General features: G+C 55.6%; 58 protein-coding genes. 9 read left to right on the forward strand and 49 right to left on the reverse strand.

The window, feature by feature from the left end:
• Positions 1–135: 135 nt before the first annotated feature.
• A complete protein-coding gene (locus ACTQ34_RS01130; RefSeq protein ID WP_412270935.1) occupies positions 136–408 on the reverse strand; it encodes a transposase in 273 nt (90 codons plus the stop codon).
• 546 nt (positions 409–954) lie between these two features.
• Here ACTQ34_RS01130 and ACTQ34_RS01135 point away from each other — a divergent pair.
• The 4 genes from ACTQ34_RS01135 to ACTQ34_RS01150 all read left to right on the forward strand — a co-directional run bounded on the left by ACTQ34_RS01135 (position 955) and on the right by ACTQ34_RS01150 (position 2,605).
• Complete coding sequence (locus ACTQ34_RS01135; RefSeq protein WP_441362268.1) at positions 955–1,119, forward strand: hypothetical protein; 165 nt, start codon at positions 955–957, stop codon at positions 1,117–1,119.
• 19 nt (positions 1,120–1,138) lie between these two features.
• Entirely contained in the window at positions 1,139–1,192 is a 54-nt protein-coding gene (locus tag ACTQ34_RS01140; protein ID WP_441362261.1) for a hypothetical protein, read from the forward strand.
• A 97-nt stretch (positions 1,193–1,289) separates the two neighbouring features.
• Positions 1,290–1,634: a hypothetical protein gene (locus ACTQ34_RS01145; protein WP_441362099.1), complete on the forward strand. Its 345-nt coding sequence runs from the start codon at positions 1,290–1,292 to the stop codon at positions 1,632–1,634.
• A 374-nt stretch (positions 1,635–2,008) separates the two neighbouring features.
• Positions 2,009–2,605, forward strand: coding sequence for an ATP-binding protein (locus ACTQ34_RS01150; RefSeq protein WP_441362262.1), 597 nt, complete (start codon positions 2,009–2,011; stop codon positions 2,603–2,605).
• 509 nt (positions 2,606–3,114) lie between these two features.
• On the opposite strand, the gene ACTQ34_RS01155 is transcribed toward ACTQ34_RS01150, so the two are convergent.
• From ACTQ34_RS01155 to purB, 10 genes are all read right to left on the reverse strand, one after another.
• Positions 3,115–4,392: a DnaB-like helicase C-terminal domain-containing protein gene (locus tag ACTQ34_RS01155; protein WP_441362100.1), complete on the reverse strand. Its 1,278-nt coding sequence runs from the start codon at positions 4,390–4,392 to the stop codon at positions 3,115–3,117.
• A 34-nt stretch (positions 4,393–4,426) separates the two neighbouring features.
• Positions 4,427–5,731, reverse strand: a complete 1,305-nt coding sequence (locus ACTQ34_RS01160; RefSeq protein ID WP_441362101.1) for an ATP-binding protein — start codon at positions 5,729–5,731, stop codon at positions 4,427–4,429.
• A gap of 16 nt (positions 5,732–5,747) precedes the next feature.
• Positions 5,748–7,112 (reverse strand): Mu transposase C-terminal domain-containing protein, encoded by a 1,365-nt coding sequence (locus ACTQ34_RS01165; protein ID WP_441362102.1) that lies wholly within the window; start codon positions 7,110–7,112, stop codon positions 5,748–5,750.
• Complete coding sequence (locus ACTQ34_RS01170; protein ID WP_441362103.1) at positions 7,112–7,468, reverse strand: hypothetical protein; 357 nt, start codon at positions 7,466–7,468, stop codon at positions 7,112–7,114. Before ACTQ34_RS01170 ends, ACTQ34_RS01165 begins: the two co-directional genes overlap by 1 nt.
• 2 nt (positions 7,469–7,470) lie before the next feature.
• Positions 7,471–7,854: a hypothetical protein gene (locus tag ACTQ34_RS01175; RefSeq protein WP_441362104.1), complete on the reverse strand. Its 384-nt coding sequence runs from the start codon at positions 7,852–7,854 to the stop codon at positions 7,471–7,473.
• 141 nt (positions 7,855–7,995) lie between these two features.
• The gene (locus ACTQ34_RS01180) at positions 7,996–8,313 is read right to left on the reverse strand and encodes a hypothetical protein (RefSeq protein ID WP_441362105.1); all 318 of its coding nucleotides are present in this window, start codon (positions 8,311–8,313) and stop codon (positions 7,996–7,998) included.
• A gap of 229 nt (positions 8,314–8,542) precedes the next feature.
• Complete coding sequence (gene nrdR / locus ACTQ34_RS01185; protein WP_441362106.1) at positions 8,543–8,998, reverse strand: transcriptional regulator NrdR; 456 nt, start codon at positions 8,996–8,998, stop codon at positions 8,543–8,545.
• A gap of 112 nt (positions 8,999–9,110) precedes the next feature.
• Entirely contained in the window at positions 9,111–9,902 is a 792-nt protein-coding gene (locus ACTQ34_RS01190; RefSeq protein ID WP_441362107.1) for a sugar phosphate isomerase/epimerase family protein, read from the reverse strand.
• Between the two features lie 128 nt (positions 9,903–10,030).
• On the reverse strand, positions 10,031–12,409 hold the full coding sequence (secD, locus tag ACTQ34_RS01195) for a protein translocase subunit SecD (RefSeq protein ID WP_441362108.1): 2,379 nt from the start codon (positions 12,407–12,409) through the stop codon (positions 10,031–10,033).
• Positions 12,410–12,493: 84 nt separating this feature from the next.
• Positions 12,494–13,924: an adenylosuccinate lyase gene (gene purB, locus ACTQ34_RS01200; protein WP_441362109.1), complete on the reverse strand. Its 1,431-nt coding sequence runs from the start codon at positions 13,922–13,924 to the stop codon at positions 12,494–12,496.
• Between the two features lie 255 nt (positions 13,925–14,179).
• On the opposite strand from purB, the gene ACTQ34_RS01205 reads away from it, so the two are divergent.
• The gene (locus ACTQ34_RS01205) at positions 14,180–14,827 is read left to right on the forward strand and encodes a GNAT family N-acetyltransferase (RefSeq protein ID WP_441362110.1); all 648 of its coding nucleotides are present in this window, start codon (positions 14,180–14,182) and stop codon (positions 14,825–14,827) included.
• Positions 14,828–14,874: 47 nt separating this feature from the next.
• Here the strand turns inward: ACTQ34_RS01205 and ACTQ34_RS01210 are convergent, their stop codons facing one another.
• From ACTQ34_RS01210 to ACTQ34_RS01335, 26 genes are all read right to left on the reverse strand, one after another.
• Positions 14,875–16,068: a pyridoxal phosphate-dependent aminotransferase gene (locus ACTQ34_RS01210; protein WP_441362263.1), complete on the reverse strand. Its 1,194-nt coding sequence runs from the start codon at positions 16,066–16,068 to the stop codon at positions 14,875–14,877.
• A gap of 143 nt (positions 16,069–16,211) precedes the next feature.
• Positions 16,212–16,874, reverse strand: a complete 663-nt coding sequence (locus ACTQ34_RS01215; protein ID WP_441362111.1) for a thiamine diphosphokinase — start codon at positions 16,872–16,874, stop codon at positions 16,212–16,214.
• Entirely contained in the window at positions 16,844–17,743 is a 900-nt protein-coding gene (gene rsgA / locus ACTQ34_RS01220) for a ribosome small subunit-dependent GTPase A (RefSeq protein ID WP_441362112.1), read from the reverse strand. Before rsgA ends, ACTQ34_RS01215 begins: the two co-directional genes overlap by 31 nt.
• Positions 17,744–17,759: 16 nt before the next feature.
• Positions 17,760–19,817: a Stk1 family PASTA domain-containing Ser/Thr kinase gene (pknB, locus tag ACTQ34_RS01225; RefSeq protein WP_441362113.1), complete on the reverse strand. Its 2,058-nt coding sequence runs from the start codon at positions 19,815–19,817 to the stop codon at positions 17,760–17,762.
• Between the two features lie 6 nt (positions 19,818–19,823).
• Positions 19,824–20,576 (reverse strand): Stp1/IreP family PP2C-type Ser/Thr phosphatase, encoded by a 753-nt coding sequence (locus ACTQ34_RS01230; protein ID WP_441362114.1) that lies wholly within the window; start codon positions 20,574–20,576, stop codon positions 19,824–19,826.
• Between the two features lie 69 nt (positions 20,577–20,645).
• Positions 20,646–21,680 carry a 23S rRNA (adenine(2503)-C(2))-methyltransferase RlmN gene (gene rlmN, locus ACTQ34_RS01235; RefSeq protein WP_441362115.1) on the reverse strand — a complete coding sequence of 345 codons (1,035 nt, stop codon included), beginning with the start codon at positions 21,678–21,680 and terminating at the stop codon, positions 20,646–20,648.
• The gene (rsmB, locus tag ACTQ34_RS01240; RefSeq protein WP_441362116.1) at positions 21,677–23,029 is read right to left on the reverse strand and encodes a 16S rRNA (cytosine(967)-C(5))-methyltransferase RsmB; all 1,353 of its coding nucleotides are present in this window, start codon (positions 23,027–23,029) and stop codon (positions 21,677–21,679) included. Before rsmB ends, rlmN begins: the two co-directional genes overlap by 4 nt.
• Complete coding sequence (locus tag ACTQ34_RS01245) at positions 23,022–23,729, reverse strand: zinc metallopeptidase (RefSeq protein ID WP_441362117.1); 708 nt, start codon at positions 23,727–23,729, stop codon at positions 23,022–23,024. Before ACTQ34_RS01245 ends, rsmB begins: the two co-directional genes overlap by 8 nt.
• Before the next feature lie 3 nt (positions 23,730–23,732).
• Positions 23,733–24,665 carry a methionyl-tRNA formyltransferase gene (fmt, locus tag ACTQ34_RS01250; RefSeq protein ID WP_441362118.1) on the reverse strand — a complete coding sequence of 311 codons (933 nt, stop codon included), beginning with the start codon at positions 24,663–24,665 and terminating at the stop codon, positions 23,733–23,735.
• A complete protein-coding gene (gene def, locus ACTQ34_RS01255) occupies positions 24,662–25,162 on the reverse strand; it encodes a peptide deformylase (protein ID WP_441362119.1) in 501 nt (166 codons plus the stop codon). The genes fmt and def overlap by 4 nt, the downstream gene beginning before the upstream one ends.
• 1 nt (position 25,163) lies before the next feature.
• Positions 25,164–25,772 carry a GNAT family N-acetyltransferase gene (locus tag ACTQ34_RS01260; RefSeq protein ID WP_441362120.1) on the reverse strand — a complete coding sequence of 203 codons (609 nt, stop codon included), beginning with the start codon at positions 25,770–25,772 and terminating at the stop codon, positions 25,164–25,166.
• A gap of 204 nt (positions 25,773–25,976) precedes the next feature.
• Positions 25,977–28,430 carry a replication restart helicase PriA gene (gene priA / locus ACTQ34_RS01265; protein ID WP_441362121.1) on the reverse strand — a complete coding sequence of 818 codons (2,454 nt, stop codon included), beginning with the start codon at positions 28,428–28,430 and terminating at the stop codon, positions 25,977–25,979.
• Between the two features lie 26 nt (positions 28,431–28,456).
• Entirely contained in the window at positions 28,457–29,656 is a 1,200-nt protein-coding gene (gene coaBC / locus ACTQ34_RS01270) for a bifunctional phosphopantothenoylcysteine decarboxylase/phosphopantothenate--cysteine ligase CoaBC (RefSeq protein ID WP_441362122.1), read from the reverse strand.
• A gap of 3 nt (positions 29,657–29,659) precedes the next feature.
• Entirely contained in the window at positions 29,660–30,055 is a 396-nt protein-coding gene (rpoZ, locus tag ACTQ34_RS01275; protein ID WP_441362123.1) for a DNA-directed RNA polymerase subunit omega, read from the reverse strand.
• A gap of 56 nt (positions 30,056–30,111) precedes the next feature.
• On the reverse strand, positions 30,112–30,678 hold the full coding sequence (gene gmk, locus ACTQ34_RS01280; protein ID WP_441362124.1) for a guanylate kinase: 567 nt from the start codon (positions 30,676–30,678) through the stop codon (positions 30,112–30,114).
• A complete protein-coding gene (gene remA / locus ACTQ34_RS01285; protein WP_441362125.1) occupies positions 30,665–30,928 on the reverse strand; it encodes an extracellular matrix/biofilm regulator RemA in 264 nt (87 codons plus the stop codon). The genes gmk and remA overlap by 14 nt, the downstream gene beginning before the upstream one ends.
• A gap of 190 nt (positions 30,929–31,118) precedes the next feature.
• Positions 31,119–31,994 carry a YicC/YloC family endoribonuclease gene (locus ACTQ34_RS01290; protein ID WP_441362126.1) on the reverse strand — a complete coding sequence of 292 codons (876 nt, stop codon included), beginning with the start codon at positions 31,992–31,994 and terminating at the stop codon, positions 31,119–31,121.
• A gap of 17 nt (positions 31,995–32,011) precedes the next feature.
• Complete coding sequence (locus ACTQ34_RS01295; protein ID WP_441362127.1) at positions 32,012–32,515, reverse strand: hypothetical protein; 504 nt, start codon at positions 32,513–32,515, stop codon at positions 32,012–32,014.
• 1 nt (position 32,516) lies between these two features.
• Positions 32,517–33,137, reverse strand: a complete 621-nt coding sequence (locus ACTQ34_RS01300) for a DnaJ domain-containing protein (RefSeq protein ID WP_441362128.1) — start codon at positions 33,135–33,137, stop codon at positions 32,517–32,519.
• On the reverse strand, positions 33,124–34,008 hold the full coding sequence (locus ACTQ34_RS01305) for a DUF5685 family protein (protein ID WP_441362129.1): 885 nt from the start codon (positions 34,006–34,008) through the stop codon (positions 33,124–33,126). Before ACTQ34_RS01305 ends, ACTQ34_RS01300 begins: the two co-directional genes overlap by 14 nt.
• A 118-nt stretch (positions 34,009–34,126) precedes the next feature.
• Positions 34,127–34,540: a SoxR reducing system RseC family protein gene (locus tag ACTQ34_RS01310; RefSeq protein WP_441362130.1), complete on the reverse strand. Its 414-nt coding sequence runs from the start codon at positions 34,538–34,540 to the stop codon at positions 34,127–34,129.
• Between the two features lie 81 nt (positions 34,541–34,621).
• Positions 34,622–36,208 carry an NAD(P)/FAD-dependent oxidoreductase gene (locus tag ACTQ34_RS01315; protein WP_441362131.1) on the reverse strand — a complete coding sequence of 529 codons (1,587 nt, stop codon included), beginning with the start codon at positions 36,206–36,208 and terminating at the stop codon, positions 34,622–34,624.
• A complete protein-coding gene (locus ACTQ34_RS01320) occupies positions 36,205–37,575 on the reverse strand; it encodes a CdaR family protein (protein ID WP_441362132.1) in 1,371 nt (456 codons plus the stop codon). Before ACTQ34_RS01320 ends, ACTQ34_RS01315 begins: the two co-directional genes overlap by 4 nt.
• Complete coding sequence (cdaA, locus tag ACTQ34_RS01325) at positions 37,572–38,471, reverse strand: diadenylate cyclase CdaA (protein WP_441362133.1); 900 nt, start codon at positions 38,469–38,471, stop codon at positions 37,572–37,574. The genes ACTQ34_RS01320 and cdaA overlap by 4 nt, the downstream gene beginning before the upstream one ends.
• Before the next feature lie 100 nt (positions 38,472–38,571).
• A complete protein-coding gene (locus ACTQ34_RS01330; RefSeq protein WP_441362134.1) occupies positions 38,572–39,699 on the reverse strand; it encodes an aminotransferase class V-fold PLP-dependent enzyme in 1,128 nt (375 codons plus the stop codon).
• Complete coding sequence (locus ACTQ34_RS01335; RefSeq protein ID WP_441362135.1) at positions 39,696–39,935, reverse strand: DUF3343 domain-containing protein; 240 nt, start codon at positions 39,933–39,935, stop codon at positions 39,696–39,698. The genes ACTQ34_RS01330 and ACTQ34_RS01335 overlap by 4 nt, the downstream gene beginning before the upstream one ends.
• A gap of 106 nt (positions 39,936–40,041) precedes the next feature.
• On the opposite strand from ACTQ34_RS01335, the gene ACTQ34_RS01340 reads away from it, so the two are divergent.
• Positions 40,042–41,247: an ATP-binding protein gene (locus tag ACTQ34_RS01340; protein ID WP_441362136.1), complete on the forward strand. Its 1,206-nt coding sequence runs from the start codon at positions 40,042–40,044 to the stop codon at positions 41,245–41,247.
• A gap of 216 nt (positions 41,248–41,463) precedes the next feature.
• Here ACTQ34_RS01340 and ACTQ34_RS01345 read toward each other — a convergent pair whose 3' ends face one another.
• The 3 genes from ACTQ34_RS01345 to ACTQ34_RS01355 all read right to left on the reverse strand — a co-directional run bounded on the left by ACTQ34_RS01345 (position 41,464) and on the right by ACTQ34_RS01355 (position 45,227).
• Entirely contained in the window at positions 41,464–42,930 is a 1,467-nt protein-coding gene (locus tag ACTQ34_RS01345) for a S1C family serine protease (protein ID WP_441362137.1), read from the reverse strand.
• A gap of 149 nt (positions 42,931–43,079) precedes the next feature.
• Entirely contained in the window at positions 43,080–44,543 is a 1,464-nt protein-coding gene (locus tag ACTQ34_RS01350; protein ID WP_441362138.1) for a HAMP domain-containing sensor histidine kinase, read from the reverse strand.
• A 3-nt stretch (positions 44,544–44,546) separates the two neighbouring features.
• Positions 44,547–45,227: a response regulator transcription factor gene (locus tag ACTQ34_RS01355; RefSeq protein WP_441362139.1), complete on the reverse strand. Its 681-nt coding sequence runs from the start codon at positions 45,225–45,227 to the stop codon at positions 44,547–44,549.
• A 146-nt stretch (positions 45,228–45,373) separates the two neighbouring features.
• On the opposite strand from ACTQ34_RS01355, the gene tsaA reads away from it, so the two are divergent.
• The gene (gene tsaA, locus ACTQ34_RS01360; RefSeq protein WP_441362140.1) at positions 45,374–46,063 is read left to right on the forward strand and encodes a tRNA (N6-threonylcarbamoyladenosine(37)-N6)-methyltransferase TrmO; all 690 of its coding nucleotides are present in this window, start codon (positions 45,374–45,376) and stop codon (positions 46,061–46,063) included.
• 336 nt (positions 46,064–46,399) lie between these two features.
• Here the strand turns inward: tsaA and ACTQ34_RS01365 are convergent, their stop codons facing one another.
• Positions 46,400–46,891 carry a hypothetical protein gene (locus ACTQ34_RS01365; protein ID WP_441362141.1) on the reverse strand — a complete coding sequence of 164 codons (492 nt, stop codon included), beginning with the start codon at positions 46,889–46,891 and terminating at the stop codon, positions 46,400–46,402.
• 173 nt (positions 46,892–47,064) lie between these two features.
• Here ACTQ34_RS01365 and ACTQ34_RS01370 point away from each other — a divergent pair, with 173 nt between their 5' ends.
• Together ACTQ34_RS01370 and ACTQ34_RS01375 are read left to right on the forward strand one after the other, a co-directional pair.
• Positions 47,065–47,715: a hypothetical protein gene (locus ACTQ34_RS01370; protein WP_441362142.1), complete on the forward strand. Its 651-nt coding sequence runs from the start codon at positions 47,065–47,067 to the stop codon at positions 47,713–47,715.
• Between the two features lie 37 nt (positions 47,716–47,752).
• Positions 47,753–48,325, forward strand: coding sequence for a hypothetical protein (locus ACTQ34_RS01375; protein WP_441362143.1), 573 nt, complete (start codon positions 47,753–47,755; stop codon positions 48,323–48,325).
• A 411-nt stretch (positions 48,326–48,736) separates the two neighbouring features.
• On the opposite strand, the gene ACTQ34_RS01380 is transcribed toward ACTQ34_RS01375, so the two are convergent.
• The 8 genes from ACTQ34_RS01380 to ACTQ34_RS01415 form a co-directional block, all read right to left on the reverse strand.
• Positions 48,737–50,719, reverse strand: a complete 1,983-nt coding sequence (locus tag ACTQ34_RS01380; RefSeq protein WP_441362144.1) for a DUF4914 family protein — start codon at positions 50,717–50,719, stop codon at positions 48,737–48,739.
• Positions 50,720–50,859: 140 nt separating this feature from the next.
• Positions 50,860–52,041, reverse strand: coding sequence for a metallophosphoesterase (locus ACTQ34_RS01385; RefSeq protein ID WP_441362145.1), 1,182 nt, complete (start codon positions 52,039–52,041; stop codon positions 50,860–50,862).
• 37 nt (positions 52,042–52,078) lie between these two features.
• Entirely contained in the window at positions 52,079–52,864 is a 786-nt protein-coding gene (locus tag ACTQ34_RS01390) for a TIGR00282 family metallophosphoesterase (protein ID WP_441362146.1), read from the reverse strand.
• 114 nt (positions 52,865–52,978) lie between these two features.
• Entirely contained in the window at positions 52,979–53,938 is a 960-nt protein-coding gene (locus ACTQ34_RS01395) for a ribose-phosphate pyrophosphokinase (protein WP_441362147.1), read from the reverse strand.
• Positions 53,939–53,986: 48 nt separating this feature from the next.
• The gene (locus ACTQ34_RS01400; protein ID WP_441362148.1) at positions 53,987–55,240 is read right to left on the reverse strand and encodes a DapH/DapD/GlmU-related protein; all 1,254 of its coding nucleotides are present in this window, start codon (positions 55,238–55,240) and stop codon (positions 53,987–53,989) included.
• A gap of 208 nt (positions 55,241–55,448) precedes the next feature.
• On the reverse strand, positions 55,449–56,168 hold the full coding sequence (locus tag ACTQ34_RS01405) for a YczE/YyaS/YitT family protein (protein ID WP_441362149.1): 720 nt from the start codon (positions 56,166–56,168) through the stop codon (positions 55,449–55,451).
• Positions 56,169–56,265: 97 nt separating this feature from the next.
• Positions 56,266–56,709 (reverse strand): NifB/NifX family molybdenum-iron cluster-binding protein, encoded by a 444-nt coding sequence (locus ACTQ34_RS01410; RefSeq protein WP_441362150.1) that lies wholly within the window; start codon positions 56,707–56,709, stop codon positions 56,266–56,268.
• Positions 56,706–57,524, reverse strand: a complete 819-nt coding sequence (locus ACTQ34_RS01415) for a P-loop NTPase (RefSeq protein WP_441362151.1) — start codon at positions 57,522–57,524, stop codon at positions 56,706–56,708. Before ACTQ34_RS01415 ends, ACTQ34_RS01410 begins: the two co-directional genes overlap by 4 nt.
• Positions 57,525–57,671 lie beyond the last annotated feature (147 nt).

Raw genomic sequence — 57,671 nt, forward strand, 5'->3', positions numbered from 1 at the left:
GACGCCTGTTCCGCTTTTCCCTGTTTCTCAGCCAGCGGTAATAGCCGGATTCGCTCAGGCACAGGACACGGCACATCTCCTTTGCCGTGTAGACGCCCTTGCGTTCGACTACGAACAGGTGCCGCTCACACGCTTTTACTTCTTGCGGTCTTTTGCGAAAAAACCGAGTGCATCCTTGAGAATGTCGTTCGCGGTGCGAAGCTCGGCATTCTCCCGTTCAAGTTCGCGGATGCGAATTATCTGCTCCTCCGCGCTCAGCGGCTTCGCGGGCGGTGTATTCCGGCGTATGCTGCGCCAGTCCGCCAGCGTGAAGTATGCGATGCCGAGCTGCTGCGCGGCTTTCTTTACGCCGATCTCATCCGACAGCTTCAGTGCTTCTTCCTTAAATTCTTTGCTGTAACGTTTCATTGCGATCCCCTCCGTCTCTGTTCGTTCAGTTTAACAGATTTTTGGGGAATTTGCGACTGCACTTACAGGGTACTACTCCATAGCATGACTAGAGTTGAAGGGTAATACGGCAACAATGGCTTTTTCCCGAAATCCAATCCATATAATCCCCCCTATTATGACATTCATCATAATAAGATTATATATCCAAATGCAAAATCAGGCATTATCATAAGTTAATTTCTTACATTTTCAATCAACATCTATATTCTTTACACAATAGGTCTCACACGCTTGCTCCTAATTTCATTCTATAAGCAAATGTGATGACTCAACGCTATACCATTCCTAATATGTTTATTGATATCCGACCAATCGCCTTCCGAACCAATCATGTCAGCAAAATCGCTTTTATAATCCGCCGCATGCTTTGCAACATACAGTTTGCCAATCTGATAGTACAAATTATTTACGATAGCGTATCATCGAGGATCTGTTGACAAAGTCCTCATTCTGCAATCCCTATGATTAATAGGAATCAAGTAGGAATCAAGGGAGGCATTATGCATGATGGGACGACAGAGCGGACAAATGAGCATGATGATCATGGATTTATCCGAGTTGATTCCAAGCAATCATTTGCTGCAAAGAATTTCACGAGTCATTTCATTCGATTTTATTTATGATATTTTGCAGCCATATTATCCCCTCAAACGGTCGCCCATTCATTGACCCTGTGAGTATGTTTAAAATGTTGCTGGTTGGGTACTTGTATGGGATTCAATCAGAACGTCGCTTGGTTTAGGACATCCCGTTAAATTTGCGTATCGGTGGTTCTGTGGTTTTGCGCTTGCAGATAAAATTCCGGATCACTCTACGTTCAGTAAAACAAGACTGTGCAAGTGGAACGAAGGTCAGTTGTTTCAACAGGTGTTTTGGAAATCGTCCGACGCTGTGTACAGAGTGGCTTGGTTGACGGAAAGGAATTGGCAGCTGACGGGACATATCTGCCAGCAAATGTTTCCAAAGATAGCTGGATTGAAACCGAACTGGAAACGGCATTGAGCATGCAGAGTTATCTGAATCGCTTAGACGAAGAGTTCTTAAAACAGCCCGGTTTTAAAAAGCCACCGACTAAGACGATCAAAAAGCGTCGCACTACCAGCAAAACTGCTCCAGACAGCGGCTGCATAAACCACGGAAAAAAGAGTGGCATTGGCTATTTGATGGAAACGACTGTAGACTGAAAGTACGAGATTCATAACAGGTGTAGATGTATAACCCAGCCAACGAAAAAGAGCGCTTACTGGTTTTACGACACTTAGAGCGACAGATTAAAAATGGGGTTCCAATGCAAAGCATTGCATTGGATCGCGGCTACAATACCGGTGCTGTTCATCGCGGTCTGGAACTACTGGGTATTACGAGATACATTCCAGCTATTTGCTTTTCCAATTTTATAGGTTATATCTGATAAAATCTTTATAATTTCCATTTTTTCAAGTGCACGGATTATTGTGAGAACTAACCGATCACAAAAAGAGGCGACTGCGCTATAATTTTATGCGAACGCTATAGGAACCGGATTCGGCCGTTTATCGGCAGCGATCTCATCAAGGTGATGACAGGCATGCGCCGCAGCGGCAAGTCGGTCATGCTGGAACTGATTCGGGAGGAGCTGCTTTCCAACAGGGTTTCCGCCGAGCACTGTATCACGATCAACTTTGAAGATATGCGCAACAGCCATCTGTGTACGCCGCAGGCACTGCATGACGAGATCCTCCAACGCACTGCCGGAATGGGCGGCAAGGTCTATCTGTTCTTTGACGAAATCCAAGAGGCGGACAGCTGGGAAAAATGCGTCAATTCCTTCCGCGTGGAAATGGATTGCGACATCTATATCACCGGCTCCAATGCGAAACTGCTGTCCGGTGAGCTGGCCACCTATCTGGGCGGACGATACGTTGAATTCGTCATCTATCCCTTTTCGTTTGAAGAGTTTATCCAGTTGTATCACACGGTATTTCCGGAAGCGACGCCTGCTCAGTGCTTCCAGAAGTATCTGACTGCCGGCGGCATGCCCTATCTGTCCAACCTGCACTTTGAAGCAGAACCCTGCAGGCAATATCTGACCGACCTGTTTAACTCGGTGCAGCTCAAGGATATTGTCCGGCGCGGCAAGATACGGGACGTCCTGTTGATGGATGCGTGGGCATAACGTAAAATCGGTTCTCCCCGATCTGCCTGATCTTTACCTTGCATTTGTAACAGAAAAGGTTGATTTCATTTCCATGACAAAAACCCGCCATTCTGGCGGTTTTTTCGTGTCCAAACAGCCACTTGGACTTGTCTCGCAAAACACCTGTTATTTTTCACACTCGATCATAGCCTGCTTCTACACGCATACATTTACAACAAGGGTATATTTATTGACATCATTGCATAATGCCCGCCGGAGGGTGTTGTAATATCACATTCCGGCATGCTTAACAAACGATGGACCATTTCTAAAGGGGCGCGCAGATCCGTTCCACACCAAGCCCGAAAAATCAATCAGAGTTATTCTTGTATCAATCATTATTACGTGCATACTAACCGCCAGATCGCAGCGCACTGAGCATGCCGCAAAACAAAGTAAAATCGAGTATTCTGAAAAAGCTTCTGATACCGTTTCAGTTGCTCGAGCAGATTGGCTCCATTCACAATCGTCTCATTTAGGAGCTGTCCCTACCAGGCCGATAAATCATCGAGGCAACGCACATTGTCCTTTGGATCAACAGCAATTACAAAAACCAGTTTCTTTCCTTCTGCTCCTGCTAATTGTGCTGCTACTGCGTAAGATGCCCAACTCGTTCCCTTGGAGAAATTATGATACAATTCCGACAGGCTGTCCTTTCGATCCACAATAATCTTGCCGTTAGGACGCATATAATCTCCCGGCATACCGGAAATCGGTACTACACAAATATGATTTTCTTCGCAGTACTGATTCATCAGAGAGTTTTTCTCCTGCGTATCTGCCAACAGTACCGGATACGGAGAATAATTTGCAAGAGCCACCGCATGATTCACACTATTGCTTCCCTTCCCCCAATGATCCGTTGCGATACAAAAATCCTTAGCCATCGGTTGATATGCATCCGGCGGATAAACTCTTTTTACCCGTGGAAACCAACGTCCCTGATACCGGCTCGATTCTACATCCGTCCAGACCCAGCGCCCTTCTCCGTGTTGCGGAGAAGGGTTACCCGCCTGAGCTGGTTCGGTGATTGCTGTCAAGAACGCTTGCAACGCTTTTTTACCATATTTTCGATCAATGCGCTGTGAAAAGATCCACTGTCCGGTTTGAATATACTTATTCGTAGCCCAATCTGCATTTTCTCCATTTCGATTTTTTACAACGACCAATTCGCATGAGACAGAACCATCCTTATTCTTTCTGTCGGGACCATCCAATCCCATTTCTGCTGCAACTTTCATACGCTCCTTGTCAGACAATCCATCCAATTTATGCATCCCCTGCCTCTGTAAACCAATCAATACCGCAGTATCATATTCAATTTGACCCGTTTCTATAACGATCGACTTTTTAATCGGCTGACCGTAGGTTAAACGGTTGAGGCTGGAAATACAAACCACTGCAACGTTCAGCTCTTTGTAAATCCGCTGGAGCGCATTCAAATTCTTTTCAACCGTCTGGCGCTCACTATTTGTTACGTCTTTATTCACAAGCCGCTGCAAATAGTCAATCATAACTACCAAACGGCCTTCGTTCAACTGCTCGTTTTCCTTATAGCATTTCGTTATTTCGTAAATTTCTGACGCCGTGAAAACATCATCGATAATATACAGATTTCTCTGCTCATCATCACCAACGTACTCCATCTCCTCCAGCTGAGACCGCAGTACTTCTGGAATATCGCTCCATTTCTGATTTTTATTTAACGCATTTACCAGTTCCTCCGCCCAGCATTCAGATGGTACCGCATGATTACTCTGTACCATAATTCGTCCGGATATAGCTGCGGAAAGAAGCCGATCATGGCAATCCCCTCTCTATCAATCCCAAGTTCTCCATGCCCTGTACGGTTTTCTCTGTCTCCTGCTTGCGCTTCCACAGTTCAATCAAATCCAGATTGTTTCTGATTACGGCTTTGCGTCCACGAGGGTTGGCGTACAGACGAGGCACTACCTGCGGCTTACCCTGTGTCAGCTCATCCTGTCTCGACTGCTCCGGAAGTGCGGCTGGCTCGCTCACAACCTCGGACACCGTAAAATCCGAAAGCGATATTCCGGTTGGAAACTTCTTGGGCACACTCAGGTTGAGCAGCTCAATGCCCTGTTTGAGCAGCTTTTCATCCATCTGCTCTCGCTCGGCTTGAATGGTCTGGGCCTGTCCCTGCTGGAAAATCTGCATAATGTAAGACGGAATCCCGCCGGAGTGGTCATAGATCAGATTAGCCACACGGTCGGTAAGCGGCATGTACTTTTCTGTGATCTGAAACTGCCAGATCTGTTCGAGAAACTGACGATATCCTGCATCCGGACGTAAGGGCAAAAGCCGAAGTCCACGGGTACGGCGCTGCAAATGCTCCTGCCGACAAAACAGCTGTTCTGCTTCCGAGGTCCCGATAAAGTAAATGCTGGTGCATGTTTCGTTGACCAGCTCCACCAGAAACTTGATGAGCGGTCTTACCTGCTTGTTATGTACCGCCGTCTGAATGGCGTTCTGGATCTCATCGACCACGATCACACCAACCGCATGGTTCAGGCAGATGATTTTCACCTGCGTCACCAGCGCACTGGCAGACAACCGGCTCTGTTTGGCAGCAAACCGAAAATACTCCGAACCGATCGCACGGTCCACGGCTGCAATGATGCTGTACGCCAGTGTTTTCACCGAGCAGTCGGACGGGCACTCGACAAACAGATGCAGGATCTGCTTTTTGTAGAACGGCTTGCCGTTGTATTCGCTGTGCGTCACGCACTGAGGAATGAGGGACAAGCACCGCCGGACCGTGGAGCTTTTGCCAACGCCGGGAACCCCCAAAATCGAACCGCTTTCTGCCTCTGTTGCGAAGCTGGAAACGCTCTCCTGCCGCAGCCCCTGTATCTGGCGTATCGTGTCCAGCATGGTTATGGTCAGATAGGTGGTGCGAATTGCGCGAAGCAGCAGATCATAAACCGTGTACATGTAATCCATCGGCACAAACAGCTCACCCACTTTGGCGATGCGGTTGGTCATCGGCACACCTGCAAAATCGGGTGTACTTTTGATTTGCTGTACGAAGTCCGATTTGCTCAGTTCTTCGGGTACGCTGTCCAGATAGGGATTGTCCGACATGGTGCTTTCCTCCTTTTTATCGTTTGGTTGTGATAGTCTGGATGTCCCGCATCAGATCGACCCGCGCCTGTACTTCGGCTGCGTCACACTGCTGCTTGGCGTTCTGCTCTGCGTTTCGATACTGCTGTGCTTCTGTAAGATACAGTTTTCGATACCGTCGATCTGCTTTGGTCAAGGGTAGCTGCAAATATTCACCGTCCTGAATCAGATACAGCAGGTCAGTACGTTCCGGGTCGTATGCCACTGTTACCTTGCTGTTCCTCAGCTTTTCCAGCAGACTGCGAAAGGCCAGTGCTCCATAGTGGAAGCCACGGAACCGAACCCCATGTCGATCTACGGTAACTTCTCCCTGTGAAAGGGCCAACATGGAATATTCCTGTTCCTCTAACGCCAGAAGAGTGCTCCGTCCCATCTCGGCAAACCAGTGCCACAATCCAGAAGCCGTCGGGGTCACATGATCGCACAACATCTCGTCTGTAAGGGTATAATTTCTCAGCACCCTTGCGCTGTTGAGATAAACGACCGTATGGATCAGCAGCTTGATGTAATCGTTCATGGTGAGCGACGCCTGCTTGCGGTAATCGGTCGCCCAGCGTTCCTGTGCGTCCGCTTCAATCATGCCCTTACCACGAAGGGCTACGGTGTAATGATTCTGAATCAAACTGAAACTCTTTTCCACCAGCCCCTTCTGATCCGGACGGAACGGTGGCAGACTTTCACGTTCAATGCCGTACCGTTTACAGAGTGCGTCAATTCGAGACCCACAAAACTCCCGGCCACGGTCTGTAACGATCTCTCCCGGCAGTCCTGCGCTCGGCCATTGGTCTGCGGTGATCGTGATGCCGTACTTGGCACAGAACTTCACCTTGTCCTGCGCAGCGTTGGCTATACAGTACAGCACCGCCTGCTCTCCAGCCTCCATGCCTGCGTAAAATCCGGCGATCAGACCGGTAACCGTATCGACTGCCAGATACAGGTTCGGTCTGCCGATCACGGTGTTTGGGTCAAGACTGGACACCAGATAAAGGTCTCCCTGTGTGGCATCCATCTGATAGCAGCCGATCTGACTTTTCCAGTTCTGCGCGTTGCCGAACAGCATCCGGTGGTTGCGCTGGTAGTTGGTCAGCCCCTCCCTGCTGATCTGTTTCTGGCTGCCCTTGTGCAATCCGTGAGAATAGTAATACTGCCGGAAGCTGTGCCATGTAGGGTGACCCTCCAGCAGCTTGCCGTTATCGTCTGTGAAGTGCTCGAGCAGCATACAGTCGTAGACCGACCGCAAGGACGGACGCTTGGCTGAGTAGTACAGCGTTTCGATGGCCTGCCGATAGATTTGGAAAACCTCCGTATCGCTCTCCATATACCGTTCCCTCGGTTTTGGCATCAGGCTGTCCTGCGCCAGATACAGCAGGTACAGCTGGTAAATCCGTCTCGGCGTGGTATGGTGCTTTTCTGCGATCTGTTCGGCCAGCTCCTTCGCTGTCTGAGATTCGAAATGCAGTGCGGTTCGTCTATCATCGGTTGCAGCATGGCCAGTTTTTTTCGCTCCGATTCGGTTGGCTTACGCTTGCGATCTGTGCTTTGCAGATATCGTTTGGGAGCAGGCACGCGTTGACAGACCTCCATCTGTGCAGCAGACAGAAACTGCGGTCGCTGCGGGTTCTCGAACCGAATCACCCAGCAGCCGTCTGTTTCCTGTCGTAACACATGGTAGATCTCCTCCAGCACCTTGATAAACATTCTCATTCCTCCATTACCAATTTCCAATCCTCGATGCCCTGTGCTTTCCAGTACCGACGAGACAGCTCCAGCTTTTCCACATAGGCGCGCTCATGCAGCTTCCGTTTCAAGATCATCTCCCGGATGCCGATATGACCGTCTGTGAAGAACAAGCGGAAATTGCTTGTCCAGTCTGTAGTGAGATACGAGCCGCGGATGTCCACCCGATCAACCCGACTGAGAAAGGCGGTGTCCCAAGCGACGTTGACCTCGTAACCGCGAACATTCTCCCGTTCCTCTAACCATTTGGTGTAGTCTCGCGCACCGGTAGTGTGAACGCTGCACATTGCCTTATTCTTCTCACTGTAAAAGCGGATTTCCCTTGTCCGTTTGCCCTGCTTTTCCATGACGCACCCTCCTTTAATTCTTTAAATTACGCTGAGCTTTTTGCGTTTTCCCTTCAAAATCTCCGCATAAATCCATTATTTCTGAAAAATAAATTTCCGAACTTTTGACTATACAAACTCCCCTTAATCTAATGTTTCATTCTATAACTCATAACATTTCTGACTTTCCTTTTCTTCTATCCATATCGAAAATCCTTGCATAATTGCAATTATCCTTAAACTCCCTGTTATTATCCCTGCAAAAACAAGCAATTTTTCCGTAAAAAACGCACTTTTTTGGCTCTTGGCGCCGGATTTGCAACACAAGATCCGTCCAATATCTGTAAGGAACTGTAAACTCCGAATAATTATGTGATGCGAAATTCGGAACTTTTCTATGCTGAATACGCCCCATTTGCTCCATTCTCTTCCATTCCCAGCCCATTCCGTTCGATCTGCTTCAATTTCTCCCTTTTCCATTCCGTCTCACCTAAAACAGTCCGAAAATCTCTCTAAAATCGACATTTTTTCTTTTTGCCCGTTTTTCGTTTTCCCTCTTTTTGCAACTTTTCTTCCCTTTTCATCCCCCTTTTACCCAATAAAAAAAGACCCAAAGCACTTTCCATGCCTTGAGTCCTCGATCTTCTTTTCCCGGTTTATGCGCTTCTTTCCCGGACATTATGCCGGTTTTGTGAGGGATGGTGACAAATCACTTATCCTTAAGCAGGGTATTAAGTTCCTCCATAAAGGTATTGATATCCTTAAACTGCCGGTAGACCGAAGCAAAGCGCACATAAGCCACCTCATCGACCTTGCGCAGCTGCTCCATCACCAGCTCCCCAATCACTTTACTGGACACCTCAGTTTCCAGCGAGCCGAACACCTTTTGCTCGACATTATCCACGATTTGCTCGAGCTGAATGAGCGATACCGGTCGTTTTTCACACGCTTTCATAAGGCCGCCCAGCAGTTTCTGCCGGTCATAGGCCTGCCGTGTGCCGTCACGCTTGACCAGCATCAGCGGCATCCGCTCCACTGTTTCATAGGTGGTAAAACGCTTGAGACATTTGAGACATTCTCTTCGGCGACGGATACTCGTTCCCTCGTCAGTCGGTCGGGAATCGACTACCTTGCTGTCATCAAACCCGCAAAACGGACATTTCATTACGTTTCCCCCTTGCAAACCGGTATACAGTCCTGTATTTTCCCTTATTATACCACCGCTTGTGGTATAAAGTCAATCGACACACCCTAATCTGCGTCTCTCTTTTCCTGCTTCATACCGATGCAAACCGGCTTAGCGTGCGCACCGCACGTTCCAGCTCCTCCGGTACATCAAAGTTGGTTCGATAAACCTCAATAATGGTATGACCGTCATACCCTTTCATACGCAGCCGTGAAAAGAAATCCGCATAATCCATGATGCCTTCACCGGGCATTAGGCAACTTTGCTCAGAAGAGAAGTCGTTAATATGCACATTGACCAGCCGCTCCCCCATTGCATCCATGAATGCCTTCCAACTCTGTCCCGCGCGATACGCCTGTTTGACATCCAACGTATAGTGCAGCGCAGGCACATCGCGGTACAGAGCATGGATGAACGCCGGATCGCGCGACCGGCACCATGCGACATTTTCCTGGGCAAGCGTCACGCCGCAGGCTGTGCCGATTTCACAAAGCCGCTGATAAACCGCGCATTTGCGCTCCCAGTGGACCGGATCATCCTGCTGCCCCATATGGCGTTCCCCGTGAAAGGTCAAAAACCGCGCCCCCAGCGCCGCCGCGCACTCAAAATACCGCTGATACTGCATCAGTCCGTCCTCCGTGCGGCGCGCATAATCGGAAAACAGCAGCATTCCTTCCATCAGCGAAGTATAGGGATGCACGGATACCACGTCCAGTCCCAGACTGCGCGCCTGCGTCCCCAGGGCCTCATAAAAGCGCGGCTGAAATTCGCTTTCGGTATTGAAAAATATTTCAATTGCGCGCACACCCAGCCCGGCGATAATCGGCAGGGCCTCTTCCAGCGGCTGCGGATAGAAACACGCAGTTGACATTCCGATTCGCATGGCTTTTCTCCCTTCTTCTGCTATGATAGACAAACAACCCTTAGTTATCTTTGTTGTCTGTTTCTTTTTCCCTGTGTCAGACAAATCATGAAAGGCCGGGCATTTTGCCCGGCCTTTTTTCATCCGAATTAGATGCGCTTTTTGCGGAACTTCTTGCGGAAGAAGCCCCACAAGCTGGAGGACAGCATGATAGACGACCAAGCGCCCGCCAGAATGCCGACAATCAGCGGCAGCGTAAACTGCTTGAGCGACGGTACACCCAGAATATAGATCATGCCAACCGTGAACAGCGTGGTCAGCGAAGTATTGATCGTACGGCCCATGGTCTGCCATACGCTGCGCTCCGCCACCGCCTCAAACGGCTCCTTGCGCGCGGTGCGCAGATTCTCACGCACGCGGTCAAATACGATGATCGACGCGTTGATCGAGTAACCGAAAATAGTCAGCGCCGCAGCGATGAAGTTGGTGTCCAGCGGAATCTGCAGCCAGACATAGACCGACAGCATGATCAGCAGGTCGTGTACCAGGCAGACAATCGCTGCCAAACCGCTGGTCAGCTCAAAGCGGATGGTGATATAAATCAGCATCAACACAATCGCAACAATCGCGCACAGGAACGCAGCGCGCTGCAGGTCGGAACCAACCGACGCAGAAACGTCGTTGTTGTTGTAGATATCATCCTCGGTCAAACCATAGGTTTCCGTCATCTTTTCGATGACAGCCTCACGCTTCTGCGAGTCAATCGAGGTCGAACGAATCAGCACGTTCTCATTGTTATCGCCCGAAGAGGTGACAGAGGAAGCCTCCGTGCCGGTAACCTCTTTAAACAGGTCGCCAATCTCGGTCTGGAGATTCTGGTCGACCGCCTGATGCATTGCAAACTCCATTTCGGTACCGCCCGCAAAGTCGATGCTCAGGTTGAAGAAGTTCTGACCGAACGGCAGTAGAATCAGCGAAACCAGACCGGTCAAAACCAGCAAAATCGAAATGCCGCCGAAAATCTTGAAGTTCTTCAGAACCGCAAATCGCGGACGCAGCGCATGGTCGTTCAGGCCGTACGCCTTGGGGCTGCGGATGTGGAAATCCACCATGCGGTTGAGCAGGAAGTGGGTTACGGTCAGTGCCGTGAACATGGAAACGATAACGCCAATGCCCAGCGTGGTCGCAAAGCCGACGATCGTACCGGTGCCGAGGAAGAACAGAACCGCTGCTGCAATCAACGTGGTTACGTTAGAGTCCAGAATTGCGGTAAACGCACGCTTAAAGCCCGACTCGATTGCGCTCTTGACCGTCTTGCCCGCGCGCAGTTCTTCTTTAATGCGCTCAAAGATAACGACGTTGGCATCCACCGCCATACCGATTGACAAGATGATACCCGCAATGCCCGGCAGGGACAGGTTGACACGAATGAGGCTGAAGATCAGCGCTTCAATTACGATATAGAAGCCCAGTGCAAGGCATGCAACCAGACCGGGGATGCGGTAAACGATCAGCATGAACAGGCAGACCAGAAGCACGCCGATTGCACCGGCAATCAGAGAAGTGCGCATCGCGTCCGCGCCCAGCTGCGGGCCGACCGAACGCAGCTCCACCTGCGTCAGCGAGAACGGAATCTGGCCGGCATTAATCAGGTCAGCCAGTTCCTGTGCGCTTTCACGGGTAAAGCTGCCCGAGATAACACAGGAATCGTTGTCGATTTTTTCACTAACCGACGGATAAGAGATCACCTGATCATCCATGACGATAAACAGCTGATTCATGCCGTCGCCGCCGTTCGCCGTCGAACGAGCCGCCACCGATGCGGTAGCCTCAGCGAACTTTTCGCGGCCCTCGCTGGTGAACTGCACCTGAACATAGTGTTCGTCAGTCACTTCGGTACCGGTCGGCTTGCCATATCCGTAGGAAGCCTTGGCAATGTCCTCGCCGGTCAGCCATTCCTTGCCGTCCGCATCCATAAAGAGCAGTTGCGCGGTCGTACCGAGCGTCTGCACCGCCTCTTCCGGATTGGTGATCTGCGGAATCTCAACCGTCACACGATTATCGCCCGTCAGGGTGACGGTCGCTTCGGTAAAGCCCTTATCGGTCAGGCGCTGACGGATGACCTTCTGAACCGAGTTCATATCATCCGCCAGATTGGACATATCATAGCCGTCCGGAATCTGTGCTTCATACACAATACGCGAACCGCCAACCAAGTCGAGGCCCAGACGAATACCGTTTTCGGTGTCCAGCACACTCGGAATGATAGCCTTGAGAGAGTCCGCCGTCGTTTCTTCCGCTGTCTCCGCGGCTTCCTCCGTGGTGCTATCGGTCAATGTTTGATCCGTTGCGGTTTGGTTTGCCGTATCATCCGCAGTGGTGTCTGTCGTATCAGCGGTATCCGATGCCGCCGTATCCCGGAACGGCATCGTCCAGCCCCCCGGAATATACACACCTGTCACTGCGGTCACACCCAGGAAAATAATCAAGAGCATGACAGCAATGAAGGAAATCACACTTTTCTTCAATTTTTCTGCCTCCTTCGTTTTCTTTCACAGCTAGAGTAGTATACTGCGAAACTACTTAAAAGTCAACCTCAGCGCGCCGCATGCTTACAGGTTGATCTCCACGGTAACCTCTTCCCCCTCCAGATAAGGTGCAATCGCCGGACGGACGCACTCACTGAGGAACTCGTCCACCTGAGACGGGCAGCGGCCGATGTAAGCCGCCGGGTCCAGATGCTCGAGAATTTGCTCACGCGTCATGCCGAACATCGGGTCTGCTGCGATGCGATCAATCAGGTCGTTGTCCAGACCCTCTTCCTTAATCCGCTTACCGGCTGCCATCGAATGCTCACGGATGCGCTCATGCAGCTCCTGCCGGTTGCCGCCGCGCTTGACTGCGTCCATCATGATGTTCTCGGTCGCCATGAAAGGCAGTTCGTTCATCACATGCGCATGAATGACCTTGGGATAAACCACCAGACCGGATACCACGTTAATCATGATATTAAGAATGGCATCGACCGCGAGGAACGCCTCCGGCACGGAAATGCGCTTGTTGGCAGAGTCATCCAGTGTGCGCTCAAACCACTGCGTTGCGGAGGTAAAGGCTGGATTGAGGCTGTCACAGATGACGTAACGCGCCAGCGCGCAGATACGCTCGGAACGCATCGGATTGCGCTTATACGGCATTGCGGACGAGCCAATCTGATGCTTTTCAAACGGCTCCTCAATCTCCTTGAGATGCTGAAGCAGACGCAGGTCGGTAGCAAACTTGGATGCGGATTCGGCAATGCCGGCAAGCGTTGCCAGCGTCTGTGCGTCAATCTTGCGCGAATAGGTCTGACCGGATACCGGAACAACACCTGCAAACCCAAAATCGTCCGCAATGCGCTTTTCCAGCTCCTTGACCTTGGCTTCGTCCCCGTCAAACAGTTCCATAAAGGACGCCTGCGTGCCGGTCGTGCCCTTCGAGCCGAGCATGCGCAGGTTTTCGATGCGGTACTCGACCTCATTCAGATCCATCAGAAGCTCGTTCATCCAAAGCGTCGCGCGCTTGCCGACGGTAGTAAGCTGCGCGGGCTGGAAATGCGTGAATCCGAGTGTCGGCTGCACCTTGTGCGCATCCGCAAAGCGCGCGAGCTTGTCCAGCACAACCGCGAGCTTTTTGCGCACCAGCAGCAGGCCCTCACGAATCTGGATAATATCGGTATTGTCACCAACATAAGCGCTGGTCGCGCCCAGATGAATGATACCGGCCGCCTTGGGTGCGGCTTTGCCGAAGGTATACACATGCGCCATGACATCATGACGAACTTCCTTCTCGCGTGCGCGCGCGGTATCGTAATCAATGTCGGTCAGGTGGGCCTCCATCTCATCGACCTGTTCCTGCGTGATAGGCAGGCCAAGCGCCATCTCCGCCTTGGCAAGCGACACCCACAGACGGCGCCAAGTCGAGAACTTCATATCCGAAGAGAACACATACAGCATCTCGTCCGAAGCGTAGCGCGAGGACAGCGGGCTTTCATACACGTTATTCATGTCAGTCGTCCTTTCAACTCTATCTTTTTTTGATTGCAACAGCAAACGGTCAGACAATTATACAGCTTATTTATTTTAACACTGCACACGGCACATTTCAAGCCAAATCGCCCTGTTTCGCGCACATATTGTAACAATAAACAAAGAATTCTCCACCCCGCCCCGTGTATTTGACACGCCGCCGCGCCCTGTCGCTTGACGAACACAGAAACACATGCTATCATCAGGGCAGCAAGGGATACAGGAGGTGCCATCATGCGAAAAGCCCGGCAGGAAGACCGCGCGGCACTGGCCGCGCTGATGTTTGACCAGTTTTACGAAAAGCAGGAATTGCAGCAGCAGTTTTCCGGCATCGACCCGGAAACCGCCCACACAATCGGCCCGACCATTCTCAGCCTCGGACAAGGCTACTTTTTCTCCCGCGGGGACGTGTTCGTATGCGATGCACCGGACGGCACGCTGGCGGGCGCGCTCGTCGGCGCAGACCCGCGCCGCCTGTCCCGCTTTGGCCCGATTGGGCAGTTTTTCTACGCCCTGCGCCACAGCCGCGCCTTACGTGACATCCCCAATTCTCTGCTGACGCAAATTATGCGCAACAGCCGTCCGGTTTTGGCGGTACACAGCGCAAACTGGTACAAACGCTATTGCGGCCGGCCGTATTATATCGCGCAGTTCGCGGTAGCAAAGCCCTACCGCGGTACAGGTATTGCGCGCGAACTGCTGGAAGGTGCCATTGAGCACGCCGCCGCGCAAGGCTATCCGGCGATCGCGCTCGAGACGCTGTCACGTGAAAACGTGCCGATGTACCTCCACTTTGGCTTCAAGCTCAAACAAGTATACACCAGCGGAGAATTCACCGAATACCGGCTTCTGCTGCCGCTGCTCTCTCCGCTTTCCATATAGAAACAAAAAGGACGTGCTTTTGCACGTCCTTTTGATATGGTTCATTTTTATGCGTTCTTGATAAACTCCTCCAGCCGGTCAAGGCCCTTATCAATCTCCGCCAGCGAGGTCGCATAGCTCCAGCGAACAAAGCCCGGTGCGGCAAACGCGGTGCAAGGCACCGTCGCAACCAAGCCCTTTTCCAGGAAGAGCTGCGCAAAATCCTCCGCGCTCTCGATTTTCTTGCCGTACATGGTTTTTCCGAGGAAGTTCTTCATGTTCATCATCACATAGAACGCACCCTGCGGCTTGATGCAGGAAACACCCTCAATGCGGTTCATGCGCTCCACCAAATGGTCGCGGCGTGCCTCGAACGCCTGCTTCATCACCTGCATATCCTCCTGCGGGCCCTTGAGCGCCACAATGGCCGCATACTGCGAAATCGTAGAGGGAGCGGATGTCGAGTGGCTCAGATAATTGCTCATCACGCGCGCCAGCTCCGGATTGGACGCACTGTAACCGATGCGCCAGCCGGTCATGGCGTAGCTCTTGGATACGCCGTTGACAATAATGGTGCGGTTCTTCACATCCTCATTCAGTGACGCAAAGGAAACAAATTCAATATCATCGTACACCAGGTTGCAGTAAATCTCATCCGCAATGACATAGATATTCTTGCGGCAGCAAACCTCCGCAATCGCTTCCAGCTCCTCGCGGGTGTAAACCATACCCGTCGGATTGCAGGGCGAGTTGAGCATAAACACCTTGGCTTTGTCCGTGATAGCCGCTTCCAGCTGCGCCGCCGTTATCTTGAAGTCCTGCTCTTCTTCCGCCGTCACAATCACCGGCACCGCGCCCGCCTGCTGCACCATTTCCGAATAGCTGACCCAGTAAGGTGCCGCGATGACGACCTCATCGCCCGGGTTGCACAGCGTCATCAGCGCGATATAAACCGAGTGCTTCGCGCCCGAAGCCACGACAATCTGCTTCGGCTCATAGTCGAGACCGAAATCCGCTTTCAGCCGATAGCACGCTGCCTCGCGCAGCTCCATCAGACCGGCTGCCGGCGTATAGCGGGTCTGGTTATTCTCAATTGCTTCGATACCTGCCTGCTTGATGTGTTCCGGAGTCGGGAAATCCGGCTCACCCGCGCCAAAGCCGACCACATCCTTACCCTCGGCCTTCATCTGCTTGAACAGCGAGTCGATGACAAGCGTTGTTGATGCCTGTACCCCCGCCGCGATTCTGGAAATCGGTTTCAATGCCACTGCTCAGCACTCCCTTTTCGTCTCTCTATGGTTTTATTATATGCCTGCCGGTTTATTTTTGCAAGTCCGCGCCTGCAAAACTGCAAAACAGAAGAATAGAAAAAACCGCCGGTTTGGGCGGTTTTGGTGTGGATATTTCACAAAGCGCGGTCAAAGTCGCGCGAAAAGACGACGAGCGCACGCCCATCGCGGATTTCGACCGTAACAATCTCGTTTGCCGCAGCCTCGTTAGAAATGGTAATCATGCCTGCGCGCGTGACCGTTGCATCACGCAACGGATATTTTGCATTTTCAATCGTCACGCCATGCAGCACAGCATCCAGCGGCACAATGGAGAAATAGCGGTACGCCGCCGGCATTTTGAATTTCTGACAGCCGCCCTCATGCAAAACGATGCGGTTTTGCCGATCGAGCACGGCCAGACGCCCACCCATGGCATATGCTTCTTCCAGCAGCGATAGGTTGGCCAGCATATGGTCGATGCGCCCACCGGTCGCGCAGACGAGCGTCGCCTCGGTACAGCCGCGGCGGAACACCTCGCGCAGACAGCCCTGCGTATCCGTGTCATCCTTTTCCGGCTTCAGGCGAATAATCTCCGCGCCCTCGACCTCCGGCATGGAATCGCAGTCTGAAATCATAAAATCCGGATGCAGTCCAAGCGCGCGCGCATGGCGCAGACCACCGTCCGCACATGCAATCAGCGCATCCGGGTGCTCCGCCAGAAACGCGCGGATGTAGTCGTATTCGGTTTCGGGTGCAGCCGCGAAAATCAGCGCGTGCCGCCCTTGGAAATCTCCCATTGTTTCAAATCCTTTACGCTGTCGTACAGCTTCACATAGCTTTCATGGCGGCTTCTGGCAATCTCTCCTGCTTCGACCGCCGCCCGCACCGCACAGCCTTTTTCTTTTACATGTGCGCACCCGGTAAACTGACATCGACCGAGATAGGGTGCAAACTCAGGGAACGCATATTGCAGGTCCTCCGCCAGTACCAAGTCCATCTGCTCGGTCTCAAACGAGGAAAAGCCGGGGGTGTCCGCGATGTAACCGCCGCCCGCAATCGGATGCAGCTCAACATGCCGTGTAGTATGTTTGCCGCGTCCGATGCGGTCGGAAATGGCGCCTACCGCCGCGCCGAACTGCGGGTCGATGCGGTTGAGCACGCTCGACTTTCCCACGCCCGAATTGCCGGCAAACGCTGCTACACGTCCACGCAAACGCTCTTTGAGCGCGTCGATACCGTCGCCGGTCAGTGCACTGACACGCAGTACATCTATACCGCTTTTCTGATAGGTTTCAAACAGCGCGTCTCCCTGGTTTTCGTCCGTTTTATTGATGACCACCAGTGCGCCGATCTCCTTGTGTACCGCAATCGCCGTCACCTTGTCGATCAAAAACGGGTCGGTCACGGGTGGTGCGGCTGAGGCGACCGCTACCAGCAGATCAAGATTGGCCACCGCAGGCCGTACCAGACTGTTTTTGCGTGGCGCAATGTCGAGCAGATAGCCCGTGCCGTCCTCCGGCTGAATTTCAAGCGTCACGCGATCGCCCACAATGGGCTTGCCCACCGTTTTCCGAAAGCGCCCGCGCGCCTTGCACTCAATCAGGCCTTCGGCGGTGTCCACATAGTAGAACCCGCCGATGCCTTTGAGAATGATCCCTTCGATCAAACCTTCGCCCCTCCCGTCAGCTGAACGTGTAGGTCTGTGAGCTGGATACGCCATCCACGCTGACTGTAACCTCATGCTGTCCGGGCGTGCTGGTCAACGGTACCGAAATGCTGCCCAGACTGGTCTCATGCGTCTCGTCATACTGCACCACGCCGTCCACCGAAATAACCACATGGGCCATATCTGTATTATCCGGCAATGTCACCGGAACGGTTGCAGAACCGGTGGTTGGTGTGGTCGGCTCCTGCGTGCTGCCGCCATTGCCTCCGCTGCTCTCACCGCCGGTATCCGGCTTTTCTTCCTGATCCGAATTATCCGGGGTGGTGGGCTGCTCGCTCTTGCCCTTGGAAATCTGAATGTTGATCGCGGTTCCTTGGCTGACCTCCGTATCCTTGCTCACCGACTGCCAGACAACCGTACCAACGGACGCGGAGCTTTCTACCTGATCAACCGATCCGAGCACCAGTCCTTTATCCGTCAGTGCCTTCTCTGCAGCACTCTGCGACAGGCCGTATAGATTGGGCACTGTGGCCTTCTTTTCCTCCTTGCCCTTGCTGAGATAGATGGTCAAGGTCGCGCCCTTTTCCAATTCTTCGCCAGCAGCGGGATCGGTGCGGGTGATTTTGCCCGCTTCGACCTCATCGCTGTATTCCTCCTGCGTCTGATAACTGACGTCATGCTCGTCCAGCATGGCCTGCGCATATTCCAGCGTGCGGCCCTTGAAGTCGATGATCTTATACGTGTCGCTGACATTATCGCCGCCCGCAGAGACAGTCAGCGTAATGATTGTGCCTTTGGTCACCTTGGTTCCCGGTTCAGGATCCTGTTCCAGAATCTCGCCCACCGGTCGCTCGGATTCCAGCCGGTTCGCGGCCTCCTGAATGGTAAACTGACCTGTATAAGTCGAATCGGCCATCACGTCATCAATTGTCTGCCCGACCAGCGACGGCACCGTCAGCTTTTCCTCACCGTTGCCGCCCGTGACAATCAACAGACCGACCACCACCAGCGCAATGACCGCCACAACCGCCACCGCGATGCCTGCGGCCAGTCCCGGACGTTCGGCCAGGCGCTCAAAAAAGCCTTCCGGCTCACGTACTGCTGTCGCAGTCTCGCGCCGCTGCGCTGCCGCATGCGCCGCTTGCTCCTGCACGGCTGTGCGGCGTGCCGCGCGCTGCACGTCACGGCCGATGACCTGCGTTTCACCTGCTTCGTCATCCGCACACGCATAGCCGAAGCGTGTCTGCGCATCGTTTTTGAGTTGCTCCAAATCCGCATACAGCGCTTCCGCCGAAGCATAACGCTTATTGATGTTGGCGCACATGGCGTGCATCACAATCTCATCCAGTCCCTTGGGGATGCCGGGCATGAGTTCACTCGGCGTGAGCGGCACGGCATTTAGGTGCTGCATGACAACCTGCAGGGCCGTTTCGCCCTCAAACGGCAGCTTGCCGGTGAGCATCTCGTACATCACAACGCCCAGCGAGTAAATGTCCGTGCGGTAATCGATCTTGGAGCCTTTCGCCTGTTCGGGCGAGATATAATGCACCGATCCGATGGCTTCCTGCACCACGCGGGTTTCCTGCGTAGTTGCAAAAGACGCAATGCCGAAGTCGGTCAGCTTTGCCGTACCGTCGCGCAGAATAATAACGTTCTGCGGCTTGATGTCCTGATGGATGATGCCGCGGGAGTGTGCGTGTATCAGCGCGCGGCAGATTTGTTCTGCAAAGAACACAGCCTCCTGCCAGCCCAAGTGACCTTTTTTCTGCAAATATTCCTTGAGGGTAATCCCCTCAATCAGTTCCATGACGATATAGTCCGTTCCGTTTTCGCTGCCGACATCATACACCGACACGATGTTATGATGGCTGAGCTTGGCGACCGCCTGCGATTCAATCGAGAATCGCTTACGGATATCCGGGTCTTTGGCATATTCGTCCTTGAGAATTTTGACGGCGACATAGCGGTTGAGCACATGGCAGCGCGCACGATAAACGACCGCCATGCCGCCCACGCCAACCACATCAATGATCTCATACCGGCCGCCGAGCAGTTTGCCGATATATTTATCCATAGGGGGTTACGCCTCCTCTTCCGCGCCGCGGGTGAACAGCGCAACCGTGATATTATCGCGGCCGCCGCCCTCCAGCGCGAGGGTCAGCAGCGCATCGCCCGCCAGCGCGAGCGTTTTGGCATCTTTGAGTGTCTGCGCGATTTTCTCGTCCTCAACCATGCCGGTCAACCCGTCCGAGCAAAGCAGCAGAACCTCGCCCGGCGCGAGCCGTGCTTCAAACAGATCGCCGTCCACGTCCGGCTCCACGCCGACCGCACGGGTGATCAGATTTTTTTGAGGATGTGTGCGGGCGTCTGCTTCCGTGATGCGGCCCTGACGGCGCATCTCCTCGACATAGGAGTGATCCTCGGTCAACTGGTGCAGGCGCGTGCCATCGAATAAGTAGGCTCGGCTGTCCCCGACATTCAGGATGGTCGCCTCTTCGCCCTGTACCAGCGCCGCAACCAGCGTGGTGCCCATGCCACGGAATTCGGGCTGCCGTCCGGCAAGTGAAAACACCGTATCATTGGCTTGCACCAGCGCATACGACAGCAGTGTTTGCCTTTTTTGCGCATCCAACGCCTCATTCAACGCACTACGTGCCGCCTCCATGAACGACTGCGCGGCAAAGCGGCTGGCCACGTTGCCCGCGTTTGCGCCGCCCATGCCGTCGCACACGACAAGCAGCACGGTCTGGTTATCCTCCCGCGCTTCGATTTGATAGATATCCTGATTGGTCGGGCGCACACGGCCTCTGTCCGTCAAGCCAAACCATTCCATAGGAACACCTCCAGTGTCTTGTAAGGATGATATCTCCCGTTCGGGTATCCGGTTTTGGTTCAACCGGCCTTAACTCTGCTGTTTTTGCAGTTCTCTGCGGCGCAGCTGGCCGCAGGCGGCATCAATGTCCGGGCCGAGCCGCCGACGCACGGTCGCGGTTACGCCGCGCTTTTCCAACGCCTGCTGGAAACGGCGCACCGCCTCGGGCCGCGAAGGCCGCAGCGGGCTTTCCGCCACCTCGTTGAGCGGAATGAGATTAACGTGCGCGGGCCTGCCGCGCAGGAGCGCGGCCAGCTTTTCCGCCTGCCATGGGCGGTCGGTCTTATCACGCGCCATCATGTACTCGTAGGAAATGCGCCGCCCGGTCGTGTCGAAATAGTATCGGCAGGCGCGCATCAGCCGCTCGACCGGATACGCGTCGTTTACCGGCATGATGGACGAGCGCGTCTCATCGTCCGGCGCATGCAGAGACACCGATAAGGTTATCTGCAATTTTTCTCCCGCTAACTTCTCTATTTTATCAGCAATTCCGCTTGTTGACAAGGAAATATGCCGCTGTCCGATATTGATGCCCTCGGGACAGCTGACCAGATGCAGAAATTTGAGCACGTTGTCGTAGTTATCGAGCGGCTCACCCGTGCCCATCAGCACGATGTTGGACACCGTCTCACCGCTGTCCTTCTGCATAAACAGCACTTCATCCAGAATTTCGCCTGCGGATAAGTGGCGTTTGAGACCGTTCAAACCCGAAGCGCAGAACTTGCACCCCATCCGGCAGCCCACCTGCGTGGACACGCAGACCGACACGCCGTGCTCGTAGTGCATGAGCACGGATTCGACGCAGTCGCCATCCCGCAGCCGCCACAGATATTTGACCGTACCGTCCACTTTACTTACCTGCTTGCGCGCCACCTGCGGCACGGTCAGCACAAAGCGTTCGGCCAGCCGCGCGCGCAGGTCTTTGGACAGGTTGGACATCTCTTCAAAGGACTCTACCCCTTGGTGGAGCCATTTGAAGATCTGTCCCGCGCGGAACGGCTTTTCACCCATCTGGGCAAGCTCGGCTTTCAGTTCTTCGATTGTCAGGGACTTGATTTCTGTCATGCGTTCTTCTTCCTCATTTTGGCGATAAAAAAGCCGTCGGTCTGATGTACGGGCGGCAGCAGCGTCACCATGCCGTCCTCGCGTGCGCCGCATGCCTTGTGTTCCCACGGCACGGCCTCAAACGACGGGTTTGCGGCGAGAAACGCGCGCACCACGTCCTCGTTTTCGCGCTGCAAAATCGTGCAGGTCGAGTAGACCAACGTGCCGCCTGATTTGACATACTGCGCGCAGTTTTGCAGGATTTTCGCCTGCAAGTCAGGCAGATTTTCCAGCTCTGCGGGGTCTTTGTAGCGGATTTCCGGCTTTTTGCGGATGATACCCAGTCCCGAGCACGGCACATCGCACAGGACCACATCCGCTGTACCCTTCCACTCGTCCCGCGGCGCAGCGGCATCCTGCAAGGCAGTCTGGATATTTGAAAGCCCCAGCCGCTGCGCGCCTTCTCTGATACGGGTCAGCTTATGTTCGTAAATATCGCACGAAGTCACGCTGCCGCGCCCCTGCATGCGTCCGGCCATGGCAAAGCTCTTGCCGCCGGGTGCGGCGCAGCAGTCGAGCACTGTGTCGCCCAGCTTGGGGTCGGCCACCGCAGCCGCGAGCGCGCTTGCCGCGTCCTGCACGGTGATTTCGCCCGCCTGAAATGCGGGCATTGCCGCCACATCCCCACCAGTACAGAGCAGGATATCATCGAATGCCGGATGCGCCTGCACGGTCAATCCCGCGCTTTCGAGCGCGGCGCGCGCGGCTTCCGACGTGGTTTTCAAAAGATTCACACGCACGGACACCGGCGTATCCGCGTTGTCCGCCTGACACAGCTTTTCGGCCATTTTCTGCCCGAACTGCTCGGACCACAACCGCACCAGCCATTCGGGATGGCTGTATTTCAGAGCGTAGTAACTTTCCTTGTCCGGACAGTCCAGCACGGGCAGACTGCTATTTTGCACTGCGTCTGCCGCGTGCCGCAGCACGGCGTTCGCAAAGGAAACCGTGCGCCCGTCCGCACGGCAGTACCGCCGCACCAGTTCCACCGTCTCCGCGACTGCAGCGTGCGGCGGGATTTTATCCATCAAAATCAGCTGATACAGCCCCATGCGCAGGCAGATGCGCACGCGCGGCGCAATCTTTTTGAGCCGCACGCTGGAAAAATGCCGCAGATACCAGTCGAGCAGCATCTCGTTCTGCACCGTGCCGTACACCAGCCGGGAAGCGAGCGCCGCATCACGGCTTTCGAGTGCAGCGCGGGCAAGGCACTGATGCAGCGCGCCGTCCGACCACGCGCCGTCCTCGTCCATCGAGAACAGTGCAAAGGCTGCGGCTTCGCGCGCCGTGCGCGGGCGTTTGTCAGTCATCTCGTCTCCGTCCTCCAAAAATCAGCAACAGTCGCAAAAGCTGCGCGAGCGATACGGCCAGTGCGGCCACATAGGTCATCGCGGCGGCGGTCAGCGTCTTTTTCGCCATCGGGTATTCGTCCTCATAGAGCAGATTGCGTTCGCGAATGGCCGCCAGTGCGCGGCGCGATGCGTCCAACTCGACCGGGAGCGTCACCAGCTGGAACAGGGTCGACAGCGCAAACGCAAGGATGCCAATGTTGATAAATACCTCGGAATTGAGGAAAATGCCTGCCAGAATCAGTGGAAACGCCGCCATCGATCCGAACTGCGTCAGCGGGATGATGGCCGAGCGCAGCCGGATGGGGAAATACCCGACCGCGTGCTGCACCGCGTGGCCCGCCTCATGCGCGGCTACGCCGACCGACGCGACCGAGGTCGAATCATACACCGCGTCCGACAGACGGATGACGTTCGAGCGCGGGTCAAAATGGTCGGTTAAGCGACCGGACACGCGCTCGATACGCACGCCGGTCACACCGTTTGCTCGCAGCACGGCATCCGCAGCTTGTGCGCCGCTCAATCCACGTCGATTAAGCACCTGCGAATATTTGCCGAAGGTGCTTTTGACCTTGCTCTGCGCCCAGAATGCCAGAATAATGCACGGAACCACCAGCACGATATAATACATATCGATGCCGTAATAACCAAAATAAGGCATAATTTACTCCTTTGATTCGCCCAAAACGGTTGCTTTCTCCACCGCATGGCCGCGCAGGAAATCCGCGCTCTTCATGCGTTTGCCGCCGACCAGTTGAATCTCCTCGAGTGCAAGCGCCCCCGCGCCGCACGCCACTACAAGCCCCTTTTTCGCATCGCTCACCAGCACTTCGCCCGGCTTTCCCTTGCCGTCCACCGGCTGCGCCGCATACACCTTGAGCCGCGCACCGTCCAGTGTTGTCAAGGCGACCGGCCATGGATTCAGGCCACGAATCAGGCAATCAATCTCATGCGCCGATTTGGACCAGTCTATCGCCGCCATCTGCTTATCCAGCATATGCGCATAGCAGCTTTGGCTGTCATCCTGCGGGATAGGCGTGATGGTGTCGAGCCGGTCGAGTGTTTCCACCAGCAGCTGCGCCCCCGCCTGCGCCAGCCGGTCAAACAGCTCGCCCGCAGTCTCCCGCACGCCGACTTCGGTTTCGTACTTCAGCAACATATCGCCCGTGTCCAGCCCCTCGGCCATGAGCATGGTTGTCACGCCTGCTTTTTGGTCGCCCGCGATGACCGACCACTGGATGGGCGCGGCGCCGCGCCAGCGCGGCAGCAGTGAACCATGCACATTGATGCATCCGCGCGGCGGGATATCCAGCACGGCTTTCGGCAGCAGTTTGCCGTAGGCCACCACAATGATACCCTCAGGTGCGAGCGCGCGCAGCTGCGCCTGGGCGTCCTCGTTTTTGAGCGTCTGCGGCTGATAGACCGGGATGTTGTGCTCCAGCGCCAATGTTTTCACCGGCGGCGGAGTCAGAATCTGCTTGCGGCCCTGCGGCTTATCGGGCTGGGTGTACACCGCGCACACCTCATGCCCCGCGTCAATGAGCGCCTGCAAGCTCGGCACGGCGAAATCCGGCGTGCCCATGAATACCAGCCTCATTCCGCATCTCCCTCATCGCCCTGCTGCAAGTCCTCGGGATCGACATATTCCTCTACCTTCTCGGTAAACAGATGGCCGTCCAGATGCTCGGTCTCATGGCAGAAACACTGCGCGACAATGCCCTCGCCCTCGCGCTCAAACCAGTTGCCGTCGCGGTCCTGCGCACGGATTTTGGCCCAGGTCGGGCGGGTAACGTAGCCATATACGCCCGGTACGGACAGGCAACCCTCAACCACACGCTCTTCGCCGCGTGTCTCAATCACCTCAGGATTGACCAGCTCGATCAGCTCCTCCGGCTCGGTGTTGACGTCCAGCAGCACGACCACGCGGCGCAATACACCGACCTGCGGTGCGGCAAGACCGACGCCGCCCGAATTTTCCAGCGTCTCACGCATATCGTCAAGCAGTGTGTGCAGACGCGTGTCGAATTTTTCCACCTTGCGGCTGTGCTTCAAAAGCTGTTCATCGCCCTGTGTCAGAATTTTACGAAGTGCCATGTCAGTTCAGTCCTCCATCCTTCAGCATTGCCGTATACCGGCGCAAACATTCCTGTATTTTTTCTTCTTCGAGCTTGGGAAACAGCACGACCGGCTGCGCCGGTCCGTCCCCGCCCATGCGCTTTTCAAACCAGCCCACGTCGTGCCACCGTTCGAACTTCCATCCCGAACCGTGCCACACGCCCGTGAGTACAAAGCCCAGCTTTTCATGCAGACGGCGGCTTTTTTCGTTCGGCAGCGTGACACAGCCGTACAAAATACGTACATTTTGCTTTTCCAGCAAATCAATCAGGCAGCGGTACAGCACCGTACCCACGCCGCATCCCTGCGCCGCAGGCGCAAGGTAAATCGAAAGCTCGACCGCCCAATCGTACGCCGCGCGCTCACGAATGTGATGCGCATAAGCATAGCCGACCGGCTTTCCGTCCCGCTCACACACAAGATAGGGAAACTGCGTGAGTGTGTCCGTGATGCGCACGGCAAATTCTTCCGCCGTGGGCACCTCATATTCAAATGTGATAACCGTATCCGTAATGTACGGCTGATATATTTTCAGCAGCGCAGCCGCATCCTCTGCCGCCGCCCGCCGGATTACAAATTGTTCTTCCATATTGCATCCTCCGTGCCGCAGGCACGCATTTATTCGCAAAGCCAGATAACATCTTGCTTTGCATAAAAACCGGGAGCATGTATCACGGTTTTTATACCAGTGCATAGCAAAGTGTGCCAAGTTGCGCGCTTTGCGCAGCTTTTGGATGCATCCGCGCGCTGCGTGGTGCATCCCCTCGATTGGGACTGTACGTCTCAATCGAAGCTATAGATCAGGATTTTCGTCTGCAAACAGGGTAATTCCCCGGTTTTTGCTGTCCTGCAAAAACTCGCGCATCACGCCTGCAATCAGCGCGCGCCAACGTGCTGTATTTTGTGCCCGCATGGTCAGATGATAGCGATATCGTCCCATCACCTTGACCACCTGCGCCGCCGCCGGGCCGAGCACAGGCGCTTTCACGTCCGTATACTGCCCTTCCATCAGGCTTTGCAGGCGGGTTTTGAGGGAAAGCAGACTTGCCAGCACCTGCTGTTCGACCTCGCCCACCGCAGTCAGCACGGTCAAATCGCACATCGGCGGGCATTGCAGCGCCTGCCGCGTTTCCATCTCACGCTCATAAAACGCTTCATAGTCCTGCCGCGCGGCGGTCAGGATGACCGAATGCGTCGGGCTGTAGGTCTGGATAACCGCTTTGCCCGTGTCAAACCGCCGTCCCGCGCGCCCGACCACCTGCGTGATGAGCGAAAACGTACGCTCGCGTGCGCGGTAATCCTGCGCATAGAGACTTTGGTCTGCATCCAGCACGCCGACGAGTGTCACGTTTTCGAAATCCAGCCCCTTGGTCACCATCTGCGTACCGAGCAGGATATCCGCGCCGCCCTTTGCGAACTGCGTCAGCAGCTTTTCGTGCGCGCCCTTGGTGGTCATCGTATCCGCATCCATACGCAGCACGCGCGCGGACGGAAATTTTTCGTGCAACTCCTGTTCGACCCGCTGCGTGCCCGGTGTTTCGGTAAACAGACTCGTTCCGCCGCAGACCGGGCAGGTGCCTGTAATTTTGATTGATGCGCCGCAATAGTGGCACATCGCGCGACCGGAAGCCGAGTGGTAGGTCATACTCGTCGAACACGACGGGCATTCGGGCACCCAGCCACACAGCGCGCAGCCAATCACGCGGCTGTTGCCGCGCCGGTTGAGGAACAGAATCGACTGTTTGCCACGGTTCAGCGTGTCAATCAGCTCACTTTCCAGCTGCTGACCGATGACACCGCTGCGCCCTTCGCGGGCCTGTCCGCGCAAATCTGCAATCTGCACCTCAGGCAAACTGGCACCCATAAACCGCTCGGTGAGCGAAAACACCGGATATTTGCCCTGCTTTGCCCCGTAATAGGTCTCGACCGAGGGGGTCGCAGAGCCGAGCACGAGCAACGCGCTTTCGTGTGCAGCGCGGTACTTTGCCACGTCGCGTGCATGATAGCGCGGGGACTGCTCGGATTTATACGCACCGTCCTGCTCCTCGTCGAGGATGAGCACCCCCAGGTGCTCGACCGGCGCGAACACCGCCGAGCGCGTTCCAACAACAACGCGCGCGCGGCCGGATTTGATTTTCTTAAAGCTGTCATACCGTTCTCCGGCCGACAGCGCAGAATGCAGCACAGCGACTGCATCACCAAACTGTGCGGCGAACTGCCGCATGACCTGCGGCGTCAGCCCAATCTCAGGCACAAGCACGATTGCACTTTTGCCCTGCTCGAGCGCGTGCGCAATGAGCTTGAGATACACCTGCGTTTTGCCGCTGCCGGTCACGCCGAACAACAGCGCCGCGCGCGGCGCATTCTCGTCCATCAAGGCGGCAAGTCCGTCGTACGCCTGCTGCTGCTGTTCGCTGAGTACCGGGAGCGGTGCAGGCGGCACCTCGGAAAAATCCGGCGTGCGCAGGCGTTCCTCCTGCCGTGCGCGCAGTATGCCCTTCTTGACCATGTCGCGCAGCGCCGCATCGGTCACGCCGGTCATGTAAACCAGCTCTTTCTGGCTCATCCAGCCGCCGTCTGCCAGCACCGACACCACATCCAGCCGCGCGGGGCTGCGGCGGCTGATGCGCGCCATCGCCTCGCCCGCCTCCATGTCGAGCGCGAGCATCTTCTCAGTCTTGTCACCCGATTTCTGCACAGTATTGCTGTGATAAATCAGCACACCCTCGCCCGTCAGCGCATCCAGCACGCGGGTGACGCTCTTGCCGCCCAGCCGCTGCCGGACATCGGATACCGCCAGCGTTTGCCCCGGCTGGTCGAACAACGCGAGTACGCGCCCCGCGTCTCCGTCCCGCTGCCGCAACGCAGCAAGGTCGACATCGGGTGCAAGCGTATAGGTCTCGTTGCGCTTGAACCACAGTCCTGCGGGCAGCATAACATGCACACAATCAAAAAAAGTGCAGTACAGCCGCTCGCGCATCCACGCGGCAAGTTTGAGCTGCTGCGCAGTCAAAATCGGCGTATCGTCCAGCACCTCGATGACCGGCTTGAGCTTATGCCCGCCCGCATCCTCTCGGAACGCGAGCACGACCGCTTCCGCCCGTTTATTGCCAAAGCCGAACGGCACGAGAACACGGGTGCCGATTTGCACCTGTTCCCGCAGCTCGTCCGGCACACGGTAGGAGTACAGCTTGTCGATGGCGTAGGTCGCCGCGTCCACGGCAACCGCACAGATGTGTTCCGTCAACCGCTATACTCCTTTCTCTTTCCAGTTTAGTTTGCCCGCATCGCCAGCAGGCGGTCAAAAATTACGTCCGCCACATCCTCTTTAGGCATGAGCGGCGGAGTTTCGCGCGTCCCGTCCGCAAACAGCAGCGTGACGGCGTTGGTGTCTGTGCCGAAACCCGCGCCCTTGTCGCGCAAAGAGTTGGCAACCAGCATATCGCAGTTTTTGCGGCGCAGCTTGTCGGCAGCGTTCTCCAAAAGGTTCTGCGTCTCCATCGCAAAGCCGCAAAGCTGCTGCCCCGGCCGCTTGTTCCGGCCAAGTTCTGCCAGAATGTCCGGGTTGCGTACCAGAGCGACGGACAAATCATCGTCGTTCTTTTTCAGCTTTTCATCTGCCGTCTGCGCGGGCCGATAGTCGCCCACTGCGGCGGCCTTGATGATGATGTCCTGCGCATCTGCGCGGGATAGCACCGCGTCGTACATGTCGCGCGCGGAGACAATGTCCACGCGCTCGACACCCAAAGGTGTTGCCAGCGCGGTCGGACCGGAAACCAGCGTGACCGTCGCCCCACGCATCGCCGCGCGTGCCGCAATGGCGTAGCCCATCTTACCCGTCGAATGATTGGACAGGAAGCGCACCGGGTCGAGCGCCTCCTGCGTGGGCCCGGCAGTGACCAGCACCCGCAGCCCCTTGAGGTCCTGCGGCGTGAGCGCCTGCTCGATGCCGTGCAGTAGCGTCGGCGTATCCGGCAGCTTGCCGCGTCCCGTATCCCCGCAGGCGAGGTGTCCCGCCGCCGGGTCGACGATGTGAAAGCCCCGCGCACGCAAGGTGTTCAGGTTTTGCTGCGTGACCAGATTGTCGTACATGCCGGTATTCATCGCAGGCGCGATAACAACCGGTGCCTTAGTCGCCAGCAGCGTGGTCGAAACCATATCATCCGCAATGCCGTGCGCGGCTTTCGCAATGATATTGGCCGTCGCAGGCGCGATAACGAACACATCGGCGGCTTTTGCCAGCGAAATATGCTCTACCTCCCACGCAAAGTTGCGGTCGAAGGTGTCCACCACCGTACGATAACCCGACAGGGTCTCAAACGTGATGGGAGAAATGAACTGCGTAGCTGATTCGGTCATCAGCACACGCACCGTCGCCCCCGCCTGACGCAGCTTGCTGGTCAGGTCGGCGGCTTTATAGGCCGCAATGCCGCCCGTCACACACAGCACCACGGTTTTCCCAGCCAGAAGCATGGCTCAGCGGTCCTCCTCCGGCACATCGCCGTCGTCCAGCTCATGGTCGTCAAACTCGTCCAGGCGGCGGGTTTCCTCCTCCTCCTGCACTTCGGCGTTGTCCTCGTCGGAAACCGCGCCCTCTTCGTCGTCCAAATCAATGGTGTCGTCCACATCGACCATTGCCGCTGCAATCGCATTATTCTGCGCAATCACCGGCGTGGTTTTCGGACCCGGACGATAGACAATTGTGCCGGCTGCAATCTCGTCAAGCGCCAGTTTTACCGCCTTATCCGGCAGCTGCTCACCGCTCTCCTCCGCCTGTTCGGCGATATCGCGGGCGCGCTGCGCAGCCAGATTGACCAGCAGATAGCGGTTGCCCACACGTTTCATCAATTCCTGCATTGAAGGTTTCAGCATAGTAATCCAATCTCCTTATATTACCCTTTGTATTATTTATGAAAAGAACCGCGCCGTTATGTACGGCGCTTTGCCAGAATATCCCTGAGTTCTTCCACAGCCCGGTCCAGCTCATCGTTGACAACGACATAATCAAACCGGTCTTGGAATTTCAACTCCTCTTTGGCGGTTTCCAGACGTTTGAGCACCTTTTCCTCGTCCTCGGTGCCGCGTCCGCGCAGCCGCGCGGCCAGCTCTTCAAACGAGGGCGGCGCGATGAATACCATCACTGCATCCGGCCGCTTTTCATGCACCTGCATTGCGCCCTGCACCTCGATCTCGAGAACCACGTCATAACCCTCGTCAAGTTTTTCGTTGACCGGTGCTTCGAGCGTGCCATAGTAATTATCCACATAGCGCGCGTGCTCCAAAAAGGCGTTCTGTGCAATTTTTTCCTCAAATTCATCCTTGGAAAGGAAGTAATACTGCACACCGTCTGTTTCGCCCGGACGCGGCGCGCGCGTGGTCGCGGAAATCGAATAGAACAGGCGGTCGTCCTGTTCCTGCAGGCGCGAGAGCAGCGTCCCTTTGCCTGCGCCCGATGGGCCGGTAAATACATATAAGGTTCCTTTACGCATCTTCACTCGCTCCTTCCTCCGTATCGCCCGCAAAGCGGGCCGCCACTGTTTCCGGCTGCAAAGCACTGAGCACCACATGGTCGCTGTCCATAATCAACACGGCACGCGTGCGGCGGCCATAGGTACCGTCAATTACCATGCCGCGGTCACGCGCCTCCTGCACCGTGCGCTTGACCGGCGCAGACTCCGGACTGACAATGGCAATCAGCCGCGACGAGGCCACCATATTACCGAACCCGATATTGATGAGTTTCACCCGTGCCGCCCCCTTTCAATTTCGTCTCGTGCGGAAGCACGCTTCCACACGAATGAGTCGTATCCAAAAGTCGGGCACGGCCCGGACCGCCCGCTCTTGGCCTGCGGCCAATTCACCTTGAATCTCGACTTTTGGATGCCGCTCACAGAGCGGCTAATTGCATCGCGCTAAAGGCGCAAAAATATTTATATCACTCGATATTTTGGATCTGCTCGCGGATTTTTTCAATTTCACTCTTAATATCCACCACGATGCGCGCCATCGCCACATCGTTCGCCTTAGAGCCGATGGTGTTTGCTTCGCGGTTCATCTCCTGCACGAGGAAATCCAGCTTGCGGCCAACCGGCTGCGTCTCTTTCAGCATCTCATCCATCTGATGCAGATGGCTGCGCAGACGCACAGTTTCCTCATCCACCGCAGTCTTATCCGCATAGATGGCCGCTTCTGTCAGAATGCGCGTCTCGTCAATGCTGGTATCTGCCAGCACCTCCTGCATACGGGCCAGCAGCTTTTCACGATACTCCTTGACCCGTTCAGGCGAGCGCGTCTCCACCTCACCGACCATGCGCTCAATCGCTGCGCAGCGGCTGCGCACATCCTCCGCAAGTTTTTCGCCCTCGCACAGGCGCATTTGATTAAACCCATCGCACGCCTTATCAAACACCGCAAGCACGTCGCGCGTCATAGCCTCAGCATCCTGCTCAATGCGCTCGGAACCGAGTACGTCCGGCAGCTTGGCCAGCGTTGTGACGGTCACGTCGTCACGCAGGCCGTAAGTCTCACTCAAATCGTGCAGCGCGTCCAGATAGCGCTTTGCCAGCTGGTGGTTGACCGTGACGGCCACATCGCCGCCTTCCTCAACCTCTACGCTGACGAAAACCTCTACTTTACCGCGCGCGATACGGACAGCCGCGGCCTTTTTGACCGCATCATCCAGAAAACCGTACTGGCGCGGCGCTTTCACCGTGCAATCCAGATAACGGTGATTGACGGCGCGCAGCTCGACCGTAATGGTCTTGCCGTCCCGTTCCTCTTTCGCACGGCCGTAGCCGGTCATACTTTTCATATTGTTTTTCCCCTTCTTTAATCGGGCGGCAGGCTTCTGCGCAGCAGTGCGATCAGCCGTGACAACGCCACGTCATAGATAACAAATATAATATTGGCAACACCCCATGCCGCCACGAGCCGAAAACCGCTCAAAGAGAACTGCGGCAGGAAAACAAAAATTGCAAGCGCAGCCGCAATCACCAGCATGATATTGAAATACGCCAGCTTCAAATCCCTCTGTCTCCTGCGCGGCACATAACATTCCACGCAGAATTTTACAATCGGATACAGGCCGCAAAACAGCACATAAGCCGCAACCATAATTTTGCGCGGCACAAGCAGCGCAGACAGGATCGACACTGCCAGATACAGCGTCACTGCGGTTTTGAGCCGCGCGCGCTTCAAGAGCGGTACCGCCGAGGTCACGCCCGCCACCAGACAGGCCGCCGGTCCGACCGATATCGCCGTCCCGCCCACATATAACAGCGCCACAGCGGCTGCGGCCAGCAGGCCGCCGCGCGCGATTTCCTTCGTGTTCATATCAGCATCCTGCGTTGCAGCAGGCATTCAGGCAGCAGTTGCAGACCGCAAGCTGCACGCAGAAGTCACACAGATTGGTCTCCTGCATGGGGCGATAGCCGCCGTAGCCACCCGACATGTTCAAGTTGTTGAGCGCAGTGCGGTATTCCATATTGGACGGATCCATCTGACAAGCCTGCGTATAAGCGCGCGCAGCCTCGTCATACCAGCCCTTGCGATAATATACCGTACCCATCAGGTAGAACCATTCGGCGTCGCGGCCATTTGCGCGCTGCAGCAGCGCCTCGGCCATGCCCAGATTGCCCTGATTGATCGCCTGCCGCACCTGACTGTACAGCGAAGCATTCGCACCCGAATAGGCGCGCTGCTGCTGGCTGCCGCCATACTGCTGCCCGCCATACTGCTGTCCGCCCGACGCACCGGACGCGCTTTTGCCCGCGCGCTCATTCATAATCATGTCGTAGGCCTCGTTGATTTCCTTCATGCGGGCCTCCGCCAGATCAGCCAGCGGGTTGTTGATATAGTTGTCGGGATGATATTTGCGCGCCAGTTCGCGGTAAGCGCGTTTGACGTCGTCGTCGCTTGTCTGCGGCGTAACGCCGAGCACCTTATAGGGATCCATGTTTGCCCCATCCTCCGTTCGTTTGGTACGTCCCGTCCAGCACCTGTTTCGTCACCAACGGCATACCCAGAAAAATAATATTGCGGATTAGATCCGCGTCCCGCCCCATATCCAACAGGTCATATGCCATACAGATATCGGCGAGCGACCGCTCCAGCGTACGCTCAAACGGTTGTTTTATCTCTGTCAGATCCGGCGTGCGCAGGCCATAGCGCAGCGCCACCGGATTATAATTATCCTGTTCCAGATCCTCCGCCACATCCTGCGCAGCGTCGAGCAGATAAATCCACCGCCCGATGTGGTAAAACATCTGCCGCAGCACGCGCTCACGTGCGTCCCCGGTATGCGGCACTGCTGCCGCCGTCAGCCGGGCGGAAGCATCCGCCGCACGGTCCATCGAATCACATTTTTCGCGTTCCAGCTGCTGCAAATCGTCCAGCGCCTGCACCATTTCGCTATCTGCCTCGGGCAAACGTGCCCGCGCGCGTTCGTAGCCGCGCCGCCCTAGGCGGCACAGCAGCCATGCCAACGCGCGTTTCGGACCTTTTTCATCGGCCAGACTGTCACGGAATTTGTGATAGGTGAGCAGCACGCTCACATCTGCCGCCATCTCCAACGCCTCATCGGACTCGGCACATGCACGGCGCATCAGCGGATGTGCGTCGCACCGTTTGCGACACGGCGGCGCGGTTTGTTGCTGCCCGCAGCCGACCACCAACGCGAAAAACGTCATGTCATAGCTCAGGAACAGGGTGTAAAACCGGCCATACCGTGCGCGGATAGCATGACACAGCCCGCAATAGACCTGCTGGAACCGGTCAGCCTCTTTTACCCGCAATTCGGGCTTCACCGGACGGATAAAGCCAAACATTTCACAACCCTTTCCCGCCGTGTTTGTGCACGGCCTTGCGTATTCAATCTATTTTACCGAACTTTCTCCGATAGCACAAGAGCAAACGGCACAAAATCAGTAAAAATTCACAAAAATTTCAGAGCTTTTTTGTGATTTCAAACGGTACGCTGTTTTTCCGCTTCATCTCACGGCTGAAAAGAATCGCTGCCACGATGCCTGCGGCAAACAGTATGCCGCCACACAGCGCGGATATGCCCGCGCCCTTTTGCAGCGCGCTGCCCGCGCCGTAACCGACAAAAAACAGCACCACCGGAAGTAAATAAACCAGTCCTGCATAGCCGAGCACCTGTCCGGTTTCGCCCTCAATCAGCACACGCTCACCCACCTGTGCCTCCGCGCGGTTGCGCGCGGTGACATACAGCGTCTGCGTCTCCAGTCCGCCGCAGCCGCCGCACTTGGCGCAGTCATGCCCGCAGGCCGAGCGGCGGGTCACTTCAATTTCCGCCATGCCGCCGGGCAGTATTTTTTTAATTGTTCCCTGTTGGGTCAATGGTATCGCCTCTTTTTATAACTTTATATAGGTTTTTCGCGCCGCAGCACGACGCATCGCCCTGAATTGAAACTATACACTTCAATCCAAGGGCCGAAATTCTTCCATAATCCGATGTGCGGCCCGGATGCCGTCCACCGCCGCAGACATGATGCCGCCCGCATAGCCCGCGCCCTCGCCGCAGGGAATCACCCCCGCACATCCAAGACCGAACAAATCGTCTCCGCGCTTCATACGCACCGGAGAAGACGTGCGGGTCTCCGGCCCGGTCAGCAGCGCGTCAGCCGTGTCAAAGCCGCGAATCTTACGGCCGAAATACGGCAGACTGTCCCGCAGCATATCCTGCGCAAAGGATGGCAGACAAGCCGCCGCTTCGCCGAACTGCACGCCCAGCGGATAGCTTGGCTGCACCATACCCGCGCGCGTGCTCGGCCGTCCCGCCAGAAAATCGCCCACACGCTGACAGGGCGCACGATACAAGCCGGTTTGCGCAAACGCCGCACGCTCAATCCGACGCTGCAAAGCGACGCCGCCGAACGGCGTACCGTCATCAAAATCCGTCGGGTCAACCGACACCGCAAGCGCGGAATTGGCGTTTTTGCCATCGCGCGCATGATAGCTCATGCCATTGGTAACGACCGTATGCTCCTCGCTCTGCGCCGCAACGACCACACCGCCCGGACACATACAGAACGAATAGCAAGCTCGTCCTCCCTCGCGGCGGGACAGGTTGTACTCCGCAGGCGGCAAAAGCGGATGCCCCACATATTTGCCGTACAGCGCACGGTCGATTTCGCTTTGCAGATGCTCAATGCGCACGCCGACCGAAAATGCCTTCGGCTCAAAGTATACCCCATTTTGATACAGCGCATCAAAGGTATCGCGCGCCGAGTGGCCAATGGCCAGCACAGCCCGCTCGCAGGCGAACGCATCATCGCCCGCCTGCACGCCGCGCAGCGTACCGTTTTTAACCGAAGCACCGGTCAGGCATGTGTGAAACCGCACTTCACCGCCGTTTTGAATGATTTCGCGCCGCATGGCACGCACTACATTTTTCAGAATATCCGTACCCACATGAGGCTTGGCCTTTTTGACGATATCCGACGGCGCGCCGTGCGCTGCCAGCGTTTCCAGCACCGTGTCACAAAGCGGGTCGCCGATGCGCGTGGTCAGCTTGCCGTCTGAATACGCGCCCGCGCCGCCTTCGCCAAACTGGATGTTGCTCTCCGTGTCCAGCGCGCCGCCGCTCCAAAAGGCATCGACCGCGCGGTCGCGCGCATCCAAGTCACCGCCGCGCTCCAAAACGAGCGGTGCGTAACCGTGCTTTGCCAGCGTATAGGCCGCAAACAGACCCGCAGGCCCCAGTCCGACCACCACAGGCCGGTGTTCCAGCCGCTTGCTGCCGCAAGGAACCGCCGGTTTTTCATCCGGTTTATAACGCACGAAGGGCATTTGCAGTTTTTCTGCAAATGCCTTTTCGTCAATGGGTGCGTCCAACCGCACCGAATATACGCGAAAGATTTTGCCGCGCCGCGCATCAATGCTCACCCGATACACCGCCGCCTGCGCATCGTCTGAGGCAAGACCGGTCAGCCGTCTTGCCTCGGCCAGCGCCTGTTCCTCCGGCACATCAAACGGCAGACGGATATTGCTCACCATTAAGCTCATATACCGTCTCCGCCTTTCTCCGACGGCACCGCATCGGTATCCGCGCCATCATCCTGTGTCGCATCCGTGGTATCCGTGGTATCCGGCGGCGTTACCGTTTCTTCACCGTCCGGCCCGGTTATCTCAATTTCGACCTCCACATCGCCGCCGACCAGCGTGACACCGGAAGGCAAGCCCGTGGCAGCCACGACACCTTTCACCCTGTGCGTACCCAAACCGAGCGACACGGAATCAAATGTCAATCCGATTGACAGGCTGTTGAGATCCACCTGTTGCAGCGCGCTTTCACTGCCGCGCAGTTCAATCTCGACCGATTCGGTCAGCACGCTGACCGAATACGGTGTCTGCGCTTGCGCGGTATCGGTCGGCACGAATTTGGTCACCTGGATTTTGCGGGTGGAAACATTCTCCTGCTCCTTGACGCTGATGGTCACCTCTGCGGTCGAAGGCTGGCCGTTATCCAGCCGCACTCCTTCCGGCAGCGGAATTTCCATCTCCACAGGAACACCGGTGCGTACGTCATCCAAGGCAATCGTACCGAGGTTGATTTCCGTGATGCCGGCAAGCGTTTTCTGATCGCCGATAAGCGTGATGGAAGACGGATTGATGCTCACATTGACCTGATCTTCCTTGAGTGTTTCGCCATCGGTCAGCGAAACGGTCAGCGGCACACTCTCCACAGGATAAATCGGCACGCGCACGGTGATCGTATCGGTCTGACAGGTGACATGTGTACCCGTGATGGGCTCACCCGCATCGTTATACAAAGCAATGCTGCACTCACCGGTAAAAGTGGAGGACTTGCCCGTCACATCAATCGTACCGTATGCGTAAGCAACCTCCTTCAGCTCGGCCTCCGGACCGGAAATTGTGACCTCCTTGGTCGTGGTGGGTTCGGGCGTCCCCGGACGGCTGCCATCCGCCGCAGTACCCGTGGTTTCCACGCGGACAGGAACGGTTTCGGTTGTCACCTTATCCACCAGCACACGCACGGTCGACGGTTCTGTGCCCGTGGAATCGACGTTATAACTTCCGGTGGTGATCTGCGGCGTCAGCGCATATTCGCCCGCGCCGTCCGTAATCCCCGAAACGTCAATGGTTGCAGACACCTTCTTGCGGAACGTGCTGTCGGTTATCTCATTGTTCGGGCCTTCCACTCTCACGTCGATGGTCGTGGTATACTCAATTACCGAAAGATTGTAGTTATTCATCAGCTGCTCTGTACCGACCAGCTTGACCGGTACGTCACGGATAATGGTCGGTTTAATTGGGTTTTCGATATCGCGGACTACAATCCACAGAACAAATGCGAGCAGAATGGACAGCAGACGCAGCCAGATATCATGCTTTTTCATGAACTGCTTCACTTGCCCGCACCCCCCTTCCAGATGTTCCGAAGGGAAGAAATACCACGCTTATCCGGTTTTTCCGGCTCCAGCAATTCGGATTCAAGCACCTTTTTGAGCACTTCGGGCGACAGATGCCGTTTGAGCATACCGCCGATAGCGACCGAAATCGCGCCCGTTTCCTCGGAAACGACAACCAGCACGCTGTCAGACGATTCACTCATGCCGACCGCCGCGCGGTGGCGCGTACCCAAATCCCGCGACAGGGTCTGGCTGCCCGAAAGCGGCAGCACACAGCCGGCCGCATAAATCTTGCCCGCACGCATGATCAGCGCGCCGTCATGCAGCGGACTGTTCTTAAAGAAGATGTTCTTGAGCAATTCGGGCGACGGGTCGGCGTCCAGCAAAGTGCCGGTCGCGGCAATCTCTCCCAAACGCTCCTTGCGCTCGAACACAATCAGCACGCCGGTTTTGGTTTTGGACATATCCGCACAGGCCGAAACCGTTGCGTTGATGGCCGCCTCAATCTCATCGGGATCGTTTGCCGGAACGAGCAGACGGCTCAAATTGCCCTTGCCAAGCTGCTCGAGCAGACGTCGCAGCTCCGGCTGAAAGATAATCACCAGCACAAACGGCGCATAGTATACCGCCGTGCGCAGGATATAGGAAATCGACGTCAGTCCGAACCAGCTTGCCAGCAGCATCACCAGCGCCAGCACAAGAATGCCCTTGGCCAGCCGCGCCGCGCTGGTATCCTTGAGCAGCTTCATCATGCGGTAGATGATGTAGGCTACAATCAGAATATCGACCACGTCCATCGGCCCCGCGGTTTGCAAGGATGCAATCCCGCTCTTGAGCGATGAAAGCAGGTCGAAATTCTGAAGGGGCGGAATGAAAATGTTTTGAAAAGCCTCCATAAAGCCACCTGTCCTGTAAATTCGCAGCCTTTCTCTGTGCGAAAGGCAGATTTTTTTCCTTCATTATACTACCACAAATCCCGTCCCCTGTATAGCGTATTCACAGATTTTTTACGGTTTGGCACAGCAGCTGGGCTGCGTGCTCCAGCTGATGCGGAGTCGAATAAAACGACAGCGAAAAGCGGATGGTACCACTCTCCTCCGTGCCCGCGGTACGGTGCGCAAGCGGCGCGCAGTGCAGACCCGCACGCACGGCAACGCCCTGCCGCGCAAGCGTCTCTGCCACACCTTCACAGGTCGCGCCGCGCACGCGCACGGACAAAACGCCCGTTTGTGCGGGATGGGAAAAGCACTCAATGCGCTCTTCTTTTTCCAGCGCGCGGACAAATTCGCGCAGCAATTGTCGCTCGTGCGCCAGAATGTTTTTCGGACCGACCGACCGAACAAATGCCAGTCCTGCCGCCAGACCCGCGATACCCGGCACATTTGGTGTGCCGCTTTCGAGCGCATCCGGCAGAAAGTCCGGCTGCCGCATCTCCTCCGACCGGCTGCCCGTGCCGCCTGCGAGTAGCGGACGCGCCGCAATCCGGTCATCAAGCGCCAGCAAAATGCCCGTGCCTTGCGGACCGTACAGTCCTTTGTGACCCGGCATACAGACCGCCGCAAGGCACGGATGCCGCCGCACGTCAATGTCAATCACGCCCGCGGACTGCGACGCATCCAGAATCAGCGGCACACCCGCCGCATCCAGCAGCGCGGCGATTTCTTCCACAGGCGCAGCAAAGCCGAACACATTGGACACATGATTGAGGATAAACAGCTCCGCTCCGTCCGCAAGTGCCTGCTTTGCTCGCTGCACCATCGCCTCCCCATCCCACAGCGGCGTATCCAGCACCACCGGTTGCATTCCACGCAGCACAAGCGGCCGCATGACTGCGTTGTGTTCGTAGCCGCCGACCACAACGCGCGTCTCGGGCTGCACCAGCGCATGAATTGCCAGATTGAGTGCGTGCGTAGCATTCATTGTGAACACCACACGTGCAGGGTCCTGCACGCCGAACAGCGCGGCCGCCTGCTCCCGGCAGGCGTACACGGTTTCTCCTGCGCGCATGGCAGCCGCGTAGCCGCCGCGCGCATAACCAGCTGCCGCGTGCATGGCGCGACGCATCGCTTCATCCACCGCGCGCGGCTTGTGCAGCGTGGTCGCTGCGTTATCCAAATAAATCATACGTTCGCCCCCTCGTCCGGTATGACACGACAGGGCGAAATGCCGAGCTGCCGCAGTCGGCGCAGCGCCTCCTCAGACTGCTGCGCGCCCACACGCACTGCCCAGCCGCAGGAATCCGTGCGCGCATGCCGCGGCGGGCGCACCACCTCGCCCGGTATTCCCATCTGTCCCAAATGGCGCCGCAGGCCGAGCGCTTCGGTTTGGCCGCGGCATATCAAAAGAGCATATTGGCTCATTGCTGACTCTCCCTCCAACATAGTCTACCCTCATGCTATGTTGAAAAGCGTGCCGAAGTGTGCTATGCTGATGCTGCACAAAAATTTACCCCGGGAGGGAATGACCATGGAACTTACCGCTCTTTCGCTGCGTCTGCACGCGCTTTCCGCGCTGCGCGGCCTGCAACAACACCCGCTTGTGCGCGCATGCACAGAAACACTGGACTATCTGGATGGCGCAAATGCAGAATGCTTTGCCGATGCCTACGGCGCACTGTGCGCCGCGCACTACGCCTATCAGGACGCATCGCAGGCTTTACTCAATGCCGTCCACTATGACGTTAACACTCTGACCGACACGCTCGCGGCTCCCGCGTCCGCGCTGCTGAGCGCGGCGACACTCGATATCGAGGCTCTCAACGCGTTGCTCGCCCTTGACGGCACTGCGCTTAAATCCGCCGCGGCAGGACGATATAACGCGCCCGCGCTGTTGACTCTGCCGGACTTCCCCGCCTCCTCTCCGCTGCCCTTCCGGGACGGCGCAGCACTCGCCAGCTACTATCGCGCACAGGGTTACGGCTTCTTTGCGCAGTCCTCGGCCTTTGCCGTGCAGGATGACGGCACCGTCGCGCCGATTGTGCATCCGGACGCCATTCGTCTGCACGACCTGCCCGGCTATGAGCGGCAGAAGCAGCAGATTCTCAAAAATACCCGCGCCTTTCTCGACAGACGCGAAGCCAACAACATCCTGCTGTACGGCGACAAGGGTACGGGCAAATCCTCGACCGTCAAGGCCGTGGTCAACGAGTATGCTGAGCGCGGCCTGAAAATCATCGAAATGGCGCCGCGGCACATCACCTGCTTCCCGAAAATCTTCGCAGAAACGCTGCGCTCACCGTTCCGCTTCATCGTCTTTCTGGACGACCTTACCTTCAGCCGTGAGGACGACAACTTTGCCGCGCTCAAGGCGTTCATCGAAGGCGGCCTTGCGGGTAAGCCGGCCAATCTGGTCATTTATGCGACCAGCAACCGCCGCCACCTCATCCGTGAGAGCTTTGCCGACCGCGAGGGCGACGACGTGCGCGTGCGGGACAGTCTGGAAACCGTCACCTCGCTGTCCGACCGTTTCGGTCTGGAAATCACCTTCTCCGTACCGGACAAGGACGAATACTTATACATTGTCGATCAGCTTGCTGCGGAAAGCGGCCTTACGCTGCCCGAAGACCAGCTGCATATGCTTGCCGAGCGGTTCGCACTGCGCCGCAACGGACGTTCTCCGCGCACCGCACGCCAGTTCATCAGCCAGCAGATGGCTGAAAAATACGAAAAGTAATCAAAATAAAAAACGCGCCGCAAGGTGCGCATATAACAGAAAAGAACCGTCCCAAAGGACGGTTCTTTTCATAAAAAGCCCAGCTTTGCCAGGCTTTTTATACAAATGCGGAGCAAAGTTTTGCTTGGCAGAACTTTGCGAAGCTTCGGACGCATCCGCGGTCAAGCCGCGGTGCGTCCTGCCTCGCTGAAACCTGTACGCTTTCAGCGAAATATTTTACCAGCCGAAGTACGAGAATGGATTCTGGTACTGCGAACCACCGTTGCCGTACTGACTGCTCTGGCTGTTCTGGCTGCTTTGCGCCGCCGGGTCATCTCCCTCAAGGTCATGCGCATCGGTCAGCGTCACGGTCAAATTGAGCGTCTTGCCGGTGGAAATGCGATAAACGGTCAGCGTAAGTTTATCGCCCGCCTTCATGTCTTCCTTGATTTCATTGATATCGTCCATGGTCGGGGTCGGCGTACCATTGACTGCAATGATAACGTCGCCTACCTGTAAACCTTCGCTGGCTGCCTTTGCGCGCGAATCAATCGTTTGTACCTGCACACCCGAGATGCTGCCGTCTGCCGACTCCACATTGTATCCCGAAATGCCGATGGACGGGCGGCCTGCTACATAGCCGTTGGCAATCAGCTCGTCAACGACCTCCTTGGCCGTGTTGATCGGGATGGCAAAGCCCATGCCCTCGACCGAAGCCTCACCGAAGCCGCTGCTCGACAGCTTTGCAGAGGTAATACCGACCACCTGACCATACTTGTTGATCAGCGCGCCGCCCGAGTTGCCGGGATTGATGGAAGCGTCGGTCTGAATCAGGGTCATCACGCGGTCGTTGATGGTCACGTCACGATTGATAGCGGAAATGCGACCACCGGTAATCGTATTGGCAAACTGTACGCCGCCGGGCGATCCGATGGCGTAAGCATATTCACCGGGCTGTAATTCATCCGAATCACCGAATTCCGTAGCCGTCAGTGTGTCCTTCGGTTCCACCTTGAGCACCGCCAAATCGGTCTGTTCATCCGTGCCGATGATGGCAGCGTCGTACTGCGTGCCGTCGCTCAGCTGCACGGTCACGCTCTGCGCATCCTCTACCACGTGATTGTTGGTGATGATGTAGCCGTCCTCACTCATGATGACGCCCGAGCCGGACCCCGTCCCGCTCGCAGTAGTCGAAATGACCGAAACAATGGACGGGCTGACCTTTTTGTAGATTTCCTCACCCGCCAAACCGTTAACCACATCATAATTATCCGGATCGAGATTCGGCGCCTCATTCAGCTGCACCGTGGGCAGGTCGCCCGCCTGTGCGCTTGCTTTTACTGCATTGCCGTCGCCTGTGTACACCATGTGCCCAATCAGCGCGCCGCCGGCGAACAGCAGGCACGCTGCCGCAACGCCGCCAAGGCCAATTGCAATCGCTTTGCCGTGCTTTTTCTTCTTCGGGGGCTGCGGCTGCTGCGCCGAACCCATCGGGTCCTGCGCATACGGTGCGCCGCCATACGGCTGCTGCTGCGTGGCCTGATGATAGGCGGGATGCTGTACCGGCGTCTGGTACGGCGTGCGCGGCTCGGTATACTGTGTTTCTGTTGCCGGCTGCTCCATGGTGGGCTGCTGCGCTTCCGTATGCTCATCACCGCGTGATTCCGGCGTCATGTTATTGTTGTTATGATTAAAGTCATCCATTGTTCTGACCTCCCTATCGATTTTGTGATTTCATTCTAACCCCTCATTGTGGCGGTTTGTTGAAAACAATATGAATAATTTTTGAACAAGCGCAGATGGACCGCCCGTTTTTCCGCACATAATGTGCGACAAAACGGACGGTCTTCTGTTTATTTCTGGGATGTTTTTGCACTGCCCGGCAGCTGCTGGGGCGCCAGCGGCAGCGTAAAGGAAAATTCGGTCTCGCCGCCATCCGACCGCACGGAGATCTCCCCTCCGTGCAGATTGATGATATTCTTGACAATATACAGGCCCAGCCCTGCGCCGGTTTTATCCATAGAACGTGAGCGGTCCGCCTTGTAAAATCGGCCGAACACATGCGGCAGGTCCTCCGGCGAAATGCCGATACCGGTGTTGGTGATGGCAAACGCACAGAAGCCGTTCTCCGGATGCGCCCGCAGGCACAGCCGTCCGCCTTCATTGATGAATTTCACCGCATTATCCACCAAATTATACACTGCGCGGTATAGATGATCACGGTCGCCCATAACCATCAAACGGTCATCCAGATCGCACTCGACCTCCAGATGTTTTTTCTCAATTTTCTGCTCAAAGGACAAGATAATCTGGCTGGTCATTTCGGAAAAGTCAAACGGAGCCGGGTTTAAAATCAGTTCGCCCGACTGAATTTTGGCAGCGTCCAGCATACGGTTGACCATGCGGGACAGGCGGCGCGTCTCCTCCGCAATAATGCGCAGATATTTATCGCGCTGCTCGACCGGGATGGTACCGTCTATCATGCCGTCGACAAAGCCGCCGATTGTGGTCATCGGGGTTTTGAATTCATGGCTGACATTGGAAATAAACCCGCGCGTCAGCTCCTCAAGCTGGTCGAGATCGCGCGCCATATTATTGAAGGATACCGCCAGTTCGTCAATCTCATAGCAGTGGTTATCCTCCGGCACGCGCACATCGAAATTGCCCGCGGCAAACTCCTTTGCCGCCGCCGCAATCACCTTGAGCGGCCGTGTCATATGCTGCGACAGAATGAAGGATATCACCAGCGCCACCGCCAGCGTAATGAGCAGAATAAGCACCAGCGTCTGCGTGGAATGACGCACCACACCCGCTGCGGTCGCGTCCTGCGTATAGACAAAAACCATCGCGTTAGTCTCACCGTTATCGTCCAACACGCGCGTGCCGACCGTGTAGCTCGACCGATCGCCCAATACGCCCAGCTGACCAACCTCCGCATAGCCGCCCGTTTTACGAATCTGCTCGGTCACCTCCTGCGGAATCATCCATCCTGTCACTTTGGCTGCTTCACCGTCCGGCCCGGCAATCATCTGAATGACGCCGTCCCGGTCGGTCACATAAACCGTGATGGCGTCCTCCTTGGCCACCGTGCTGATGGACAGCATATAGATTTCACGAATCACATCGGAATCCGTGCCGAGCATCAGCCGAGTCTGCTCCGCCAGACTCTGCACGGTCGTGCGCAATTCGGTCTGCTTGGTTTGCAGCGCATAATTGCCCATCTGGTAATAGAATACACTGCCCGCAATCGCGAACGCACACACAATCAGCAGCAGGTGCGTGACATAGTTTTTAAAGAAAAAGCTGCGTCTGCCCATAGTTTACTCCTTGGTCTCGAACTTATAGCCGACGCCCCAAACGGTTTTGACCTCCCATTTATCCGAAACGCCCTCCAGCTTTTCGCGCAGGCGCTTGACATGTACATCCACCGTGCGGGTGTCGCCGAAATAGTCAAACCCCCACACATCGTCTAGCAGCTGCGCGCGCGTGAACACGCGGTTCGGGCTGGAAGCAAGATAATATAGCAGCTCGATTTCCTTAGGCGGTGCGTCCACACGCTTGCCCTTGATAATCAAGTCGTACGCCTGCTTGTCAATCACCAGATTGTCAAACGTCAGCTTTTCCGGTGCATCGTCCGGTGCCATGCGGCGGAACACCGCGCGCACGCGCGCAATGACCTCCGGCATCTCGAGCGGCTTGACGATGTAATCGTCCGCACCCATCTCCAGACCGGAAACACGGTCGGCCGTCTCGCCCTTGGCTGTCAGCATAATGATCGGTACATCGCTTTCCGCGCGAATCTCCTTGCAGACCGCCCAGCCGTCCATCACCGGCATCATCACATCCAACAGCAGCATATCCGGCTTTTCGGACTTCCACATTTTGATTCCTTCTACACCGTTTTCCGCTTCGATTACCGCATAACCCTCGCGCTCCAGATACAGGCGCAGCAGTTCGCGAATATTTGCTTCGTCTTCGACGATGAGTATCTTTTTTGCCACAGTTTACCCCTGCTTTCTCATCAGTATGTTTCCATTATACCGCTTTTCCGTGCCGAATGCATTAACAATCTGTAAAAGCGGGAAGAATTGCGTGCTCGGCATGGACATGTTATACTGATAACATCAACGTCAAAGGAAGGTCGTTTATGTCCCAAACCGTCCCCATGCATATCATCGCGCGCATCCGCAGCGATTTTCCCACCAAATTCGGCATCCCGCGGCAAAGCGGGCTGGCCGACGCGCCCGCGCGCATCGTGTTCGAGCCGGAATACCGCAACGCGGACGCGCTGCGCGGCATTGAAGGGTTTTCCCACCTCTGGCTGATCTGGCAGTTCTCCGAGGCGGTACGCGATGACTGGTCGCCTACCGTGCGCCCACCTAAGCTGGGCGGCAACCGGCGCATGGGCGTGTTTGCCACGCGCTCTCCTTTTCGGCCCAACGCAATCGGATTGTCCTCCGTGCGGCTCGATCGGGTGGAGCTGCACACTCCCGATGGGCCGGTGTTGCATGTTTCGGGCGCCGACCTGATGGACGGTACACCGATTTTCGACATTAAGCCCTATTTAGCCTACACCGATGCGCACTCGGACGCCACAGGCGGCTTTGCGCTGCAAAACCGCGATGGCGTGCTGCAAGTGTGCTGCACCGAGGAGTTGCTCGCCCGCCTGCCTGCCGGGCGGCGCGACGCACTGCTTTCCATTCTTGCACAAGACCCGCGGCCGGGATACCAGCATGAGCCAGGCCGCGTCTATGGCTTCCCATTTGCAGGCTGCGAGGTGCGTTTTTCGGTCGAGGGCGACACTCTGACTGTGCAGGATATCATTCCTACCCCATAGCACAGCAAAAGCCGCTTCTTGTCAGCTTGCAATAAGACAGTATGACAACATTGCTGACATAGGGCATCTTCCGAACAGGATACGATAACAAAAAGGCGATACCTGGTTTTCACAACCATGTATCGTCTTTTTCTGTCTTTAACGGCTTTTGTAACTATGATTGGAGGTGTTTATACCACGGACACAACTTTTCTGCCCATTTGCAGGCCCGCTCTCTGTCAGGTGCCAGTCAGATGGCCTTCCACTGCTGCGCGAAAATGTCCTTTTCCTTGCAGGACACATATGCCAAAATATCTCGCTGCCGCCGCTTTTGTCTGCAATTTTATGTGCAGTAATTCATTTAATTAAGCCATTCTCAAGGGCTATCATTTTGATTCTGTTCATCGTGCTTTTATCTTTTTCAGAAATTTCACCCTTGGGTCTGGAAATATAGTCCACCAAGCTTTTTACAAACTCAACATCCGAAAGGGATTCATAACTCTTTGAAACGGAAATTTGTTCTGTAGAAAATAATTTATTGTGATAGAGATGATTCGTAAAATAATTGTCATAACCATCATTTTTTTCGTCTATCAATAAAGTTGTTAAATGCATTAAAGCTCTGCCTGGCGCTTTTGTAAGGTCCGCATTGGAATGCAGACAGACATCGATATGGTCACTATCAATATGCAATATCTCTATTTTCTTTGTGTTTCTTGCGCTCTGTGCAGCATTGTTGTACTCCTCGACACAATCTCGAAAGTATTTTTCATGCTCTTGAAATGAGCCTGTTTGATTTGGATTTGTAAATCGCAGTCGCAGATTGTAAGAATAATTGAAACCATTCATTCAAATCACTCCCTTGAAAAGGATTATAACGCGGCCCCGTTTCCATGTCAACCAAAAATTAAATTTCACGATATTTAGTTGACAAGAAATTCTTAACGGAGTATAATACAACCCAACTATAGAAAATTATCAGTTTAGTTGAGCAAGACACAGAATTGAAAGGAGCGTTTCTAATGGACTATACACCGATTATTGAAAAGATTAGATATTGGAGAGAAGATAATGGCGTTGGCGATGAATTTAGGAGGACTCATGATCTAGATTGCGTTCTTACCAAAACGCTTGCCGCAGATTTAATCTTCTCGCCTTGGCTTCCCCTGAGATACACACTAAACTTTTTTGAATCTTCCGCATGGAGTGAATGGAAAAACAAAGAATATAAACAGAAATTTAGATTAAAAGAGTACAAGCCGTTCCTGACGGAATTAGAACGCGATATTGAAAATTTTTTGCCAGAATGCGAGCTGACGGCTTTGCTCTGTCGACTTTTTGAGCTTGGTCAGGAGAGATGCAATGTGATGATTCTTCCGAACCGCAGCTGGAATCGGAGGCGAGGGTGTGCTCCATATTGGGACTATCTCCCCCACTACCTTTACGATGTACTCACCGAAGATAATACTGGCGCAGTGGCAGAATGGATTAGACGCGAAAACCTTGCCATTTTCTTTCAAGACGAGATTATCAAAAAAGAAAATCTTCTCGATTTAGCCGGAACGGGCAACGTACGAAAGCATGCACCGAGAGACATCGTCGTGCCCACACTGATAAATAATTACGTAAACTTGCTGCAGCTGCGAGAAACTATCATGAACTTGTCGGCGTGAATTTAGAAAGGCAGCATGGCTCAAAGGAGCAATTATTATGACAAAGGCAGAAGCAAGAAAGCGAATCATCGACTATTTGAAGATGTATCACATCCCCTATCGCCTGCTCAATAACAGCGGCAAACCGCTTGCTGTTGATGATTTGACACTCTATATCCGATTTTATGTCGAGAAAGCTCCGGACCATCTGGCAGAATGCTCGATTTGGTTCTATGAGAAGAGCTTCGAAGTGCGTGCCTACTTTTCCGAAAACGCTGCAGGTTGGGTCAATAAACACAAAGGCCGCATCCCAGATGTTTTGCGTGTGATAAACTATATGAACGCCCGTGTATTCTTTGGGAGTCTGTTCACTCCTCGCCTTTACCTCACCGCCGATGAAGAACCCGAATTTGCAATCACCACAGTAATTCCGTATCTGTTTTTCGAAACGGCAGAATTAGAAACATTGGAGTACATCACTTGTTTTTACCCCGAATTTTTGGACAAAGCATCCTTTCCACTGTTTCTTACTCTGCTTGGAAAGATTACGCCCGAAATGGCGATTTATCACATTAAAACAAAACTTCTGAATGAAAAAGATGCTTGTGTAGAATGGAACGGGGATGATTGAAAACATTCCGGGTTGTCGATGGTGAGATACAATTACGAATGGATCCGCCGACCCCCGAGATTCTTCCTTTGGCACGTCAAGAACTTGAGGAGGAGGCCAATCGTATGCGCAGAGAGGAGAAACGATTTCTGTCAACCGAAAGCACAAAGACGAATCCGGTGCATATCGACCACCACGCCCCACGGCTACATATAAGAGCTGGACAATCTAATGACGACGCGAACAAAAGCTGGCAGACCTGAGAACAAAAATTAAAATGCTCGAAGACGAAATGCAGAATCAAGAATCGCAAGCAGAGCATATGAAAAAAAGCGGCATGACCTAAATCATGCCGCTTCCCGAAAACATTATTATTCTATTTGATTGGATCGCTCTTTTGGAGCGTTTTTTTGTTTCCGCTTAACTGGCAGATTACAGATTAGTCGGCGTGATCGCTTCAAAATCTGCAAGCGTGCCGCCCTTCATAAAGCAGTCGATGATCTGCTTGCCGCGCGGGTCAAGCTCGGGCGTATCGAACTTCGCCAGTTCTTTACGGAAGAAGTCGGTCAAAATCTTCGCACCTGCGTCGTAACCGTCCGTACCAACACGATCCTGCGTATCCACGCGCAGATACTTGGAGCGGATGCGCTGACCGTCGATGGTCATATCCTTCATCGCATAGCCGAGCAGCGGGCAGCGGGCGGGTTCGAGGTGCTCGCGGCGAATCTTTGCGCCGCCGTGACGCGCCAGATACTCGCGGGAGATCCACTCAGCCGCAAAGCCGACCTTATACACACCGATGTGCTGGTTCGGGATGAGCACATAGCGGGTATTCGGGCTGTTCATAATCTGCTCCAGCAGCAGGTTGGCCTGCTTGACGCGCAGACCGGTGGCAAACGGCCAGTAGGAGCCAACACCCTCGCTCTTGAGCTCATTGCCGGTGACAATCGAGGGGTTGTTGAATCCGCGCGGCGCAACCAAACGCCACAGCCATGCCAGTGCGGGCGGAATAATATGCATCATGCCCATGATGCCGTAGTTCGGGTTCTCGCGGGTCGAAGGAGGCATACGAACACCGAACGAGCGCACGTCAATTTCCACCGGCTCCTTGACGATGTGCGGCACATCCCAGCGCGGTACAATCGCGCGCGGGTTGGAGCAGGGCTTACCGTTGGAATCGAGCGTATGCTCCCAGATGAGCAGCGTTGCGCCCGGATGGCCTTCCATATTGAAGAAGCAGAGCGGCTCCTTTGGCTCAGTGCAGATGCGCTCATACACCGGGTCGCAGCCGTAATGCGTTACGCCGTCCATGCGCAGGAACCAACCATCCTCACCGTCGACCAGAACCAGCTTACCGGAATTGTTCTGCAGCTGCGGATAGCAGGTCGCCATATCGTCGCAAACCGGCTCAATCGAGCAGGTTGCGCCCATGTTGAGGTAGGTTTCCTCGCCAGTGACTGTATTCTTGGAGAGCAGCACGCGGCCGTCCGGCTCACGCGCAATGTCCTGCAGCATTTCGCTCTTGCCGCCGCCGGACGCACCCTCGTGCATGATGACCATCTCGTTCTCATACGGAGTCACCAGACGGCCGCAGGACGTATGGCAGGTCGTCCAGCCTTCCTGCTCGCCGATATCCAGCAGCACCGAGTAAACGCCCTTCTTGGCGGACGGGCCGGGATAGAGGTTATAGGAGAATACCTCATGGCAGTCATCCAGACGGTTGTGCACAACCACCTGTTTGCCCTCAAAATGGGTGTGGCGGAACGGCGGCGCAACATAAACGATGGCGCGCGGCTTATAGCCCTCGCTCTCCTCGGCGTTGACAAAGCCCTGCAGATGTGCCAGCGCAAACGCGAAGAACGCGCACTGCTTGGGACACACCAGCATGGAACCGTAGCCGTAGATATTGCCGCCCGAATTAAAGGGCATCAGGATCAGCTCCTGCGTCTTGAACCATTCCATGGTCTCGCGACGCAGATCGGTAAAGGGATAGCCGTACACATCGGCAAAGCGCTTTTTATCGGTCGGCTTGTCATCTGCAATACGCATGCAGTCCGGCTCGCGGCGGCGCATATAATCCTCCACGAAGTTGACCGACGCGCCGTTCTTGCAGCGTGTCACGTCCGCTTCCTTGACCGGGCCTTTGCCAGGTACGTCAAAGATAACGTCATATACATCGGCATGCTCCGGGCCGAATACCATGTCGTACAGCTCCGCCTTGCTGGTCGGAACCGACACGCCTTTACAGTTTTCGAGCACATCCTTCAGCTCGTCCGTGAAAGTGAATTTGTTGAGCAACGGGTTCATCTGTTTGTTTCCTCCTTTCACACCGTCGGCGCCCTTCCCAAGCGTCCACCGGTGTGCCTGCTGCAAGGCCTCATCACCATCTATGCAATCAGGCCAATTGTTGTTCATTTATAGCATACTGCAAAACAGGGTGTCCCGTCAACAAATTTTCGCATTTTTGCAAGTTATTATACAACTTCTTGCAAAATGTACAAAAGACCCCTTCCCTTTTCGCTGTTTTTCCCACACGGACGCTTGTCCGCCTCTCGTTATTCCGAAAAGTGTACCGAAATGCAAACTACCTCACTTCGCGTACCGACGCGCATATCCGGTCCCCACACGCCAAGGCCGCTGGTTACGATCGAAGTCATCTCTCCGACCTGCTCCTGACCGCAGGCGTTGCCCCACAGCAGACGCATGAGCAGATTGCCCGGAATCAGCTGTCCGTCGTGCGTATGTCCGGACAGATCAAGGTCCACGCCCGCCTGCGCAAGTGCCTCCAGCTCTTTCGGCTGATGGTCAATGACAAAGATCGGCCGAGTCGCATCAAGCGGTCCGATAAGCTCCGCCGGGCTTAGCCGCTCGGCCGCCAGCTTTTTGCTGCGTGCCGGGTCGCGCCGACCGACCAACTGCACACCGTTCGGAAGCGTCACCGCACGGTCGTCCAGCAGCGTTACATTACCTTTCTCCAGAAACTCCGTCATGCGCGGGTCGTTTTTGTTCTCGTCCGCCGTGTCCCAAGTAAAACCCGCGAGAATCGGCTCGGACAGGTCATGATTGCCCCAGCAGGCGTAGGTTCCGTATGTACTGTCGAGCGATGCCAGCGCCGCCGCAATCCGTTCCGGCTCGGGAACGGCCTCATATTCGTTGTCAAAAATGTCGCCCGCAATCACAACCAAATCGGGCTGCATGTTGTTGATCGCCGCAACCGCCTGCTCGATATAAGCAGGGTCGGTGCTGTATCCCAAATGCAGGTCGGCCAGCAGCGCGACAGTCATATCCTCGCCTGCGCCCTGTAGAGTCACGTCATAATCAGTCACATACAACCGTTCGGCATGCGCCATACCATAAAAACTGACCACACATACCAGTAACAGCGCGATACCGCCCTGCACGCGCCGCACCTGCTGCATTTGCTCGAAATCTTTGCCCCGCACGCGGCGTATCACAAACAACGCCAATTCGACCGCCAGAACCGCGAGCACCAGATACAGCATCCAGCCAAACCAGTAGTTACCGACCTGCCGCAAAAACTGCCGCAGAGGATACGGTGACTGAACCAGAAAGCCGGTCAGCGGCGCGGATGCCACCAGCGCATAGAGTATGATGAACGCCGCGCGGAATGCCTTTGTGCCGCACAGATGATGGCATGCACCCGTCCAGCGCAGCACCCAGCGCGCCAGATACACATTCAGCAGGATATAGACCGGGGCCAGAAAAATCGCAATCATACGCCGCCCTCCTTTCCGGCAGATAGATGCTCCGTCTTTACGGCTGCGCGCAGCGCTCCCACACACGGGTGACCGAGGTGCATTTACCGTCCCGCGAAAGTTCAAACACCGCACCCGACAGCGCGCAATCGCCCGGTGCAGTCTTGAAATACTCGGTCAGGTCGCCGCGGAACATCGCAATCGACTGCTCCACCCGCACGCCGAGCACGGACACAATCGGGCCGGTCATGCCCAAGTCGGTGATATAACCTGATCCTTTTGGGTTGATTCGCTCGTCCGCGGTCTGCACATGGGTGTGCGTACCCCAAACAGCGGCGCAGCGGCCATCGAGGTAATATCCCATCGCCAGCTTTTCGCTGGTCGCGTTCGCATGGATCTCCGCCAGCGCAATGTCGTATCGCCCTTCCGCCTCGCGCAGAATCTTATCCGCGCACAAAAACGGGTTGTCCGGTCCGTAATGCATGTCGCACCGACCGATTAGGTTCATTATCAGCAGACGCAGACCCTGCGGGCCGTCGTAAATTCCCCAGCCCTGTCCTGGACTTTGCGGGGCCAGATTGGCTGGGCGCAGAATATCCTGCCGCTCATCCAGATAAGCCGCGATCTGCTGTTTGGCAAACGCATGGTTGCCGAGCGTGACCACATCCGCCCCGGCGGCGAAAATATCGTCCGCCTGCTTGGGTGTGATGCCGCGCCCGGCAGCGTTTTCCCCGTTGACAATCACGAAATCCACGCCGTGTTCGCGTTTGACGCGGCGCAGCAACGTGTGCAGCGTATCGATACCAGCTTCACCGACCACATCGCCTACCGTGAGAAGTTTCATGCCTGTTCCTCGCTTTTCCGTATTTTTCCGGCCGTCATTGGCTGCCGGATAGAGAAAAAGGGCGGACGAGCATCTGTCGTCCGCCCCCCAAAATTGTCAAATCATCCGTCTGTCTCAGTCGAATAGTGTCGATACCGAAAGCTCTTCGTAAATACGTGCAATGGCTTCTGTGAGCACCGGCGCTACCGACAAGACCTTGATCTTGTCCAGCTTCTTCTCACTCGGCAGCGGGATGGTATCCAGAATCGCCATCTCCTTGATCGGACTGTTCGCAATCCGCTCAATTGCCGGGCCGGACAGCACGCCATGGGTCGCGCAAGCGTAGACCTCGGTCGCGCCGCCCTTTTCCACCAGCGCGTCCGCCGCATGCACCAACGTGCCCGCCGTATCGATCAGGTCATCCACGAGGATGCACTTTTTGCCCTCAACATTGCCGATGATGTTCATAACCTCGGATACGTTCGCCTTCGGGCGACGCTTGTCAATGATGGCAAGCGGCATGTCCAGCTTTTCGGTGAACTTGCGCGCACGGGTGACCGATCCCAGGTCGGGAGAGACGATAACCGTATCATCCGTACCCACGCCGAACTTGCCCGCAATATATGGAATCAGCACGGAAGAACCGAGCAAGTTATCCACCGGGATATCGAAAAAGCCCTGAATCTGCGCAGCATGCAGGTCCATGGTCAGCACACGGTCTGCGCCCGCCGCGGTAATGAGGTCGGCGACCAGCTTTGCTGAAATCGGATCGCGCGCCTTGCTCTTGCGATCCTGCCGCGCATAGCCGAAATAAGGGATAACCGCCGTGATGCGGCCGGCAGACGCACGCTTGCAGGAGTCAATCATGATGAGCAGCTCCATCAGGTTGTTGTTGACCGGACCGCAGGTGGACTGTACCAGGAACACGTCCGAACCGCGCACAGACTCGGAAATGGAAACCGAGATCTCGCCGTCCGCGAAGGTGGAAATCGCCGCTTTGCCGATCGACAGGCCAAGCGCGGACGCAATCTGCATTGCCAGTGCGGGGTGAGAGTTGCCGGAGAAAATTTTAATATTTTTTCCGTGAGAAATCATTGGTAAGCCTCCGTCATAATGATAAAATTTATCCCGTTTTTTCTATTTTTACTTTTTATTTTGCTCTTTTTCATGTGCCGCGCGACGACGGTCGTTCCAGCCCTCAAGCGTGGTCTGCCGCGCACGGGCCACCGCCAGCGCACCCGCCGGCACATCCTTGGTCACGGTAGCTCCGGCCGCGGTAAACGCACGGTCGCCCAGCGTGACAGGCGAAACCAGATTGGTATTGCACCCGATAAAGCAATCATCGCCGATGACGGTCTGATACTTATGATACCCATCGTAGTTGACCACAACCGTGCCGCAGCCGAAATTCACCCGCTCGCCGACGGTTGCGTCGCCGATATAAGTCAGGTGGGACACCTTAGTGCCGTTGCCGATGGTGGACTTCTTCAGCTCGACAAAGTCGCCGATGCGGCAGCCATCACCCACTACGCACTGCGGACGAACATAGGCAAACGGCCCAACCGTAGTGTGTGCGCCAATCTTGGACTCATACACCTGCGAATTGTTCACCGTCGTACCCGCGCCGATCTCAGCCTTTTCCAGAATGGAGTTCGGGCCGATGACCGCACCCGCGCCCACCTTGCAGCCCGGACGGATATGGCAGCCGGGCAGAATCGTTACCCCCGCCTCGATCTCGGCGTCCGGCGCAATATAGGTGTTTGCCGGATCAAAAATCTGCACGCCGTTTTCGATCAGCGTGAAATTGACGCGGTTTACCATCGCGCGGAACGCGATATAAGCCGAACCGCCGTCGCAGATCTCAACGATCTCGTTTGTCACGGCGACGCCCTTCTGTGCGCCTGCGGCGACTGCCGCCTCCACCAGCGCATCCAGCGTATCACCGCCCGCCGCCAGCGCCTTTTGCAGCATCTCGTAGGTGAACATCGCGGCAAGGCAATGCGTGTCGCGCGGGATGGGCTGGCCCTCCGCATCGAATCCCTGCTGCTTGTCCACCAGTACGCTGACGCCATAACCGGTCGTCACATGCGTCTCGATCAGATGGGTGAGCGCATCGTCCTCGGCAAGCACAAACGGTGCGGCAACCACAAGCACATGCTCGCTCTCCGGCAGATTGCCGAGCGCTGCAAAACGATTGCCCTCCGTCAGCGCAATGCTCTGCGCACCTGCCAGCGCAGGCTCCCGTTCGTTATGCACAAAGTAACACGCATCCACGGCATCAGGCAGCTCGTCCCGCACCGTATCGCCCGCCGTACCGAACAGCACCGGACGCGCATAGGCGGAAAAACCGCCCTCGTCAAACAGGCCGCCAACTAAGGCGGCGGTAATCTTATCCATCGCAGAAAATCCTTCCGTTTCCGTGGGGTCGCGACGCCCCGTTTTCGGTTATAGATTTATTATACAACACCCCTGTATAAAAAGCATCAGCATTTTTCGATAAATTTCCTTGCATCGCAAGATTATTTTCGCCGTTTGCTGACAAAAGGGCTGTCCGCTAAACGCGAACAGCCCTGCTTTTACCCGCGCAAACACAGGAGCGGCTCTCTCAGGCCTCTGTCTCGACCTCGGTCTGCATTCCCTCATTATCCACAGCTATCTCCTGCTCCACCTCCGGCACCGCTACTGCACGCAGCATGCGAATGCGCGGAATGAGCGGCAGATGCGCATTGTAAAGGTTGACAAACCGGCCTACGATCAGCGCAGACACGATCGTGCCTACCCCAAGACCGTTGATACCGCGGAAGAAGATAAAAGACAGAATCAGTGCAATGATAACCAGCGTCACGTCGAACGCAATTTTGACCGAACCAAAGCGCTTGCCCGTCCGTTCGGTGATTGCATCCACAACGCCTTCGCCCGGCACCAGCAGCGCATCCGGTGCAACCTCGACGCTGATACCGAAGCCCAAAACCGCGCAGCCAATCACCAGTGCCGCAAGTTTCACCGGCAGCGAAGAAGGCTCAAACCACCACAGCGCTTTCATGCCGACATCGATAAACGCGCTGAACACCAGATTGACGACGATCTGCAAAAACTGAATTGGCGGAAACTTGCGTCCACGCAAGACCACCTGCGCCGCGATAAACAGCAGATTAAACACAAATGTAAACTGCCCCAGCGAGGGCACAAACCGCAGGCTGAGCACATATGGTACGCTGGAAATAGGCGAGGTGCCGAGCGCCGCCTTGGTGATAATCGCCACGCCGAACGAATTGATGATAACACCGATGATAAACCACAAATACCGATAAACTAACTTCCTCATTTTTCCTCCCCATACTCCAAAAAGTTATAACCGTCCGCCCCCTTTCGGACGATTCCGTAAAAACGAGGCGTCCCGCATCGGACGCCCCGTTTATTTTTCAGTTCTCTTCCTGCCCTTCCGGGATCTGGCGCAGAATCTCTATTGGGCCGCAGCCTGCGCACTTGGCGCAGTCATGCATGCAGGCCATCGGATCGTCCGGGTCTTCCTCCCGCCCGATTTCGAGCAGTGCCGGATCTCCCTGCCTTTCGCCCACCAGAAATTTTGCGACCGCTTCTTCGGCCGAGCCTTCGCAGCCCGGTACAAGCAGCACGCCGATCATCTCCAGCGCGTTGCGCATGGCAAGTCCCAGCGCGCCGCAAATAAGCACATCAATTTTTTCCATGCTCACCAACTTGAGCAAATCGGTCGTGCTGGTTCCCTCCACAGAGGCCAGCCGCTTGCCCGTCGGGTTTTGCCCCTCCGCGCTGACAATCAAAAACGAGCGGCATTCGCCCAGATTTTTGACAATCTGCCCGCCGTCATATGCTACGCCGATATTCATCGAAGGCCCTCCACCATCTTGAGCGCACCGGAAAGCGCGTCAGGCAGCTTGGCATCCTCGATTTTACCGGCATCCACTGCGGCGGCCAGCTTGGGATCAATTGGCAGCTTGGCCAGAACAGGCAGACCGTATCCAGCCGCTACCTCGTCCACGTGGCTTTCGCCAAAAACCGTAATGTGCTTACCACAGTCCGGGCACTCCAAATAGCTGTAATTCTCCACCACGCCAATGAGCGGGATATCCATCATTTTCGCCATCTTGACCGCCTTGCCCACGATCATGCTGACCAAATCCTGCGGCGAGGTAACGACCAGAATGCCGTCCACCGGCAGGGACTGGAACACGGTCAGCGGCACGTCGCCCGTACCGGGCGGCATATCGACGAACAGGAAATCCACGTCGTCCCATATTACGTCCGACCAGAACTGCTTTACCGTTTCCGCGATGATGGGCCCGCGGTAGATAACCGGGTCATCCTCGTTCGGCAGCACCAGATTGATCGAAATCATCTGTACGCCGCCCTCGCTGCGCGCGGGCAGGATACCCTCTTCGCAGCCTTCGAGCTTATCATGCACGCCGAAAGTCTTGGGGATGGACGGGCCGGTGATGTCCGCGTCCAGAATGCCACAGGTATAACCCTTGCGCGTCATACCAACCGCGAGCATTGAGGTCAGCAGGCTTTTGCCCACGCCGCCCTTACCGGACACAATGCCGATGACCTTTTTAACCGAAGCCGCGGGATTTGCCGCGACCTTCAGGCTCTTTTCGCCGCCGCAGCCCGCAGAGCAGGATTCGCAGTTATGCGAACAACCCATACTACAACAACTCCTAACATATCTTTTCTTGCCTATTTTTTAGTATACCGCATTGCTTTCTCTTACGCAAGGGGCAATCCGACTTGCGCACAACAGGAAAGCGCCGCCATCTCGTCGGGGGAAACGAGGTGACGGCGCTTTGCCCAT

Origin of the sequence: Agathobaculum sp. LCP25S3_E8 (genome assembly GCF_052117165.1) — a bacterium.
Lineage (GTDB): Bacteria > Bacillota > Clostridia > Oscillospirales > Butyricicoccaceae > Agathobaculum.

Coding starts and splice junctions, on each gene's coding strand:
- ACTQ34_RS01130 (WP_412270935.1), bottom strand. CDS start 408: ATGAAACGTTACAGCAAAGAATTTAAGGAAGAAGCACTGAAGCTGTCG.
- ACTQ34_RS01135 (WP_441362268.1), top strand. CDS start 955: ATGATGGGACGACAGAGCGGACAAATGAGCATGATGATCATGGATTTA.
- ACTQ34_RS01150 (WP_441362262.1), top strand. CDS start 2,009: ATGACAGGCATGCGCCGCAGCGGCAAGTCGGTCATGCTGGAACTGATT.
- ACTQ34_RS01155 (WP_441362100.1), bottom strand. CDS start 4,392: ATGGTACAGAGTAATCATGCGGTACCATCTGAATGCTGGGCGGAGGAA.
- ACTQ34_RS01160 (WP_441362101.1), bottom strand. CDS start 5,731: ATGTCGGACAATCCCTATCTGGACAGCGTACCCGAAGAACTGAGCAAA.
- ACTQ34_RS01165 (WP_441362102.1), bottom strand. CDS start 7,112: ATGCCAAAACCGAGGGAACGGTATATGGAGAGCGATACGGAGGTTTTC.
- ACTQ34_RS01170 (WP_441362103.1), bottom strand. CDS start 7,468: ATGTTTATCAAGGTGCTGGAGGAGATCTACCATGTGTTACGACAGGAA.
- ACTQ34_RS01175 (WP_441362104.1), bottom strand. CDS start 7,854: ATGGAAAAGCAGGGCAAACGGACAAGGGAAATCCGCTTTTACAGTGAG.
- ACTQ34_RS01180 (WP_441362105.1), bottom strand. CDS start 8,313: ATGGAAAAGGGAGAAATTGAAGCAGATCGAACGGAATGGGCTGGGAAT.
- nrdR (WP_441362106.1), bottom strand. CDS start 8,998: ATGAAATGTCCGTTTTGCGGGTTTGATGACAGCAAGGTAGTCGATTCC.
- ACTQ34_RS01190 (WP_441362107.1), bottom strand. CDS start 9,902: ATGCGAATCGGAATGTCAACTGCGTGTTTCTATCCGCAGCCGCTGGAA.
- purB (WP_441362109.1), bottom strand. CDS start 13,924: ATGAATAACGTGTATGAAAGCCCGCTGTCCTCGCGCTACGCTTCGGAC.
- ACTQ34_RS01205 (WP_441362110.1), top strand. CDS start 14,180: ATGCGAAAAGCCCGGCAGGAAGACCGCGCGGCACTGGCCGCGCTGATG.
- ACTQ34_RS01215 (WP_441362111.1), bottom strand. CDS start 16,874: ATGGGAGATTTCCAAGGGCGGCACGCGCTGATTTTCGCGGCTGCACCC.
- pknB (WP_441362113.1), bottom strand. CDS start 19,817: ATGGATAAATATATCGGCAAACTGCTCGGCGGCCGGTATGAGATCATT.
- ACTQ34_RS01230 (WP_441362114.1), bottom strand. CDS start 20,576: ATGGAATGGTTTGGCTTGACGGACAGAGGCCGTGTGCGCCCGACCAAT.
- rlmN (WP_441362115.1), bottom strand. CDS start 21,680: ATGACAGAAATCAAGTCCCTGACAATCGAAGAACTGAAAGCCGAGCTT.
- rsmB (WP_441362116.1), bottom strand. CDS start 23,029: ATGACTGACAAACGCCCGCGCACGGCGCGCGAAGCCGCAGCCTTTGCA.
- ACTQ34_RS01245 (WP_441362117.1), bottom strand. CDS start 23,729: ATGCCTTATTTTGGTTATTACGGCATCGATATGTATTATATCGTGCTG.
- fmt (WP_441362118.1), bottom strand. CDS start 24,665: ATGAGGCTGGTATTCATGGGCACGCCGGATTTCGCCGTGCCGAGCTTG.
- def (WP_441362119.1), bottom strand. CDS start 25,162: ATGGCACTTCGTAAAATTCTGACACAGGGCGATGAACAGCTTTTGAAG.
- ACTQ34_RS01260 (WP_441362120.1), bottom strand. CDS start 25,772: ATGGAAGAACAATTTGTAATCCGGCGGGCGGCGGCAGAGGATGCGGCT.
- coaBC (WP_441362122.1), bottom strand. CDS start 29,656: ATGCTTCTGGCTGGGAAAACCGTGGTGCTGTGTGTGACGGGCGGCATT.
- rpoZ (WP_441362123.1), bottom strand. CDS start 30,055: ATGCTGAAACCTTCAATGCAGGAATTGATGAAACGTGTGGGCAACCGC.
- ACTQ34_RS01290 (WP_441362126.1), bottom strand. CDS start 31,994: ATGAAAAGTATGACCGGCTACGGCCGTGCGAAAGAGGAACGGGACGGC.
- ACTQ34_RS01295 (WP_441362127.1), bottom strand. CDS start 32,515: ATGAACACGAAGGAAATCGCGCGCGGCGGCCTGCTGGCCGCAGCCGCT.
- ACTQ34_RS01300 (WP_441362128.1), bottom strand. CDS start 33,137: ATGGATCCCTATAAGGTGCTCGGCGTTACGCCGCAGACAAGCGACGAC.
- ACTQ34_RS01305 (WP_441362129.1), bottom strand. CDS start 34,008: ATGTTTGGCTTTATCCGTCCGGTGAAGCCCGAATTGCGGGTAAAAGAG.
- ACTQ34_RS01315 (WP_441362131.1), bottom strand. CDS start 36,208: ATGAGCTTAATGGTGAGCAATATCCGTCTGCCGTTTGATGTGCCGGAG.
- cdaA (WP_441362133.1), bottom strand. CDS start 38,471: ATGGAGGCTTTTCAAAACATTTTCATTCCGCCCCTTCAGAATTTCGAC.
- ACTQ34_RS01330 (WP_441362134.1), bottom strand. CDS start 39,699: ATGATTTATTTGGATAACGCAGCGACCACGCTGCACAAGCCGCGCGCG.
- ACTQ34_RS01335 (WP_441362135.1), bottom strand. CDS start 39,935: ATGAGCCAATATGCTCTTTTGATATGCCGCGGCCAAACCGAAGCGCTC.
- ACTQ34_RS01340 (WP_441362136.1), top strand. CDS start 40,042: ATGGAACTTACCGCTCTTTCGCTGCGTCTGCACGCGCTTTCCGCGCTG.
- ACTQ34_RS01345 (WP_441362137.1), bottom strand. CDS start 42,930: ATGGATGACTTTAATCATAACAACAATAACATGACGCCGGAATCACGC.
- ACTQ34_RS01350 (WP_441362138.1), bottom strand. CDS start 44,543: ATGGGCAGACGCAGCTTTTTCTTTAAAAACTATGTCACGCACCTGCTG.
- tsaA (WP_441362140.1), top strand. CDS start 45,374: ATGTCCCAAACCGTCCCCATGCATATCATCGCGCGCATCCGCAGCGAT.
- ACTQ34_RS01365 (WP_441362141.1), bottom strand. CDS start 46,891: ATGAATGGTTTCAATTATTCTTACAATCTGCGACTGCGATTTACAAAT.
- ACTQ34_RS01370 (WP_441362142.1), top strand. CDS start 47,065: ATGGACTATACACCGATTATTGAAAAGATTAGATATTGGAGAGAAGAT.
- ACTQ34_RS01375 (WP_441362143.1), top strand. CDS start 47,753: ATGACAAAGGCAGAAGCAAGAAAGCGAATCATCGACTATTTGAAGATG.
- ACTQ34_RS01380 (WP_441362144.1), bottom strand. CDS start 50,719: ATGAACAACAATTGGCCTGATTGCATAGATGGTGATGAGGCCTTGCAG.
- ACTQ34_RS01385 (WP_441362145.1), bottom strand. CDS start 52,041: ATGATTGCGATTTTTCTGGCCCCGGTCTATATCCTGCTGAATGTGTAT.
- ACTQ34_RS01390 (WP_441362146.1), bottom strand. CDS start 52,864: ATGAAACTTCTCACGGTAGGCGATGTGGTCGGTGAAGCTGGTATCGAT.
- ACTQ34_RS01395 (WP_441362147.1), bottom strand. CDS start 53,938: ATGATTTCTCACGGAAAAAATATTAAAATTTTCTCCGGCAACTCTCAC.
- ACTQ34_RS01400 (WP_441362148.1), bottom strand. CDS start 55,240: ATGGATAAGATTACCGCCGCCTTAGTTGGCGGCCTGTTTGACGAGGGC.
- ACTQ34_RS01405 (WP_441362149.1), bottom strand. CDS start 56,168: ATGAGGAAGTTAGTTTATCGGTATTTGTGGTTTATCATCGGTGTTATC.
- ACTQ34_RS01410 (WP_441362150.1), bottom strand. CDS start 56,709: ATGAATATCGGCGTAGCATATGACGGCGGGCAGATTGTCAAAAATCTG.
- ACTQ34_RS01415 (WP_441362151.1), bottom strand. CDS start 57,524: ATGGGTTGTTCGCATAACTGCGAATCCTGCTCTGCGGGCTGCGGCGGC.